At 71.2% G+C, this 41,786-nt stretch carries 33 protein-coding genes (1 of these 33 running past the window's edge); 17 read left to right on the forward strand and 16 right to left on the reverse strand.

The annotated features are described in order from the left end of the window. Nucleotides 1-1,064, forward strand: partial view of an ArnT family glycosyltransferase gene (locus G6O68_RS20345; RefSeq protein ID WP_165250478.1) — the 3' portion only. Its footprint begins 676 nt before the window's first position; 1,064 of the gene's 1,740 nt are visible here — the last part of the coding sequence; the start codon falls outside the window, past its left edge; the stop codon is at nucleotides 1,062-1,064. A 201-nt stretch (nucleotides 1,065-1,265) separates the two neighbouring features. Here the strand turns inward: G6O68_RS20345 and G6O68_RS20350 are convergent, their stop codons facing one another. Further along, complete coding sequence (locus tag G6O68_RS20350; RefSeq protein WP_165250479.1) at nucleotides 1,266-1,505, reverse strand: hypothetical protein; 240 nt, start codon at nucleotides 1,503-1,505, stop codon at nucleotides 1,266-1,268. Nucleotides 1,506-1,923: 418 nt separating this feature from the next. Here G6O68_RS20350 and G6O68_RS20355 point away from each other — a divergent pair, with 418 nt between their 5' ends. Next, nucleotides 1,924-3,069, forward strand: coding sequence for a hypothetical protein (locus G6O68_RS20355; protein WP_165250480.1), 1,146 nt, complete (start codon nucleotides 1,924-1,926; stop codon nucleotides 3,067-3,069). 95 nt (nucleotides 3,070-3,164) lie between these two features. After that, entirely contained in the window at nucleotides 3,165-4,433 is a 1,269-nt protein-coding gene (locus tag G6O68_RS20360; protein ID WP_165250481.1) for a hypothetical protein, read from the forward strand. Between the two features lie 51 nt (nucleotides 4,434-4,484). On the opposite strand, the gene G6O68_RS20365 is transcribed toward G6O68_RS20360, so the two are convergent. Both G6O68_RS20365 and G6O68_RS20370 read right to left on the reverse strand, forming a co-directional pair. Beyond that, complete coding sequence (locus G6O68_RS20365; protein ID WP_165250482.1) at nucleotides 4,485-7,712, reverse strand: Ig-like domain-containing protein; 3,228 nt, start codon at nucleotides 7,710-7,712, stop codon at nucleotides 4,485-4,487. A gap of 144 nt (nucleotides 7,713-7,856) precedes the next feature. Continuing rightward, the gene (locus G6O68_RS20370; RefSeq protein WP_165250483.1) at nucleotides 7,857-8,828 is read right to left on the reverse strand and encodes an arabinan endo-1,5-alpha-L-arabinosidase; all 972 of its coding nucleotides are present in this window, start codon (nucleotides 8,826-8,828) and stop codon (nucleotides 7,857-7,859) included. A gap of 161 nt (nucleotides 8,829-8,989) precedes the next feature. Here G6O68_RS20370 and G6O68_RS20375 point away from each other — a divergent pair, with 161 nt between their 5' ends. Beyond that, on the forward strand, nucleotides 8,990-10,462 hold the full coding sequence (locus G6O68_RS20375; RefSeq protein ID WP_165250484.1) for an MFS transporter: 1,473 nt from the start codon (nucleotides 8,990-8,992) through the stop codon (nucleotides 10,460-10,462). A 138-nt stretch (nucleotides 10,463-10,600) separates the two neighbouring features. After that, on the forward strand, nucleotides 10,601-11,731 hold the full coding sequence (locus tag G6O68_RS20380) for an EAL domain-containing protein (RefSeq protein WP_165250485.1): 1,131 nt from the start codon (nucleotides 10,601-10,603) through the stop codon (nucleotides 11,729-11,731). 31 nt (nucleotides 11,732-11,762) lie between these two features. Here the strand turns inward: G6O68_RS20380 and G6O68_RS20385 are convergent, their stop codons facing one another. Continuing rightward, entirely contained in the window at nucleotides 11,763-13,466 is a 1,704-nt protein-coding gene (locus G6O68_RS20385) for an ABC-F family ATP-binding cassette domain-containing protein (protein ID WP_165250486.1), read from the reverse strand. Between the two features lie 437 nt (nucleotides 13,467-13,903). On the opposite strand from G6O68_RS20385, the gene G6O68_RS20390 reads away from it, so the two are divergent. The 5 genes from G6O68_RS20390 (at nucleotide 13,904) to G6O68_RS20410 (ending at nucleotide 20,827) form a co-directional block, all read left to right on the forward strand. After that, on the forward strand, nucleotides 13,904-14,917 hold the full coding sequence (locus G6O68_RS20390) for a DUF1559 domain-containing protein (protein WP_165250487.1): 1,014 nt from the start codon (nucleotides 13,904-13,906) through the stop codon (nucleotides 14,915-14,917). 23 nt (nucleotides 14,918-14,940) lie between these two features. Next, complete coding sequence (locus tag G6O68_RS20395; RefSeq protein ID WP_165250488.1) at nucleotides 14,941-15,660, forward strand: ABC transporter ATP-binding protein; 720 nt, start codon at nucleotides 14,941-14,943, stop codon at nucleotides 15,658-15,660. After that, complete coding sequence (locus G6O68_RS20400; protein WP_165250489.1) at nucleotides 15,657-17,126, forward strand: ABC transporter permease; 1,470 nt, start codon at nucleotides 15,657-15,659, stop codon at nucleotides 17,124-17,126. Before G6O68_RS20395 ends, G6O68_RS20400 begins: the two co-directional genes overlap by 4 nt. Nucleotides 17,127-17,141: 15 nt before the next feature. Then, a complete protein-coding gene (locus G6O68_RS20405) occupies nucleotides 17,142-18,638 on the forward strand; it encodes a DUF3526 domain-containing protein (RefSeq protein ID WP_165250490.1) in 1,497 nt (498 codons plus the stop codon). Nucleotides 18,639-18,784: 146 nt separating this feature from the next. Then, entirely contained in the window at nucleotides 18,785-20,827 is a 2,043-nt protein-coding gene (locus G6O68_RS20410; protein WP_165250491.1) for a hypothetical protein, read from the forward strand. Here G6O68_RS20410 and G6O68_RS20415 read toward each other — a convergent pair. The 5 genes from G6O68_RS20415 to G6O68_RS20435 all read right to left on the reverse strand — a co-directional run bounded on the left by G6O68_RS20415 (nucleotide 20,776) and on the right by G6O68_RS20435 (nucleotide 25,827). Beyond that, the gene (locus G6O68_RS20415) at nucleotides 20,776-22,347 is read right to left on the reverse strand and encodes a phytoene desaturase family protein (protein WP_165250492.1); all 1,572 of its coding nucleotides are present in this window, start codon (nucleotides 22,345-22,347) and stop codon (nucleotides 20,776-20,778) included. The two genes, G6O68_RS20410 and G6O68_RS20415, sit on opposite strands and share 52 nt — an antisense overlap. A 197-nt stretch (nucleotides 22,348-22,544) precedes the next feature. Further along, nucleotides 22,545-23,213, reverse strand: a complete 669-nt coding sequence (locus G6O68_RS20420; RefSeq protein ID WP_165250493.1) for a Uma2 family endonuclease — start codon at nucleotides 23,211-23,213, stop codon at nucleotides 22,545-22,547. Between the two features lie 412 nt (nucleotides 23,214-23,625). After that, on the reverse strand, nucleotides 23,626-24,105 hold the full coding sequence (locus G6O68_RS20425; protein ID WP_165250494.1) for a ferritin: 480 nt from the start codon (nucleotides 24,103-24,105) through the stop codon (nucleotides 23,626-23,628). A gap of 168 nt (nucleotides 24,106-24,273) precedes the next feature. Further along, nucleotides 24,274-25,206: a hypothetical protein gene (locus G6O68_RS20430; protein ID WP_165250495.1), complete on the reverse strand. Its 933-nt coding sequence runs from the start codon at nucleotides 25,204-25,206 to the stop codon at nucleotides 24,274-24,276. Between the two features lie 219 nt (nucleotides 25,207-25,425). Beyond that, a complete protein-coding gene (locus G6O68_RS20435; protein ID WP_165250496.1) occupies nucleotides 25,426-25,827 on the reverse strand; it encodes a BlaI/MecI/CopY family transcriptional regulator in 402 nt (133 codons plus the stop codon). 363 nt (nucleotides 25,828-26,190) lie between these two features. Between G6O68_RS20435 and G6O68_RS20440 the strand changes: the two genes are divergently transcribed. Together G6O68_RS20440 and G6O68_RS20445 are read left to right on the forward strand one after the other, a co-directional pair. After that, nucleotides 26,191-26,766, forward strand: a complete 576-nt coding sequence (locus tag G6O68_RS20440) for a hypothetical protein (RefSeq protein WP_165250497.1) — start codon at nucleotides 26,191-26,193, stop codon at nucleotides 26,764-26,766. Between the two features lie 219 nt (nucleotides 26,767-26,985). Then, complete coding sequence (locus G6O68_RS20445; RefSeq protein WP_165250498.1) at nucleotides 26,986-28,248, forward strand: M48 family metallopeptidase; 1,263 nt, start codon at nucleotides 26,986-26,988, stop codon at nucleotides 28,246-28,248. 9 nt (nucleotides 28,249-28,257) lie between these two features. Here the strand turns inward: G6O68_RS20445 and G6O68_RS20450 are convergent, their stop codons facing one another. From G6O68_RS20450 to G6O68_RS20480, 7 genes are all read right to left on the reverse strand, one after another. Continuing rightward, nucleotides 28,258-28,683: a hypothetical protein gene (locus G6O68_RS20450; protein ID WP_165250499.1), complete on the reverse strand. Its 426-nt coding sequence runs from the start codon at nucleotides 28,681-28,683 to the stop codon at nucleotides 28,258-28,260. Between the two features lie 81 nt (nucleotides 28,684-28,764). Then, complete coding sequence (locus tag G6O68_RS20455) at nucleotides 28,765-29,655, reverse strand: DUF1559 family PulG-like putative transporter (RefSeq protein ID WP_165250500.1); 891 nt, start codon at nucleotides 29,653-29,655, stop codon at nucleotides 28,765-28,767. A gap of 33 nt (nucleotides 29,656-29,688) precedes the next feature. Beyond that, nucleotides 29,689-30,582 carry a DUF1559 domain-containing protein gene (locus G6O68_RS20460; protein ID WP_165250516.1) on the reverse strand — a complete coding sequence of 298 codons (894 nt, stop codon included), beginning with the start codon at nucleotides 30,580-30,582 and terminating at the stop codon, nucleotides 29,689-29,691. Nucleotides 30,583-30,710: 128 nt separating this feature from the next. Beyond that, a complete protein-coding gene (locus G6O68_RS20465) occupies nucleotides 30,711-31,595 on the reverse strand; it encodes a DUF1559 family PulG-like putative transporter (RefSeq protein ID WP_165250501.1) in 885 nt (294 codons plus the stop codon). 77 nt (nucleotides 31,596-31,672) lie between these two features. Beyond that, nucleotides 31,673-32,680 (reverse strand): D-2-hydroxyacid dehydrogenase, encoded by a 1,008-nt coding sequence (locus G6O68_RS20470; RefSeq protein ID WP_165250502.1) that lies wholly within the window; start codon nucleotides 32,678-32,680, stop codon nucleotides 31,673-31,675. A 559-nt stretch (nucleotides 32,681-33,239) separates the two neighbouring features. Continuing rightward, nucleotides 33,240-33,926: a hypothetical protein gene (locus G6O68_RS20475; RefSeq protein ID WP_165250503.1), complete on the reverse strand. Its 687-nt coding sequence runs from the start codon at nucleotides 33,924-33,926 to the stop codon at nucleotides 33,240-33,242. Between the two features lie 599 nt (nucleotides 33,927-34,525). Beyond that, nucleotides 34,526-35,209: a hypothetical protein gene (locus G6O68_RS20480; protein WP_165250504.1), complete on the reverse strand. Its 684-nt coding sequence runs from the start codon at nucleotides 35,207-35,209 to the stop codon at nucleotides 34,526-34,528. A gap of 748 nt (nucleotides 35,210-35,957) precedes the next feature. Here G6O68_RS20480 and G6O68_RS20485 point away from each other — a divergent pair. The 5 genes from G6O68_RS20485 (at nucleotide 35,958) to mgtE (ending at nucleotide 41,689) form a co-directional block, all read left to right on the forward strand. After that, on the forward strand, nucleotides 35,958-37,331 hold the full coding sequence (locus tag G6O68_RS20485; RefSeq protein WP_165250505.1) for a dipeptidase: 1,374 nt from the start codon (nucleotides 35,958-35,960) through the stop codon (nucleotides 37,329-37,331). 143 nt (nucleotides 37,332-37,474) lie between these two features. Next, nucleotides 37,475-38,761 carry a serine--tRNA ligase gene (serS, locus tag G6O68_RS20490; RefSeq protein ID WP_165250506.1) on the forward strand — a complete coding sequence of 429 codons (1,287 nt, stop codon included), beginning with the start codon at nucleotides 37,475-37,477 and terminating at the stop codon, nucleotides 38,759-38,761. A 243-nt stretch (nucleotides 38,762-39,004) separates the two neighbouring features. Then, entirely contained in the window at nucleotides 39,005-39,481 is a 477-nt protein-coding gene (locus G6O68_RS20495; protein ID WP_165250507.1) for a hypothetical protein, read from the forward strand. A gap of 188 nt (nucleotides 39,482-39,669) precedes the next feature. Continuing rightward, nucleotides 39,670-40,227, forward strand: a complete 558-nt coding sequence (locus tag G6O68_RS20500) for a hypothetical protein (RefSeq protein WP_165250508.1) — start codon at nucleotides 39,670-39,672, stop codon at nucleotides 40,225-40,227. 85 nt (nucleotides 40,228-40,312) lie between these two features. Next, a complete protein-coding gene (mgtE, locus tag G6O68_RS20505; RefSeq protein WP_165250509.1) occupies nucleotides 40,313-41,689 on the forward strand; it encodes a magnesium transporter in 1,377 nt (458 codons plus the stop codon). The last annotated feature ends 97 nt before the right edge of the window (nucleotides 41,690-41,786 follow it).

Below are 41,786 nucleotides of genomic sequence, written 5' to 3' on the forward strand. Positions count from 1 at the left end.
GCCGGCTGCAATGGCGCTGGGGGCTGCCGCTGTTCCTGGCGATCGTCGTCCCCTGGAACGTCGCCATCCTGCTGCGGTCGCACGGCGAATACTTCAACGTGGCCGTGGGCTATCACATCGTCCAGCGCGCCACGCAGGGGCTGGAGGAGCACGGCGGGTTTCCCGGCTATTACGTCGCGCTGGGGATGGCGACCCTGCTGCCGTGGTCGGCCCTGATCCCGGCGGCCCTGGCGTCGGCCTGGGCGCGTCGCCGCGAGACTGCGACGGCCGGCTTCCTGATCGGCTGGGCGATCGGCCCGTTGATCCTGCTGGAATGCGTCCGGACGAAGCTGATCCACTACTACCTGCCGGCCGTCCCCGCGCTGGCGGTTTTGATCGCCTGGATGCTCGTGCGGGTCGGCGAGGGTTCGTTCGCCCTGGGCGCTCCCCGGCTCCTGCGGTTCGCCGGGCGGATGATCGCCGTCGTGGCCGCCGTCGCGACGGTCGGCCTGGCGACGGCCGCCGTGGCGATCCTCCCCGGCCCGATGAAGGCCCCGGCCGGGACGATGGCGGCGATCATCGCCGCGGGCGCGATCTACGGCTTGCGCGAGGCCGCTGCCGGCCGGCTCCGCAACGCGACGCGAGCCGCGATCGTGAGCACGGCCGCGATGGAGCTGGTCCTCGCCGGCTGGTGCCTGCCGGCCGCCGAGCCCTACCGCTCGTCGACCGTCGTCGGCCGCCGCCTGGCCGCCCTCGAAGCCGCGACTGGCGTCCCCCCCGCGCTCTGCACCTTCCGCCCGCCGAACGCGGTCTACTCCCTGGGCCACCCCGCCCCCCTGCTGCGGAGCCGCAAGGAGATCCTCGACCTCGCCGACCGCTCCGGCTCCATCCTGATGCCGCTGACCCCCCTGGAACTGAAGATGCTCCGCGACGACCCCGCGTTCCAGGTCGACATCCAGGAGACCGTCGAGGGCCTCAGCATCGAGAAGGCCCGCAACGAGACGCTCCACCTCTCGGTCGTCCGCCCCGCCGCCGGGACCGGCCCCACGATCGCCGCGCCGGCCTCCGAAGCTGTGGTGCGGTGAGGTTTCGTAGCCGTCGAGGGGTGGGTTCCCATGTTGCGGGACCTTTGCGTGCGGACTGATGAGGCGTGAGCCGGTGCCCGGCGAAGGGAGTCGTGCGACATTCGATCCGAATCGGGCCTTGGGGCCTCGTCTCCCGGACGAAAGCTCCAACCTCGGCCGGGAAGGCGTCCCGGACGGTGGAGGCGGGGGCATCGCAAGGCCTTACCAGTCCGCCGTCCAGACCCCGCGCTCGATATACGTCGACCACCAGTCGGGCGGCGAGGGATTCGTGTCGGACAGATGCATGTGGGTCGTATCCGAGTCGCATCGGATCACGAACGACTTGCCCCTCGGATGGACGTGGAAGCTGGAACCTCCCCCGCAGACGGGGCAGTGGATCGCTTTGAGCAACTCTTCCGAGCAGCCCTCCATCAGCACCCGCCGGATCTCCTCGTGAGTCACGCCCTGGTCTCCTCGCGAAGTTGGGGAGCCGTACCGCCGCGGCCTTCGAGTCGCGCCGGGCACGCGTCCTGGGCCTGGTTGGTCCCAGTCTACGGGATATCGCCCCCGGGCTGACAGCGTGAGCCTCAATTCCCGAGGGCCGATGCGACCTCTCGTCCTCCTTTCCGGGCAAGTGGCCCGATGTGCCGGATGAGGAAGAAGACGAGCCAGGAAGCCGTCCGGAGAGATGGCCGGCCGTCGCGTAAGCCGAGCGAGGCCGTTGCTCCCCACAAGACGGGCGTGCGGGCCTGCGACGGAGAGGAGGAGGCGTCTTCCGTCAACCCTCCCCAGCCAGGTGTCCAGGCTGGTCCCTCGCTTGCCCCCCGGACGCGCCGTGGGTTAACGTGGTCGGCTCGATCAACAAACGGGGGGGCGGGCGATGGCGAAGGGCGGGCGCGGGGTGCTGGTCGTGCACGTGACAAGCCACGGCTACGGGCACATGAACCGGACGGTGGCGGTGCTCAACCAGGTGCCGGAGGCGGTGCCGGTGACGATCCGCTGTCACCCCGAACTGTTCCCGAACTGGCGCGAGCGGCTCACGCGGCCGGCGGAGCTGGACGCGCACGTCTCCGACTCGGGCGCCGTGAACCCGATCGGCGGCAGCGGCGAGACCGACGCCCCGGCGACCCTCGCGCGGGCGCTGGAGGTCTATCGCGAGGCCGTCGCCCGCGTCGACGACGACGCGGCCTTCCTGCGGAACGTCGGCGCCGCCGCGCTCCTGAGCGACGCCCCGCCGCTCCCCCTGGTCGCCGCCGACCGCGCCGGGGTGCCGGGTTGGCTCCTCGCCAACTTCACCTGGGCCGACATTTACGAGCCTTACGCGCGCGCCGCCGGCCCCGAGATGCGGGAGCTGGTCGCCGAGCTGAAGCGGGCGTACGGCCGCGCCTCGGGCGTCTTCCGCGCCGAGCCGGCGCTCAAGATGGGCTGGCTGCCGAACCAGCTCGACGTCGGCCTGGTCGCCAACCCGGGCCGCGACCGCGGCAAGGAGCTGCGGGCGAAGCTGGGGCTGGGGAAGGCGGAAAAGCTCGTTTATTTCTACGTGGGTCGATACGGCCAGGACGACCTGGACTGGGGCCGGCTGGCCTCGTTCGCCGCGCGAGGCGTCCACTTCGTCGGCTACCACGCCGCGCCGGTGGGCGCGCTGCCGAACCTCCACCTGGTCCCGGCGTCGGAGTGGTCCGGGGGCGACCTGATCGCCTCGACCGACGCGGTGGTCGCCAAGGCGGGCTACGGCACGATGAGCGAGGCGATGGCCCACGGCCGGCCGATCCTCTACCCCCCGCGCCGGGGCTTCGCCGAGTACCGCGCCCTCGACCGCAACGCCCGCGCCTGGGGCGGCGGCGTCCCCGTCTCCTCGCGCGACTTCGCCGCCATGCGGATCGGCCCCGCCCTCGACCGCGCCTTCGCCCTCGGCCGCCTCAGGCCGCCGTTCCACCCCGACGGCGCCGCGAGGGTGGCGAAGGTCCTGACCAGCCTCTGCCTTCCGAGGCGCCGGTTCCTTGTCGACCGCGCCGGGGGCCATTAGACTGCCGGGCTGGAGATCCCCCGGGAGCGGCCCCGCCGCCCCGCGCGAGGATCCAGGCGCCCGGACCCCCAGGCGGGAGAAGTCCCATCGAACCTATGAACACGCGGTCGCATCTTGATAGGCGAGGGTTCCTCGGGATCGTCGCGGCGGCCTCGGCCGGCGGATTGCTGGGTGGCGTCGCCCGGCTGCGGGCCGCGCCCGCGGGGACGGTCGGCGAGACGGACCATTTCTGGTATCGCCTGGCGCCGGAGGGGCCGTACATCGACTCCCAGCGCGGCGATCGGGCGTTCGGGTTCGGCGGCGGCAAGATCTTCCTGTCGGAGGACGTCGGCCGGACCTGGGCCCATCAGGCGGCGTTCCCCGAGGCCGAGAACATCACGTTCAGCTGCTTCCTGAAGAACGGCAACGTCCTGTTCGCCACCCGCGAGAAGCTGTTCCTCAGCACCGACGACCTGGCGACGCACCGCGAGATCATCGTCAAGGACCGCGAGGGGAAGGACTACCTGCCGCACACGCCGAAGGACCCGGAGCAGCCCGGCTGGTACTTCCACTCGCTCGACGGGATCCACACCTGGGACGTCGACGGCGTCGAGATGCTCGTCTGGGGCAACTACTGCAACGTGCTCGGCGGCGCGGTGCCGGTGAACATCTTCTACTCGACCGACGGCGGCGAGACCGTCAAGATCGCCTACTCCTTCGGCCGGAACCCGGAGTTCCAGGAGCCGGGCGCGAAGCCCGAGTCGTTCCTCGGCGATCCGACGAACCCGGTCGTCTGCCGCCATGTTCACGCGGTGATGTACCATCCCGCCGAGCGCGCGTTCTACGCCTGCACGGGCGACATCGACAGCGGCCACGGCCACGAGTGCCACTGGCTGCGCGGGACGTACGACGCGAAGGCCGACGCCTGGGACTGGAAGATCCTGGTGTCGGTGAATTCGAACTCGCGCTACAAGTCGGGCGGGATCAACTTCGTCGACGGCCTGCTCTACTGGGCCGCCGACGCGAACGGCCCCAAGCCTGAGGGCGAGAAGCACGACCGGGGCATCTTCCGGTGCGCCCCGGGGGACCTCGCGGACCCGTCGAAGCACACCCGCCTGTTCGACGCCGAGTTCGAGATGGCCAACATGATCATCGAGGACGGCGTGATGGTGGCGGGCCACTGCGCCCCGGCTTCCACGTTCGCCACGGGCCTCGCCTATTCGCCCGACCTGGGGAAGACCTGGAAGGAATACGACCTGGCCGAGTTCGGCCCGCGCTCGCCGCTCCGCTTCCAGCCCAAGAACAGCGACGGCTGGTTCCGGATCGACCTCCGCAAGGGTTGGATCGAGCGCGCCGAGGTCCTGTTCCTCAAGCCGAAGCCGTGAGGGGACGCCGAGGGGGGCCGGCTCGGGTAGACCCCCCTTTCGCCCGCGTCGTCAGCCCACCGGCCGGATGGACCGGAGACGGTTGTTGAACAGGTCGAGCCGGGCGCGGAAGTCGCGGCCGGTGTTGGCTCCGCCGGAGGGGAAGGTCCCGGCGAACGCGCCGTCGAGCGGGTTGCCGGCGAGGTCGCGGACGCCGGCGGTCGGGCTGCCGGCCGACGATCGGACCGTCAGCACGTAGGCGCCGTTGCGGAGCCGCGCCGAGGCCGGCCGCAGGGTGACGGTCTGGGATCGGTTGGTCGAGCCGGGGGCGACCAGCACCGACGTCAGCGGGATCGTCGCGCCGCGGTCGGCGGCGAAGCCGTAGGAGGCCAGGTCGCGGAGGCGGTTCAGGTCCAGCCCCACGCCCGAGTCCGCCTGGCCGCCGAAGTCGCGGAGCTCGGCGATCACCTCGCCCCGGAGCGCGGCGAGGGAGACGCCCCAGACCCGGGGGCCGATCGTGTCGATCACCAGCGGGTCGGCCAGGTTCGCCAGGCCGTTGGCCCAGGTGGACGTGCTGGCCGAGGTCGCCTGGACGGTGTAGGCCCCGTCGGGCAGGGTCGCGATCGAGGCCACGGACCACGATCCGGCGGCGTCGGCCACCGTGGCGCCCAGGTAGATCTGCGGCGCGGTGCCGCCGGCCGGCGTGGCGTACACGGCGATCCACGCGCCCGGCGTGGCGCTCGTCCCCTGGAAGGTCGGCCGGACGACGTTGGTGAGGCGGTCGGAGTCCGACACGCCCGAGTCGCTCGCCGCCGCCAGCCGGCCCGCCAGCGCCGGCGCGGGGGCCGCCGTCCCCGAGGTCCCGGTGACCTGGAAGACGACCTCCACGCCCGAGACGGTCGACGTCGCGGTCCCCGCACCGGACAGGATGATCCGCGGCGAGAAGACGCCCGAGACGGTGTAGGCGTGCGTCCCCACCACGCGGTAGGTGCCCGGCGCGCCCGGCACGGCCTCGATCCGCCCGGACGAGCCGGTCCCGTCGCCCCAGGCGATCACCGCCGACAGGCCCCCGGGCGAGAAGCCCGCGATCGAGGCGGTCAGCACCCCGGCCGTCACGTCCACGAGCGGCACCCGGGCCGTCGCCGGGATCGAGACCGGCTGGATCGTGAACGTCGGCGCCGACGAGTTGAAGACCTGCACCTCCTCATATCCGCCCAGGGTCAGCGGCGCGTCGTCGGGCGAGAGGGCGGGGATCCGCAGCACGCCGGGGGCCACGACCTGGAAGGTCGACGACTCGATCCGCCGGCGGCCGGCGTCGATGTAGAGCACGTCCCCCCCGACGGTCGGCGTCGGCGGCGTGTTGCTCGCGCCCGCGAACGAGACGAGCGTCGCGCCCACCGCCCCGCTCAGCGAGACGATCCCCGCGTCGTCGCCGTACCCCTGGTCGACGTAGGCCGCCGCGGCCGGCGGCAGGTTCTGGAGCCGCACCACGTCGTTCGTCGGCTGGCTCGCCGGCGACTCGTCCGTGACGTACAGGCTGGCCAGGCCGGCGACGGGGGGGATGACCGGCAGTCCGTCGGCGTCGACCTCGGGCGTCGGCTGGTAGTCCACGGTCGTCGTCACGCCCCCCAGCGACCAGCCGCGCTGGATCCGCAGGGCGTTCTTGCCGGAGAACAGGTAGCGGGCCAGGGGGACGTTCGCGTTCCGCTCGCGCACCGAGAGGGACTGGCCGCCGCCGATCGCGATCCCGCCGGCCGTGACCCCCAGGTCGGACTCCACGATCGCGGATTCCGTCGTGCCGTCGGGCCGGGTGCGGACGCCGTCGACCGCGCCGTGCATGATGTCGTAGAACCAGCGGTAGTCGGCCACGTTCGACGAGTCGTCGAGCACCGGCGCGCCGGCCGAGAGCTGGTAGGCGATGTTCCGGGTCGAGCCGCCGTCGGCCAGCTCGATCTGGCCGCGATAGTACGGGAAGGCCCGGTGGACGGCCGACGCGAACGGGCCCGAGGTCGGCGAGCCGACGAGGCTCAACGCGTAGGGCGAGCCGGGGTGGTTGGCCGCCGCGCCGACGTAGGTGAACCCGCCGGTCGGCTCGCCGGGGCGTCCGTTCGGCGGGGCGAACGGCAAGGGGTCGCCGTTGCGGAGGTCCACCATCAACGACGCGCCGCGGTTGCCCCGGGCGTCCACGCCCAGCGAGTGCGCCTCGCCGGGCCGGAAGAAGAGGCCGCCGACGGCCGGATTGTCCGCGTCTCGGAGCGCGACGTACTCGGTGGAGCCGGGGGCGAAGCCGAGGAACCAGTTGGTCGTCCCGCGCGGGGCGCCGAGGTTGAAGAAGTTGCCGACCGCCAGGTCGACGCCGCCGCCGCTGCCGTTGATGACGACGAAGTCGGAGTCGATCCCGTAGTTCCCGCCCCGGACGCTCTCCAGCCTGATCGAGGCCCGCCCGCCGTTGCCGATGAAGGTCACCGGGGCGTCGATCGACGCCACCCCGACGTTCGAGGTCCCCGACGAGATCAGCGTGAGCCGGCTCGTCGCGACGGAAGAGGTCCCCAGGACCGAGATGTCGCGGGTCGCGGGCCCCGCGGACGCGTCGATCGTCGTGGCGACGCCGTCGGCCGTGTCCTGGACCACGTAGAGCGGCGTCCCGACCGTCGTCACGGTCGTCCCCCGGAGGGTCAGCGTCGAGACGCCCGCATAGGTGATCCCGGCGAATCGCGACTGCACCGTCGGGTCGTTCGAGGTGATCGTGCCGGCCGAGACGACGTACGAGGGCCGGCTGCCGGCGTCGTAGGCGGCCGGGCCGTCGGCCACGAGCAGGCTGTTCATCTCGGACCCGACCGCGGCCGAGACGGTGATCGGCCCGGCGAGGGCCTGGATCCCCCCCGAGCCGGCCGCCTGGTCGTCGCCCAGGATCACCCGCTCGGAATCGGCCTGGAGGACCACCTGGGTGGCGACGCCGGTGCTCCGCACCCGGATCGTCTGGCCGTCGGCCCTCGCCTCGATCCGCAAGGTCGACGGCCCCGTCACGGTCACCGTCCGGCCGCCGGAGCCGGTCACCGCCAGCCCCGCCGCGTTGCTCGTCACGTCGATCGGGTTGTTGGCCGGGTCGACCGCAAAGGTGTAGACGCCCCCCGCCCGCGAGACCAGGAGCGACTCCACCGCGCCGGGGTCGGTCCGATAGATCAGCGAGCCGTCCGCCGCGATGTCGATCGAGGCGTTCAGGAGCGCCCGGCCCTCCAGCCGCTCCAGCCCCGGCCGCCGCCCCTCGCGCCGCATCCCCCGCCCCCGAGTCGTCGCCATCGCTCCGCCCCCTCGCCCTGGCCGCGAGCGGCCGTCCTCGCACGACGGCCCCCGCGACGGTCCCTGTCCTGCCACGAGATCCTTGGGAGACCATCCTAGCAAACCGGACGGCCGTGCATCTCCCCCAGCCTTCCTGTTTTGAAATCAGGGTGTGGGGGCGAGGCGGGGCCAGCCGTCGGCGTCCCATTCCAGGGGGAGGATCCCCAGCTTCGCCCGGCCCTGGTCGTCGCCGTCGTAGTAGTGGTGGCCGAGGTAGGTCCGGCCGGCCTCCTCGAAGACGCCGGCGTGGCCGGGGCCGATGAACGGGCCGTCGGTCGCGAGCAGGTGGGAGCCGCCGCCGGCCGCGAGATCGACTCCCTCACGGTCGAGGTACGGGCCGGCGGGGTCGCGGCTCCGGCCGTGGCGGATCTCGTACGTGCTGCGCACGCCGCGGCAGCAGAACCCCCAGTTGAGGAACAGGTGATACCACCCGTCGTGCTTCACGACGGCCGGGGCCTCGATCTGCTCCTTCCGCGCCAGGGCGTGGATCGGCGAATCGGCCATCCGCAGGCCGGTCGCGGGGTCGAGGCGGATCAGCTTGATGCCGTCCCAGAACGACCCGAACGCCAGCCAGGCCGAGCCGTCGTCGCCGCCGAACGCGGACGGGTCGATGGCGTTGAAAGGGTCCTCGGCGCGGCTCTGGATCACGATCCCCCGGTCCTCCCAGCGGAAGGCCGGGTCGTCGGGGTCGAGCGTGGCGTTGGTCGCCAGGCCGATCGCCGACGTGTTCTTGCCGAACGTCGAGGCCGAGTAGTAGAGGAGATACCGGCCGTCGCGGAAGGTCACGTCGGGCGCCCAGAGCTGGCGATCGGGGGCGGGGGTCACGTCGGCGATCCACGCCGGCGGCTCCTCGAAGACGCGCGGCCCGCGCGTCCAGGTCTTCAGGTCGTCCGAGTGGAACGAGGCCACCCCCGGGGCGGTCGCGAAGATCCAGTACCGACCCTTGCAGCGGATGATCGTCGACGGGTCGTGCACGCGCGGCGAGTCGATCACGCCCCGGCGCGGCTCACCGCCCCGGCCCGATGCGCCGAGCGCGACCCCGATCGAGAGGGCGAAGAGAAAGGCGACGGTTCGCATGGCGTTCGGGCCTCGCGGATCGGGAGTGGGGGGGGGCGACGTCCATGATAGCCGTCGTCGGGGCGTGGTGCCCGTTTGGCACGTCGGATGCGACGGAAAGCCGGGCCGTGCGACCCGATACGGCGACGACCTCTCCCCCTGTCCACGAAAGGGTCGGCCTCATGGCGAACGTCGATCAAGCCAAGGCCCAATCGTTCAGATCCAATGTGCCGGCGCGGATGGACCGGCTGCCGTGGAGCCGGTGGCACTGGCTGGTGATCGCGGCGCTGGGGATCACCTGGATCATCGACGGCCTGGAGGTCACGCTGTACGGGGCCGTCAGCGCCGTGCTCCAGGACCCGGAGACGCTGGGGCTGACCCCCTCGCAGATCGGCCTTCTGCACTCGTCCTACCTGGCGGGGGCGGTGATCGGGGCCTTGTTCTTCGGCTACCTGACCGATCGCCTGGGGCGGAAGAAGCTGTTCACGGTGACGCTGGGGCTGTACCTGGTCGCGGCGTTCGCCACGGCCTTCTCGTGGGACTTCTGGAGCTTCGCGTTCTTCCGATTCTTGACCGGCGCGGCGATCGGCGGCGAGTACTCGGCGATCAACTCGGCCATCGACGAACTGATCCCGGCGCGGGTGCGGGGCTGGACCGACCTGGCGGTGAACGGCACGTTCTGGCTGGGGGCGGCGGGCGGCTCGCTGGCGAGCGTCTTCCTGCTCCAGCGCGGGGTCTTCGCGATCGACCTGGGGTGGCGGCTGGCCTTCGGCGTGGGGGCGGCGCTGGGGCTGATCATCATCTTCCTGCGGCGGTACGTCCCCGAGAGCCCGCGATGGCTCCTGACGCACGGCGACCCGGAGGAGGCCGACCGCATCGTCGCCGAGCTGGAGCGGCAGATCGAGGCCGACCCGGCCGTCGGCGAGCTGCCGGAAGTCCATGAGACGATCACGATCCGCCCGCGCGGCCCGATCCGCTTCGGCGAGCTGGCGAGCGTGATGTTGCAGCAGTACCCCGGCCGCACGACGCTGGGGCTGTCGCTGGTCGTGTCGCAGGCGTTCCTGTACAACGGCGTCTTCGCGACGTTCGCGCTGGTGCTGGCGAACTTCTACGGCGTCGAGCCCGGCCGCGTCGGCCTGTACCTCGCCCCGTTCGCGCTCAGCAACTTCCTCGGCCCGCTCACGCTCGGGCGGTTCTTCGACACCGTGGGCCGCAAGCCGATGATCGCCGGGACGTACACGATCTCGGCCCTGCTGCTGGCGCTGACCGGCTGGCTGTTCGACGCCGGCGTGCTGACCGCCGTGACCCAGACGGCGCTCTGGGCGCTCATCTTCTTCTTCGCGTCGTCGGCCGCCAGCTCGGCGTACCTGACCGTGAGCGAGATCTTCCCGGTGGAGCTGCGGGGCATGGTGATCGCCCTGTTCTTCGCCTCGGGGACGCTGATCGGCGGGACGACGGCCCCCTGGCTGTTCGGCTCGCTGATCGAGACCGGGTCGCGCCGGTACCTGTTCTACGGCGACCTCTTCGCCGCCGCGCTGCTGCTGGCGACCGTCGGCGTGGTCCTCGTCTTCGGCGTCAAGGCCGAGGGCGCGTCGCTCGAATCGGTCGCCCGGCCCCTCTCGGCCGAGGACGATCCCGAGCCCCGGCCCGCCTGACCCCGATCGGCGAATCCCGGAGGGACGGAGTGGGCCTCCCGGCCGCCCGTGGCCTAGGTTGTCTAGGAGGGCGACCGGCGATCCGCACGGGCGGGGCGGTCGAGCCTCGCGCGGATCGCCGAGGACGAGGACGACAGGATGAAGCCGACGAACACCGATGTGACCCCCTCGCCCACGGCGGACGCGGCCCTGGCGCACCCCCGCGAGGCCCGTTGCCAGTGCCGCTCGGACCATCGCAGCCTGGTGCTGCTGGCCGCCGACCTGGCCGACGCCTACCCCGAACTGACGGCGTTCGGCGTCGAGGACGGCTGGCGGGTGTATCCCCGGCTGGGGGCCCTGCGCGTCGAGCTGGGCTCGGGGCGTCGGTTCTCCGGCGCGTCCGACCTCGTGGGCTACCTGCGGGGCGTGCTCGACGAGCACCGGCTGGAAGGCCTGCGGGCCGCCTGGATCGCCCGCAACCTGGGGGTCGAGGACCAGCTCGACCGCCTGCTCCACGCCGGGCCGCTGCTGGCGATGGCCCCCGCCGACAGCTCGCCCCTCCTGGGGATCCTCCGCGAACGCCGGCTGGAGACGTGGTACCAGCCGATCGTCTCGGCCGTCGACGGGTCCCTCTGGGGCTATGAATGCCTGATGCGCGGGCGCGACGCCGACGGCGCCCTGGTCTTCCCCGACAAGCTGATCGCCTGGAGCCGCCAGGAGGACCTGACGTTCCTGCTGGATCGCGTCTGCCGCGAGACCCACCTGCGCAACGCGGCGGCGCACCTCGCCGCGGGCGACGCGCAGATCCTGATCAACTTCATGCCCACCGCGATCTACGACCCCCAGTTCTGCCTGGCGACCACGGTGGCCGCCGCCAGGGCCGGCGGGCTCGACCCCGGGCGGATCGTCTTCGAGGTCGTGGAGACCGAGCACGTCGCGGACCTCGGCCACCTCAAGAGGATCCTGGACTACTACCGGCGCTCGGGCTTCCGCGCGGCGCTCGACGACCTGGGGAGCGGCTATTCCGGCCTGGCGATGCTCGGCGACCTGGACCCGGACCTCATCAAGATCGACCGCCACCTGATCGCGCGCGCCGTCGGGTCGCCCATCTACCGGAGCATCTGCGCCTCGCTCGCCCAACTCGGCCGCGACCACGGCAAGCTCGTCCTGGCCGAGGGGATCGAGACCATCGAGGAGCGCGACATCCTCGGCGGCATGGGGGTCGACCTCTTCCAGGGCTACCTCTTCGGCCGCCCCGCCCCCGCCCCCGCCGCGCCGCTGCGGCCCTGACGACGGCCGGGGCGCCGCGGCCCCTCGCGCCTTAGGCGACCGAGGGCGAGCGGCGGCCGGCGTCGGGCCTGGCGTCGTCGGCGGAGCCGTCGGCCTTGGGCTTGATCCGCCGCGTGAGGACGGCGAAGGGGCTGTCGGCCTCCTGCTTCTTGAGCTTGGCGTAGAGGTAGTCGTCGTAGCTGCAGGGGTAGACCGTCAGCTTGCCCGACTCGACCTCGATCACCTTGTTCGCCACGGCCCGGATGAAGTGCTCGTCGTGCGAGATGAAGCAGAGCGAGCCCGTGTACTCGTTCAGGGCCTCCTCGAGCACGTCGCGGCTGGCGATGTCGAGGTGGTTGGTCGGCTCGTCCATCATGATGAAGTTGTGGGGGACGCTGAGGATCCGCGCCAGGCAGAGGCGGGTCTTCTCGCCGCCGGAGAGCGCGCCGACGGGCTTGTCGACGGAGTCGCCCGAGAACAGGAAGGCGCCGAGCATGTTCCGCAACGCGCCCTCGCTGGCGCCGGGGTGGACGTCCCGCATGTTGGCGACGACGCTCGACTTCATGTTCAGGCCCTCCACCCGGTGCTGGGCGAAGTAGGTGGCCAGGACGTTGCTGCCGAACGCCACCTCGCCGCGAGCGGCCGTGTGGACCCCCGCCAGCAGCTTCATGAGCGTGGTCTTGCCGGCGCCGTTGGGCCCGACCAGCACCACCTTGTCGCCCCGCTCGATCTCCAGGTCGAGGCCGCTGTAGACCACCTTGGTCCCGTAGGCGAAGGCGACGTCGGCGAACTTGGCCACGACCTGGCCGCTCCGGGGCGCCTCGGGCAGGCGGAACCGGGCGGTGGCGTTGTCGCTCCGGGGCGCGTCGATCCGCTCCACCTTGTCCATCGCCTTGAGCCGGCTCTGGGCCCGCGAGGCGGTCGCCGCGTTGGCCCGGTTGCGGTCGACGAAGTCCTGCATCTGCTTGAGCTTCTTCTGCTGCGTGTCAAACGACGCCTGGTGGACCGCCAGCCGGTGCTCCTTCTGGGGGATGTGGGCCGAGTAGTTGCCCGGGTACGAGTAGAGCTTGCCCAGCTCCAGCTCGAACGTCTTGGTGATGACCCGGTCGAGGAAGTCGCGGTCGTGGCAGGTGATCAGGATCGCCCCGGGGTAGGAGCGGAGGAAGTCCTCGAACCACTTGACGCTGAGGAGGTCCAGGTGGTTCGTGGGCTCGTCGAGCAGCAACAGGTCGTGCTCGAAGGCGAGCAGGCCGCCGAGCGCCAGCCGCATCGCCCAGCCCCCCGAGAGGGTGGCGACCGGCGCGTCGAGCTGGGCGACCGAGAACCCCAGGCCCAGCAGGATCGCCTTGGCGCGGGCCTCCATCTCGTAGCCGCCGGCGGCGACGAACGCCTCCATCGCGTCGTCGTAGTCGTCCAGGGCCTGCGGGTCGCCGTCCTCCAGCCCCTGCATGACCGCCTTGAGCCGCAGGTCGGCCTCGGTCCAGGGGCCGAGGTGCTTCAGCATGTTCTCGAAGACCGTCCCCTCGCGCAGCGGGTGGATCTCCTGCGAGAGGTAGCCGATCGAGCACTTGCGGTCGCGGATCAGCTCGCCGGAATCCAGCGACTCCTCGCGCATCAGGACCCGGAACAGGGTCGACTTGCCGGCCCCGTTCTTCCCGAGCAGGCCGATCCGCTCCCCTCGGACGATGGAGGCGTCGATCCCGTCGTAGATCGTCTGATGGCCGAAATTCTTGCGGGCGTTGACCAGGCGGATCATCGGGGGGTTCGTCTCGCGGTTCGGGCGGGTAGGGTGAGCCCGAACGCCGGATCGAAGTCCGGCGAGGCCCGTCATCGGGATCCAGGCGGAGAGAGTCGGAAGAAAGCTGAATAGAGTAACCTTCTCAAGAGCCTTCGGCAAGGGGTGTTCGCGGGGGCGGCTAGCTCTCGATGATCCCGGAGCTTCGGCCGGAGGGCGGTCGGGGAGCCGCCTACCGGCCGAAGCTCCGGGATCGGGTCGAGGCGGATTCGCGGGAGCTTCGCCTTGGGGCGGCCGGCCCGGCGGGTCCGGTCGGGCGGGCCGCCCCACGGGGTCCTCGGGCCTGACGGGCGTCCGACCCTTCGTGGTCCGGGCGTCCGCTTGATCCGCCCCCGGCGGCCTGGTATTACGAATAGCGTGTAGGTAATACCGCGCCGGGGGACGGGGGAGGGCGGGGCATGTCGCGAAGACGCGGGTTCACGCTGATCGAGCTTCTGGTGGTGATCGCGATCATCGCGGTCCTCATCGCCCTGCTCTTGCCGGCCGTGCAGGCGGCGCGGGAGGCGGCGCGGCGGATGCAGTGCACGAACAACCTGAAGCAGCTCGGCCTGGCGATGCACAACTATCACGACAGCCTGGGGCGGTTCCCGTTCGGCGCGATCGTGCTGCCCGCGAACCACCCGCTGGTCGTCGCCAACATCACGAGGCAGGGGCACTACCGCTATTCGGCCCTCTCGCAGCTGACGCCGTTCCTGGAGCAGTCGAGCGTCCACAACGCCCTGAACTTCCAGGTGGCGATCCAGGACGCGACCTCGGTGCTGGCGCCGCAGAACACGTCGATCTACACGACGGCCGTCGCCATCTTCGTCTGCCCGAGCGACGCCGGCCGCGAGCGCGTGCTGCCGACCTTCGCCTCGTCGAGCTACATGGCCTGCTCCGGGACCGGCGTCGCGACCGGCGGGTTCGGGCTGAGATCGGCGGGGGGGACGCCCGATGGTGCGATCTACTTCAACTCGACGACCACCCTGGCCGACGTCGTCGACGGTTCCAGCAACACGGTGCTGATGAGCGAGACGATCATCGGCGACGGCGCGGCGTCGTCGGCCGTCCCCGGCGACCCCTCGACCGTGGCGAAGCTGGTCTCGGGCGGCAGCCCGGTCTACACCCCGCTCTCCGAGGCCGAGTGCGCCGCCGCGACCTCGTACTACCGCCAGCGGAACACGGCCTGGATCCACGGCGACTACCAGCGCGGGCTCTACACCCACTACATGACGCCCAACAGCAAGGTCCACGACTGCCTCCGCCAGCAGTACCACGGCTGGAAGGCCGCCCGCAGCCGGCACCCCGGCGGCGCCAACGCCCTCATCGCCGACGGCTCGGTCCGATTCTTCAAGGACTCGATCGACCTCGCGACCTGGCGCGGCCTGGCCACGATCGCCGGCGGCGAGGTCCTGAGCGCCGACTCCTACTGACCACCGACCCCGATGGAGGCCCGATGCTGGAAGCCGACTCGCTCACCAAGGACTACCCCGGGGGCGTCCGGGCGCTCGACTCCCTCGACCTGAAGGTCCCGCCGGGCGAGGTCTTCTGCCTGCTGGGCCCGAACGGCGCGGGGAAGACCACCACGGTCAACCTGTTCCTCGGCTTCGTCGAGCCCACGGCGGGCCGGGCTCTCGTCTGCGGGGTCGACAGTCGGCTCGACCCGCTCGCCGCGCGTCGGAAGCTCGCCTACATCCCCGAGAACGTGATGCTCTACGGCAAGCTCACGGGGCTGGAGAACCTCCGCTACTTCAGCGACCTGGCCACCGGATACCGCCTGGACCGCGGCGAACTCCTGGTCCTGCTGGATCGCGCCGGGTTCCCCGTCGAGGAGGCCGACCGGCCCGTCTCGGGCTACTCGAAGGGGATGCGGCAGAAGGTGGGGATCGCCGTGGCCCTGGCCAAGCGGGCCGAGGCGCTGTTGCTCGACGAGCCGACCTCGGGCCTGGACCCCCTGGCCGCCAACGAGTTCGCCCGCCTGATCGAGACGCTCCGGGGCGAGGGGATGGCGATCCTGATGGTCACGCACGACCTGTTCCTGGCCCAGCAGTGCGGCGTCCGCGTCGGCATCATGCGGAGCGGCCGGCTGGTCCGCACCCTGGAGACCGTCGCCACCGACCACCTGGGGCTGGAGCGGGCCTACCTCGAAGCCTCGCGCGTCGCGGAGGCGTCATGACCAGGCCCGCCGGCTCGACGGCCGAACTCGGCGTCCCCGTGAACCCGATCGCGACCGTCGCCCGCAAGGAGTGGCTGGACGTCCGCCGCGACTCGCGCTGGCGGGCCCTGGTCGTCGTCACGTTGCTCTTGATGCTGGCGTCGCTGGCGACGGGCCTGGCGCAGATCCGCCGCCTGGAGGCCGAGCACCGCGCGGCGGAGCAGGGGGACCGCCGCGCCTGGACGGCCCAGGGGGCGAAGAACCCGCACTCGGCGGCGCACTTCGGCCAGTACGCCTTCAAGCCCGCCGGCCCCCTGGCCCTGGCCGACCCCGGGGTCGACGCCTACGCCGGCAACGCGGCCTACCTGGAGGCGCACAAGCAGAACGAGGTGCAGTTCCGGGCCGCGCGCGACGCCACCCTCGCGGCGCGGATGGGCCGGCTCACCCCGGCGTTCGTGCTCCAGACGGTCATGCCGCTGATGGCGCTCCTGCTGGGGTTCTCGGCGTTCTCGGGCGAGCGCGAGAAGGGGACGCTCCCCCAGCTTCTGAGCCTGGGCGTGCGGCCGACCCACCTTTTGCTGGGGAAGGGGCTGGCGGGCGCGGGCGTGCTCCTGGGGCTGCTGGCCCTGGCCTGCGTCGGCCTGGCGGCCGGGCTTCGGGCCATCCCCTCGGGGCACGAGGCCCAGGCGGGCGACGGGCTGCGGACGGCCGGCCTGTTCCTGGCCTACGCGCTCTACCTCGTCGGCTTCCTCGCGCTGGCGTTGGCCGTCTCGGCGCGGGCGCCCAGCTCGCGGTCGGCCCTGGTGGGGCTGCTGGGCTTCTGGCTGGTCAACACGTTCGTCGCGCCGAGGCTGGCGACCGACGTGGTCGACGAGGCGCTCCCGCTCCCGACCGCCCAGGCCTTCCGCGACGCCGTGGCGGCCGACAAGCGGGCGCTCTTCGGCCACGACGAGACCCACCCCGGCTTCGTCGCCTTCCGCGACCGGGTGCTCGCGCGGTACGGCGTGAAGCGGGTCGAGGACCTGCCGGTGAGCTTCCGGGGGCTCTCGCTCCGCGAGGACGACGAGGCCGGCTACCGGATCTTCGACCGCCATTTCGGCCGGCTGGAGGCGGAGATCGAGCGCCAGGACGCCCTGCGGAGCCTCCCCGGCTTCCTGTTCCCGATGCTCGCGCTGCAGCCGGTCTCGATGGCGATGGCGGGGACCGACAACCGCCACCACCACCACTTCGTCCGGGCCGCCGAGGCCCATCGCCGCGCGATCCAGACGGCCGCCAGCCAGGACCTGATCGACCACGCGCGGAACGGCGACGAGTCGTACGTCGCCCCCGCCTCGCTCTGGGACGCCATCCCGGCCTTCCATTACGAACGCCCCGGCGCGGCCTGGGCCTGGCGCGGCCAGGCCGCCAACCTGGCGAGCCTCGCCGCCTGGTCCTCGGCCTGCTGCCTGCTGGCCTGGGCCGCCGCCCGACGCCCCCGACTCTCCTGAGGTGAGCCCCTTCGCATGAAGACCACGCCCGCGACCACTCTCGAACGGGCCGAGCCCAGGATCGACCGGCCCCGCACGTCCCCCTTCCGGGCCGCGATGGGCTGCGAATGGCGGCTGGCGCGCGACGATTTCGCCTGGTGGGCCGCCGTCGCCTTGCTCGTCGGCTGCGTCGCCTACGCGATCCAAGAGGGCCGCGCCCGGATCGACGCCCGCGCCCGCGCGCTGGCCGAGGCCGCGCTCGACGAGGAGCGCCGGCTGGGCGCGCTGACGGTCCTACTCGGCCGGATCGACCGGGGCGAGGAGAAGGCCCCGGCGGCCCCCTACCGCGACCCCCGCAACGCGATCTACGTCGGCCGCGGCCAGGGCGCGGCGCTCGCCCACCTGCCGGACGCCCCGCTGGCGATCGCGGCGGTCGGCCTGTCGGACCTGTACCCCCAGGTGCTGAAGGTCTCGGCCGGCATCCGCGACGGCTTCCTGTTCGCCGACGAGATCGCCAACCCCGCCGGGCTGCTCCACGGCGGGTTCGACCTGGCGTTCGTCCTGGTCTCGCTCTATCCCATGCTGCTCCTGGCGGTCTGCTACAACGTCCTCTCGGGCGAGCGCGAGCAGGGGACGCTGGCGCTCCTGGCCGCGTCGTCGGCCCCGCTGGCGAGGGTGCTGCTGGGCAAGCTCGCCGTCCGCGCGGGGGGGCTGACGGCGGCGGCGATCGTCGCCGCCTGGGTCGGCCTGGCCCTGGCCCATCCGTCGAGCTTCCGGGGCGGCGGCCTGATGAGGCTCACCGCGTTCACGGGGGCCGTGGCCCTCTACGGCGCCTTCTGGACGGCCCTGGCCCTGTTCGTGAACAGCTTCCGGCGCGACTCGGCGTTCAACGCCGTGGCCCTGGTCATGGCCTGGGTCGTCCTGCTGCTGGTCGCCCCCGCGACGATCAACGCGGCCGCGCAGGTCCTCTACCCGGCACCCGCCCGCTCCGAGATGATCGAGGAGGTCCGCGCCGCGTCGGTCGACGCCGAGCGCGACCTCGACGCCGCCGAGGCCCGCTACCGCGAGGAGCACGCCGAGGCGAAGCCTGCCGGCGACGGCCGCAGCCGACGCACGCTGGAGGTCACCATCGCCGCCGACGCTCGCGCCGACGAGGTCCTCGCGCGGCAGGAGGCCCGGATCCGGGAGCAGCGCGCGCTCTGCGACCGCCTGGCCTTCCTCGCGCCGCCGATAATGTTCCACGACGCCCTCGCCGAGCTGGCCGGCAACGGCCACACCCGATGGGACGACTACCTCGCCCGCGTCGCCGACTTCCACGAGACCTGGAAGTCCTTCTTCGTCGACCGCGCCGGCCGCGACGCGAGGCTCACCGCCGACGACTACGCCCACTTCCCCCGCTTCGACCCCGACGCCTCCGGCCCCGCCTCGGCCGACGCGAGCGCCCGCCGCGTGGCCGCCTCCCTCGCCTCGATCGCCCTGGCCGCCGTCGTCCTCTTCGCCTGGTCCACCCGCCGCCTCGCCCGCGCGGGGTGAGCCTGGGGGGCGGTCCTGCCCGTCGCACCGGCTTGCTCGGCCTTGCCGGACCGTCGACAATGTCGCGAGCCGCGGGGTGTCGGCCCGCGCCGGGGCGTGGCTCGCCGTCGAGTACGCGGGACTCACAGCAGGTCGAGGACGCGATCATGGGCGGGTTCTACGGATCGATCCACGTCAGGACCGGGGACCGGCGACGGGTCCTCGACGCCCTCGCCGCGATCGCGAAGGGCTCGGAGCACCGCTTCCTGGCCTCGCCGCCGATCGACGGCTGGGTTGCGATCTATCCGAAGGGGAGCGGCCAGGACGAGGGGTTGTCGCGACGGCTCGCCCGGCGTCTCGGCGGCGACGTGGTCCACCTCATCTCCCACGACGACGACGTCTTCCTCTACTCCGTCCACCGCGACGGCAAGCTCGTCGACCGCTACAGCTCCCGCCCCGAGGTCTTCGGCGCCGTCTCGGCCGCGACCCGCCGCAAGCTCCGGGGCCGCCCGGATTCGTTCGCGGGCCTGTTCGGCGGGCCGGACGACCTCGACGCGGCCCGGGCGATGCTCGCCGATCCCGGCCGGTTCGTCCTCTCGTCCGAGTTGATGGTCGAGTTCGGCCGGCGGCTCGGGCTCCCCGGCGAGGTCATGACCAGCTACGAATACCTCCGCGAAGAGGACGCCGAGGAAGTGCCCGGCTGGGACGAGTTCGTCCACATCCCCGACCGGAGCCGCGAGGAGGCCCGGAGGCACCGGGCGGCGGCCGAGGTCGAGGAGCGCAAGCGTCGGCTGGCGCGGGACGGCGTGCTGCTCGCCGAGCGGATCAACCGACGCCCGGGCTCGGCGGGCGGATCCCCGCTCGCGTGCCCCGACCGGGACGGCGGATTCTGGGCCTGCGCCGACGCCGGGTACGGCGGGGGGCGGGCGGCCGTCGAGCGTTACGGCACGCCGTGGTCGGCCGGGCCGGTCGACGCGGGGCTCACGCTGGATGCCGCGGCGTGGGCGCTGGCGTCCAGCCCCTCGGGCCGCTACCTGCTCGCCTCGCACGGCGCGGGCGACGACGCGAGGATCGACCTGTGGGACATGGAAGAGGGCCGCCTCGTCGAAGCGCCCCAGCCTCCCTCGCTCCCCCAGAAGTATGGCTTCCTGCCCGACGAGTCGGGCTGGTTCGGCGTCTCCGGGCGTCTGGTCCTGGTCACGCCCATCACGGGCGGACGCGAGCCGACCGCCTTGGCCCTCGACCGCGGAGCCTGCGCCGCCGTCCACCCCTCCGGCGCGACGCTGGTCGTCGCCGATCGGCGGGACCGCCTCCAGTTCTTCGACCTGGCGACGGGCGACTTGGTCAAGACGCTGCTCGTGGGCGGGCCCTCTCGCCGCACGGGCCTGATGTTGCTGGTGGAACTCGTCCCCGCCCTCGCCGAGGCCCTCGCGCGGATCGCGGAGGAGCTGGACTTGCCGGCCGTCGAGGCCGGGGCGAGGGAGCGACGGGCCGAGGCCGCGCGACGGATCCCGGACCACCTGGTGCTCTCGGGGCGGATCCCGGACGAGCCGCGCGACGACGAACTGCGACGCGTGCGCGAGCTGAGCCGGGCGAGCCTCCTGGCCGCCCTCCAGGGCGAACACGAGAGGATGCTGGCCGCTGGCCCGACGAGCCTCCTGGGCTACATCCCCGCCGCGGCCGAGGCCGATCAGCTCGAAGCCCTGGCCGTCGGGTCCGTCGCCCCCCTGTGCCTGACGTTCGACGCCGAGGGCCGTTGGCTCTGCTGCGGGACCGATTCCGGCGTGCTGGCCTTCGCCTGGCGCGACCTCCTGACGGCGGTCGGCGAGACGCCGCCCCCGCGGTTCTCGGCCGAGGGCCGTCCGTTCGTGGACCCCGACGACGAGGACGAAGACGCGGTCGGGCCCCCGTTCCGGCACGTCCGAGACCTCGCGTACGACGCCCACGCCCGCCGCCTGCTGTTCGCGACGGCGGGCGGCGAGGTCGGCTTCCTGGAGCTTCCGGACGGGCGATCCGGGGTCCTCCTCGAGGTGCCGGGCCGGCCGCCGATCGCGAACCTGCACCTCTCCCGGGACCGCTCGGCGCTCGGCCTCATCGCCCGGCCGGACCTGTACGGGAGGCGGCGCTTCCGGCACCGGCCGTCCGTGCAGTTCTGGAATTACCCGGCGCTGGAAGAGGGGATCCGCCGATCCGAGGTCTCGGGAGCCTGAGCGAGACGGCAGCGATCGGGGCGCCGGCGGCGCCGGGCCGGGTCCCAATCGGCCCGGCGGAGGATCGCCTCGGCGACGATCCGGCTCCCCAGGCAGCAGGCGACGGTGCCGAGGCCGGGCCAGGTGCCGTCGCCGACGAGCCAGAGGCCGGGGATCCCCAGGTCGTGCGGGACGGCCTCCTGGTTCGCGTTCGCCCGCGAGAGCCGGACGCCGCCGACGGCCCCGCGCGGGCGCCGGGTGAACCGCTCGTACGTCCGGGGGGTCGCCACCTCGCAGACCAGGGCCTCGCGGCCGAGGTCCGGGTAGACGCGGCGGGCCAGCGCCACGAGGTTCTCCCCCGCCTCGCGCCGGCGCCCGGCGTAGGCCTCGGGCGACAGGCCCTCCCACGCGGCCAGCTCGCAGTGGGTGGAGATCATCACGGCCCGATGCCCGGCCGGCGCGCTCTCGGTATCGACGTGGGCGGAGACCGAGACGAACATGTTGTTGCCGTTTCCGAGCGGCCGGTCGTAGCTCTGCAAAAGCTGGTGGTGGGTGAAGTCCTGGCCGGCGACCTCACGCTCCGGCACCCCCAGGAACACCGCGATCGCCCCGCCCATCGCCGAGGCGTCGCGGCGAATGTACGGCGCGAGCGCCTCGGCCAGCTCGGGCGGGCCGATCGCCGACGCCAGGGCGGGGGGGACGGCCAGCACCACCCGCGCCGCCTCCAGGCGGTCGCGCCGCGTCGTCACCCGAAAGGCCCCCTCACGCCCTTCGACCCGCTCGACCGCCCGGCCCACCCGCAGCTCGCCCCCCAGCTCCCGATAGCGGCCGACGAGCCCGGCCCAGAACCCGCGCATCCCGCCCCGGGCGCGGCTCAGGCCGGCCCCCCGGATCGTGATCCCGAGCGCCGCGTTGATGCGGGGCGCGTCGGCCAGCGTGCTGTGCACCGTGTCCTCGACGAGCATCGCCAGCAGCCCGCAGAGCGGCCGGTCGTCCGTCAGCCTCGCGGACTTCAAGGCGTCGGCCATCGTCCGGCCCATGTGGCGGGCTAGGCCCAGGTCGCGCAGGCCGACCGAGCGCGCGGCCCGGACGACGTCGGCCGGCGACCGCAAGGGGAGCGCCGCCCCACGCCGGCTCGCCCGCCAGAAGACCGAGGCCAGGCGATCCAGGAGCCCCCAGAACGACCGGTGCGCCGGCGTGTCGCCGAACGCCCGCGCCCGCTCGACGGCCCAGGCCGACGGATCCCGGTGCAAGGTCACCCGCCGGTCCGGCAGCCACGCCCGATACCCCGGCAGATGCTCCCCCTCCAGCTCCGCCGCCCCGATCTCCCGCAGCAGCTCGCCGCCGACCCCGCCGGGACCGAAGTCCACCAGCGTCGTCGCCCCCACGTCGAACGCGAACCCCCGCCGCCGGAAGGACCCCGCACACCCCCCCGGCTGCCCGTGCGCCTCCAGAACCACCGTCGAAAGCCCCCGAGCCTGGAGCCTCGCCGCCGTCGCCACCCCCGCCAGCCCGCCCCCCACGATCGCCACGTCGTACATCAGTCCTCTCCTCGATCGGATCCAATTTGATCGACGGAGTGTATCGTAATGTCAGTATTTTCAGAAACAATGAAAATATCGGAAATCTCGGTGTGCGTGGAAGCGGCATAGGGTGGGGTCCGTCCACCTCCTCGATCCAGCGTGATGGGCAATGCCCACTCTACCCAGATTGCGCCATCTCCAGATATCGTGGCGTTTTACAGAGCCTCTCCGCCGGCCCAGGTGCGGAGGCAACGGGCCCAGGCACCCCGGTCCGGGGCGTCGTCAGCGGTGATCCAGGCGAGGACGTCCTCGGCGGAGACGGGGAGCCAGCGGCTGCGGGGGGCCGCTTCGTAGTGGGCGTCGGTCAGGCGTTCGATGCGGACGACCGCGCCGTCGAACCGCCAGACTTCCGGGACTCGCAAGGCGGCGTAGATGGCGGGGCGGTCGATGAGCGAGGGGGAGATGTCGATCTCGATCGCGAGGTCCGGGTTCGGATGGGCGGCGACGTCGTTCTCCCGACGCTTCAGGGCCGCCCGGGCGGTCGCGACCTTCTCCGCGTCGAAGAAGTAGCATTGGTCCGATTCGAGGCCGCGGCCGACGTCGGGTCGTTTCCAGGTGGTCTCGCCGAGGCCCAGGAATCCCGCCCCCGTCTCGGTCGCGACCTCCTCGACGAATCGCCCGAGGAGCGCCCGGAAGTCCTCGTGGAGCGGGCCCTTGACCAGGATCTCCATGTCCTCGCCGTCGTAGGCCGCGCGGACGCCGGAGCGTGCCGACAGGCCGTCGACGAACCGCGCGTAGAAGTCCCACGAGACGCCCGCCGCGCGGATGCGCGTCTCGCCTTCCGCTCGGACTTCGGATGCGTCCGGTCGGGTCGCCGTGGCCATCGCATCGCCCTCCGAGATGTTCGACGCTCTTCGCTCGACATCACCGGCCCGACAAGCCGTCGCCCGGATCCCGGCCGGTCCACGGGTTCTCCGAACCCGTGACACCCGAAAGGCTCCCCGCCCATCCCGGTGGTCTGGCCTGTCTGAGGAGTTCCGGGATTCCGATCGGCCACCTTGATTCCCGCTCCCCAGGCCGCGAACCGGGACCATGATGAGGGTGGGAGATCGCGTCGATCGCCCGGGCGAGGATCGGAGAGGGGGCCGCCGGGGGCGAAGAAAAATGGGTCGATTCGCGCCGAACGAAGCCAATTTTCGAGGCCTCGTTCTGAGGGTAATTCGTTTTCGCCGGGGAGTTTGCGTCGACGGACCGCGATTGGCTTCGTTCGCGGACGAAGCCAATCGCGGCGGGGGGTCACTGGTGGGCGAGGTAGGCCTCGACCATGAGGACGCTGGGGCCGGCGCGGCGGATGACGTTGAGGCGGGTGTCGGCGCTGGCGACCTCTTCGAGCTGCTCGGAGACGAACCACTGGAGGAAGTTGCTGGCGATGTGGTTCTTCTCGGCCAGGGCCAGGTCGACCAGGGCGTAGATCTGCTCGGTGGTCCTGACCTCGGAGTCGTAGGCGACCTGGGCGGCGTCGACGGCCGAGCTGAAGTCGTTGCGGGGCGCGGCGACGGCGGGGAACTTCGGGGTGGCCCCGGCGTCGAGGAGGAACTTCACGAACTTCATCGCGTGCTCGCGCTCCTCGTCGGCCTGCTTCGTGTAGATCTTGGCCAGGCCGAAGAGGGCCTCCTTCTCGAAGTAGGCGGCGATCGCGTAGTACTGGTGCGAATTGCCCAGCTCGTTCCCGATCTGGCGGTTGAACTCGGCTTCGATCTTGTCGCTGATGAGCATAAGGCCCCTCCCTCGGGCGTCAGGAATCGCGGGCGGGGCCGGGGCGCGCGGGGCGTCGGCTCGGCCGCCGGTGTTTCGCGTCGGTGTTCGTCCGACGAAGCGCCCAGTCTATCCGAACCGGCCGAAACCGGGGAGGCGAGTCGACGCGGCCCGGATGCGGGCGCGGGCTCACGAGTTGGCGTAGATCCGCCCGGCGCGGGTGCCGGTGGCCCACTTGGGGCGGCGGCGGAACCAGAACAGCTCCATCGCATGGGCGTGGTAGGTCAGGCCGACCATCCGCAGGGCGACCATCCCGCCGTAGAGCGTGAAGAACCAGAAGCTCCACAGGCCCACGGCCTCTTGCCACATCCGGGGGACCAGGAACAGGAGCGAGTACAGCCCCAGGCCCAGCCCCAGCAGGACCACGCTGGCGACGATCGTCGGCATCAGGTACGACCAGCCGATCCGGCGGATGGCCACCAGGACCGTCACCGGGTTGGCGGCGAGGATCGTGTCGTGCATGAGCGAGGCGGCCAGGGCCATCTGGGTGAAGCCCGTCCCCAGCACGATCAGGGCCCCCAGGACCAGGCCGGTGCGGGCGTCGACGCCGCCGTACCAGTTCCAGTAGGCGACGGCCGGCGGGCCGGCGACCGCCGCCCCCATGAGCAGCGCCCAGATCCAGCGGCCGATCCCCTCGGCCACGTCGTCGGGCGTCCACTCGGGCCATCGCGGGTGGTCGTTCTCCCCCATCGCGCTGGCGACCAGGACGTGGCCCAGGAACAGGAAGAGGTAGCCGACGACCATCGCGAAGCTGACGAGCATCGGGATGAAGACCGGCACCACCATCAGGCCGAGCGCCCAGTCGCTCTTGGTCAGCGGCTCCAGCACGGCGATGAAGTCGAAGACCGGCAGCGAGAGCACCCACAGTACGGGGGGGAAGAGCACGAGGAGCCCCAGGCCGGGGCCGTCGGTCAGGGGGTAGACCAGGCACTCGCCCAGGCCGGGGTTCGTGCGGGGGTGCCGCCAGCGTTCCAGCGAGTACGAGTCGTCCAGGCTGGAGCGCCTCACCACCCGGAGCGAGTCGGCCGCGTCGGCGTCATACCAGCGTTTGGCTCGCGACATGCCCGGTTCTGCTCCGCAAGAGGGCGCGAGGTGGAGGACGGCCGTCCTTGAGCATCCCAACGCAATTCCGGGGCCGGCGCAGGCCCGAACGGGCCGGACGCGCGAGGCCGAAAACGACCCCCAAATTATTCGGGATCGCGGCCCCGAAGGCCAGCGAAATCGCCCCGAGGCGCGCGGATCCGACGCGGGGCCGGCCGAAGCGCGACGCGGGGCGGGGCCTCAGCCCTTCTTCTTGGGCTTGGCGCCGGCCATCTGGTCGAGGATCTCGCGGACCTCCATCGCCTGCCCGGGGTCCAGCGGGTGCGACTTGAGGAGGTGCAGGACCAGGAGCCCGGGCTCGCCTTCGTAGAGCTTGTCGACCAGGCTGGTGACCCGGCGTCGGCGGACTTCCTGGGAGCTGATGGTGGGGCGGTAGACGAACGCCAGCTCCTTGCGGTCGCTCTCCACCAGGCCCTTGGTCTCGAGCCGGTCGAGGAGCGTGGCGACGGTGGCGTAGGACCACTCGCGACCGGCGGCCTTGAGGGTCTCCAGGGCTTCGCGGACGGTCGCCTGGCCGCGTTCCCAGAGCACTTTCAGGACGTCGAGTTCGGAGTCGGGGATCGTGGGGGGGCGTTTGGCCATCGCAGGTCGTCTCGGGGAAGGGGGGGGGTGGACGTCCTGCCCGGCCCGGCCGTGCGGGAGTGACGGCCCGACGGTCGAGACGTCGGGACCGGGCGGGTGTTCGGCCGCGGACGATCACCGTGGCCCATCCTAAGACAAGTGTCTCAGAACGTCAATCCCCCGCCGGGATTTCGCCCGCGGCGCGGCTTTCGCTTTCCGCGCCGATGTTTCCCACGGCGGGCTTGCATTCGGAGTATGATAATTCGGCAGCGGGGGACGAATCACCCCCAGACGCTCCGAATCCGAAGACGGAGCCGAGTCGCGACGCGGGGCGCGGGAGCCCGGCGGGGACGACGGATCAGGCAGCAGCAGGAGATGAGCAAGATGAAGAAGAATACGTGGTTGGCCTCCTCGGTCGCCCTCTCGGCGGCGGTCTTCGCCTGGGGATGCAGCGGCGAATCGGTCGAGTCCGGGATCGACAAGACCGGCCAGGGCATCCAGAAGGCCGGCGAGTCGGTCGAGAGCGGCGGCCACAAGCTCGGCGAGAAGATCGACGCCGCCGGCGAGGGGACCAAGCTGGAAGGCGCCGCCGACGCCGTCGGCCGCGCGGTCGACAAGACCGGCGAGGTCACCGGCAAGGGCCTGGAGAAGGTCGGCGAGAAGATCAGCGGCTCGGCCGAGAAGGTCGGCGACGCCGTCGATAAGGCCGGCGAGAAGATCAAGGACGCCAAGGACGCCACCGTCGAGAAGCTCAAGGACGCCAAGGAGGCCACCGTCGAGAAGCTCAACGAGCTGACCGGCAAGACCGAGGGCGCGGCCGAGAAGGCCGGGGCCAAGGTCGACGAGGCCGCCGACGCCGCCAAGGTCAAGGTCGACGAGGGCGTCAAGGACGGCGCCGCCAAGGTCGAGGAAGCCGCCGAGGCGGTCGACAAGAAGGCCGAGGAAGTCCAGAAGCCCTGACCGGGCGGCTTCCCCCTTCGCTCCATCCACGCCCCTCCCCGGCTGCGGGGAGGGGGCGATGGCCCTTCCCCCCCCGCCGCGAGCTCCCCGCGCGGCGCTTTTCGCTTGCACTCCGAAACCGCTCGGAGATACTGGATCCGAACGGCCCGTCCCCTTCCGCCCCGTCGCGGGCGGTCGGACGCCGAGGGCCGATGATTCGACTCGGGTCGGAGGGGACCGATGGGGCGCGTTCGATCGAGGGTCTCGCCGGCTCCGCGATGTCCCGACTGCGAGGCCGGGCTGGAGCCCGCCGGCGCCGGCCGGGGCGACCCCTCGCGATACGCCTGTCCCCTCTGCCGGGGCGTCTTCCGCGTCGAGCGGGTGGAACCGGCCCCGGCGACCGCCCCGGTCGAGCCCGCGCCGGTCCCCGCAACGCCCGGCTTCGTCCCCGCCGGGTCGATGAAGATGTGGTGGCGAGCCGTGGTGCTCTGGGTGCTGGAGAAGGTCTACTGGTCCGGGACCGTCGCCGCGGCCTGCGTCCTCCTGCTCCTGGGGGGCTCGTTCTGGGTGCTGGAGGGCTGGCTCCGCGGCGAGATCAACTCGTGGGGCGACGCCGTCGAGGCCCTCGGCGGGGCCTGGTTCCGGGTCGAGACCAACAACCCCGACGCCGACCTCGGCCCGGTCCTGGCGCGGGTCGACGCGCCCTTGCTGTTCGAGACGATCGACGTGGTCTCGCGACGCCTGGGCGTCCGGCCGCCGAGCCAGGTCCGGCTCTCGTATCTCCCCTGCTGCGGGGTGGTCGCCTGGGGACGCTCCCAAGCGCTCCTGGTCGGCCTGCCGCTGCTGCGGATCCTCAACCGGGCCGAGATGCGGGCGATCCTGGCGCACGAGCTGGCCCACCTGGCCCGGGGCGACGCCACCCGCGCGGCGCGTCGGGCGCGGTTCGTCGAGGGCCTGGAGCGCGCCGTCGAGCGTCGCGAGGCCGCCGGCCGGCTGCGAGGGCCCCTGGGGGCCTGGGCGCGGTACTGCCTCCGCGAGGCCTCCTGGCTGATCGAGCCGGTCGCCTGGGGGCAGGAGGCGCGGGCCGACCGGTTCGCGGCGCTGGTGGCCGGCGGCGGCGCGGCGGCCTCGGCCCTGGTCAAGACGGCGATGGTCCAGCCCCTCTTCCGCGAGGTCCTGGCCTACTACGACCCGGCCGACGCCGAAACCAACCTCTACGCCTTCTTCCGCGCCTTCTGGTTCCGCCTGCCCCCGGAGATCCACGCCGCGATGCGCGTCCGGATCCTCGCCGTCGACGGCCCCCACGACCCCGCGCACCCGCCTTTGGCCGACCGCCTGGCGCTCCTCCAGTCGTACCCCGACCACGTCCGCGGCCCCGGCGACTCGCAGGCGGCGAACACCTTCCTGGGCGACCTGGAGATCTTCGAGCAGATGCTCCACAACCGCCTGTTCGCCTCGACCGCGGCCGTCGAGCCTTCGGTCTACCACCGGGCGTACTCGTGACGGGCGAGCCTACGGGAACGTGAAGGAGAGCTTCAGCAGGACGCCGTTGAGCTTGGTCTTCCCCTCCGGGTCCTTGTCGTACCAGATCACGGCCGTGCCGGTGCCGGGCAGGCCGACGGCCCCCAGGGGGAACGTCGGCGATTCCAGGCGGGTGCCGGGGATCCGCAAAGACTTGTCCTGCTGCTCGCTGGCGACGCTCTCCATCCGGTCCATCAGGTAGGCCTGGGCGAACTTCGAGAGCTTGTCCAGGTCCAGGTTCAGGAGCGTGCCGGTGTCCGGCTTGCAGAGGGCCTTCACCTCCTGCTTCACGATGAAGCCGGGGCTCAGGTCGAAGGCCAGGCCCGCCCCGGCGGGCAGGGGCTTCAGGCCCCGGCTCGCGGCGAACTTGTTGAACCCCAGGCTCAGCAGGCCGCCGGTGATGTCGCACTTGCCCATCGTCGCGCCCTCCCCGCGGATACGAGTCCTCCTCCGATCAGAACGGTCGCCGGTCCGTCCGTGACGGCGAATCCCGCGCGCTTAGTACGAGTCGGCGCCCACCGTCTCGCCGCCGTCACGCGTGATCAGGGCGTACCAGACCTCGCGGTCGATCGTCCCGCTGATGTAGCGGGCGGAGCCGTCGGCGAAGGCGAAGTTCACGCCTCCGCCTCGGTGGTACGAGCCGCTGACGACCGTCCGGACGCCGGGCCGGTCGGGCGACTGCGGGGAGAGGCTGACGTCGAACTCACTGCCGGCGTAGCCCCCCACGGCCCATCCCTGGCTCGCGCGCTTCTCGCCCAGCAGGATTGTGGTCCCGAGGCCGTCGGCCACGTCGTCGGGTCCGATGGGCCTCGCGACCCCTCGCGGCGAGGGGAAGCCGATCGGCGTCATGACGCCTCGGTAGTTCCCCCGGGTCGCGGCGAAGTGGTCGCCGAAACCCGCCAGCCGCCCGCCGCCCCAGTTCGCCGCGTAGTCGCCGCGGGCGTACTCCACCCCCGCCGAGTAGGACGATCCGTCGGCCCTCCGCACCCGCTCCGAGGGGTTCCAGGTGAGGGGGGACTGCGGGTTGTCCGGGCAGACCTGCAGTCGCAGGAACGTCCCGACCACCTGTCGATTTGCCGGGGCGTAGCTCGCGACCTCGAAGTTGTAGGAGTGGGCGAGATCGAACTGGTCCAGGTCGTTCAGGATCAGGGCGGTCCACGCGTGCGCCAGGCCGCCGGCGGGGCCTCCCGTCGTGCTCGGGGGGAAGACGTGCTTTTGGATGGCGTAGTTGTTGATCGCCAGGGCGAGGTTTTGCAGGTTGCGTTGGCAGGTTGGACCATGACCTGATCGGGCCGATTGGATCATCGGAACGACGAAGAGGAGCAGGAAGCCGAGGACGGCGGTCAGCGTCAGCACTTCGACCAGGGTGAGGCCGGCTCGGCTTCGCATGGCGGTGCCCCTCAGGCTCGGCGATCGTCAGAGTCAGAGCGAGTCGGCGTTGACCGTCTCGCGGCCGTCGCGGGTGAGGACGGCGTACCAGGTCTTCTTGTCGATCGACTCGCGAATGGGGCGGACGGAGCCGTCGCCGAAGAGGAAGTTGACCTGGCCGGGGTGGAACGAGCCGCTGACGATGGTGCGGGTGTCGGGGGCGTCGCGGAGCAGGGGGGAGGGGCCCGCGTCGAACTCGCTGCCGGCGAAGCCGCCGACCGCCCAGCCCTGGCCGTCGCGCTTCTCGCCGACGAGCACCGTGTTCGAGAGCCCGTCGCGCACGTCCTGGGGCCGGATGCAGGAGGTCGGGCCGCGGACGGAGACGATGCGGACGGTCATCATCATGCCCCGGTAGTTGGTCTTCGTCCGGGTGAAGTCCTCGCCCAGGAACGTCTGGCTGCCGCCCCAGTTGGCCGCGTAGTGGTTGCGCGCGAAGGCTGAGCCGGCGGGATAGAACGAGCCGTCGATCCGACGCACGCGATCCGAGGGGATCGGGTCCGTCGCCAGCGGGCTCGCCGGGCAGAGGTACGCGGCGATCTTCGTCCCCACCGCCGTCCGGTTGGCCGGGGCGTGGTTCTCCCAGCGGAAGTTGTAGGCGCTGAACAACGCCCGCTGCTCCAGCTCCGGCAGGATCATCGCGAAGGCCGAATGCCCCACGCCCCGCCCCGCGCCCGCCGTGGCGCTCATCGGGAAGACGTTCTTCTCGACCTGGTAGGTGGTGATCGCCACCCCGATCTGCCGCAGGTTGTTCTGGCACTGCACCCGCGAGGCCGCCGACCGCGCCGACTGCACCGCCGGCATCAGGAGGGCGATCAGCACGCCGATGATCGAGATCACCACCAAGAGCTCGATCAGCGTGAACGCCCGTCGTCGTCGTGATCGTCGCATGGCGTCGCTCCCTCGTGCGGAGCCGTCGGGATCGGGGCGATCGAGAAATGCCGATCCGCCGATGCCTCGCCGGCCCCTCCATGATACGCCGACCCGCGCGGCGCGACCAGGGGGCCTCGTCGCGGTCGTCACCAGGCGTCGGCCTCGATCCCCTCGCCGCCGTCGCGGGTCGTCAGCGCGTACCAGACCTTGCGGTCGATCGCGTCGCGGATCGCCCGCACGGAGCCGTCGGCGAAGGCGAAGTTGACCACCCCCGGGTGATACGAGCCGCTGACGACCATGCGGACTCCGGGCCGGTCGGGCGACTGCGGGGAGAGGCCGACGTCGAACTCGCTGCCGGCGTAGCCCCCCACGGCCCAGCCCTGGCCGTCGCGCTTCTCGCCCAGCAGGATCGTGACGGCGAGGCCGTCGGTGACGTCGCCCGGCCGGACCGCACCCGAGGTGCCGGGCGAAGCGGCGGATGGCCCCGGCAGCATCAGGCCCCGGCGATTCCCGTTCACCCTCGCAAAATCGTCGCCGAAGCCCGGCAGTCGGCCGCCGCCCCAGTTGGCCCCGTAATGGCCTCTGCCGAAGACCGAGCCTGCGGGGTAGAAGGTGCCGTCGGCCCGCCGCACCTCCTCCGAGGGAAGATGGATTTGGGACGTCCAGTTCGCGGGGCAGGCGAAGATCCGGATGGTCAGGCCGACCACGTCGCGGTTCGCCGGGTCGTAATTCTCGACGTCGAAGTTGTAGGCGCTGCTATAAGGGTTGCAGTCGAGGTCCTGCATGATCTGCATCGCCCAGGAATGGTTCAGCGCCCGTCCCGGCCCGGTCGTCGTGCTGAACGGGAAAGCTCCCTTCCGGATGGTGAAATTCGCGACCGCCAGGGTTAGATTCCGCTGGTTGTCCCGGCACCCGACCCGATGCGACGTCGCCCGAGACGCCCGTATCGCCGGGATCAGAAGCGCCGCCAAGACGCCGACGATCGAAAGGACCACCAGCAGTTCGACCATCGTGAACCCGCGTCGTCGCATGGCGTCGCTCCCTCGTGCGGAGGCGTCGGGGAAGACCGGGACGCTCCGACGCCTTTCATCGTACGCCTGTCCGACGGTCAGAACCAGAGGGCCTTGTCGACGACGTTCCGCAGCGCCTCGCCGCGCGCGAAGCGGCCGACGTTGTCGACCAGGAGGGCCTTGTGGCGCTCGGCGACGACGGGGGAGTAGCCGGCGGTGTGGGGGGTGAGGATCACGTTCGGGAAGTCCCAGAGGGGATGCCCCGGCGGCAGCGGCTCCACCTCGTACACGTCGAGCGCCGCGCCGGCGAGCTTGCCGCCTCGCAGGGCCGTGACGAGGTCGTCCAGGACGACGATCGCGCCTCGGCCGATGTTGATGAGGTAGCTGTTCGGCCGCATCCTCGCGAGCCGGTCGGCGTCGAACAGGCGCTCGGTCTCGGGCGTGTGGGGGGCGGCGATCACGACGAAGTCCGCCCAGCCGAGCAGGTCGTCGAGGCGGTCGACCCCCTCGATCCGATCGACGTGGTCCGGCCTCTGGATGCGATCGGCGAAGGGGTCGACGCCCCGGATCGTCAGGCCGAAGGCCGAGGCCCGGCGGGCGACCTCCAGGCCGATGCCCCCCATGCCGACGATCCCCATGGTGGCGCGCGGCAGGTAGATCGTCGCCCGGTCCATCGCGTTGACCACGCCGGGGCCCGAGGCGAAGTCGACCCGCGCCGCCGAGCCCCCCTCGGGCTCGTACCGGCGTTCGAGCTGCCGCCGGGCGTAGACGTGCAGGTTGCGGGCGAAGCTCAGGACGTAGCCCATCACCTGGTCCGCGATCACGTCGCCGAACAGCCCCCGGGTGTTGGTGAGGGTGCAGGGGTGGTCGACGAGCGCGGGGAAGACGTAGTGCTCCAGGCTCGCCGTGAACGACTGGACCCATCGCAGCCGGTCGGCCTTCGCCAGCATGACCGGCGTGATCTTGCCGAGAAACCCGTCCGCCCCCGGCATCGCGGCCTCGGCCGATGCGGCGTCGGCCGCGTTCACGAACTCGACCTCCGGCGCGGCCGCGCGGAAGGCGTCCAGGCGATCGGCCTCGACGGCGGGATGGATGACGATCTTCATGGGTCGTGCTTCCGTCCAATTCCCTTCCCCCTCGGTGGGGGAAGGTGCCCCGAAGGGGCGGATGAGGGGGACCATCAAGGCGGACGTATCAACAAGCGACGGCTTTTCGAAAGGCCCCCCTCATCCGACCTGCGGCCACCTTCTCTCAGGGGAGAAGGACGATTCGCGACGGCCTGCCCGCCTTTTTCTCCGGGCGGTCTCCCGACTTGCCCCATCCGGCCGTTCGAAACGCGAACGGGGCGGCCGCATTCCTCGGGCGCCCCGTCGGGGTGGGACCTTCGTTCGTCGCTCGTTCGACGGGGGGGGCAGTCGTCGATGCCGAGGCGGTCGAGGAGCTCTTCGAACTGGACCTCCACCGGCCCGCCGGGGTTCAGCGCGGCGAGGCCGGTGCAGCCGTCGTTCACCAGGAGCGACTGTCTCCTGGCACGCGAGGCCGTCCACCGCCACGACGACGCCCGGCCGGGCTGGCCGCGGCACCGGGGCGGGCGGGGTGGGTTGCCGGCTTGCGAGGACCGAGGTCCGCTGACACTCCGTCCCGCTCACCCGGCCGGGAGCTCGCTCAACGCGGCGTGACGGTGACGATATACGTCGTGTCGATTGTGAAGTCGAACGGCGCGTAGGTGGCCTCGAAGTGGATCGTGTGCGTGCCCACGCTCAGCGGCGCGAGGAGCAGGAAGTATCCCTCGCTCACGGATGTGCCGGTCGCGGGGCCCGGCACCCCGATCATGTTGCTGGCCGGCACGCTGAATTCGTACTGCGGCGATTGCGTCCGATAGAGCTGTGGATCCCGGACGGGCTTGCCGTCGATCTCGGCGCTCACGTCCGTCACGTCGTCGATGAACATCCTGGCGCAGTCCGCCTGTTCGGCCGCATCGGCCCCGAAGAACGGGGGCGCTTCGAGGTTGGAGCATTCCACCACGATGAGTGGGAAGAAGAGCGCGGTGCCCGCGGGGATGGTCACGTCGATCGTCACGCCGCCGGGCAATCCCGGCAGGAACCGGATGCCTTTCTCGTCCCCGAAGAGTTCGCCGGAGAACACCGGATGGTCTCCGTCGACCACGGGGATCGCGAGGGCGGCCTGCTGCCACTTCGCCTGCCACTCCCCGTAGGTCAGGCCCTTGAACTTGGCGTGGGGCGGGATCACCCCGGGGTTCCGGCCGCCCCCCTGCCCGAACGAGGTCGTGGGGACGATCGCGACCAGCACGACGAGCGAGACCGATGCCAACCGCTTCGCGATGGGGCTCATCTGGTGTTTCTCCGGGGCCGATCGGCCCGCTTCCTGGAGAAGCGTCCCTGCTTCGAAGGCCCCCCGTCTCGACACCGAGGCGGGGACGGCCGCCGTCCGACGCCGAACGAAGCCCGGGGGAACCGCACGCCGAGAGCGACCGTCGCAGGACCCGCGTGCGCAGGGGCGAACCGGGCTAGGAAGGGTGCGAGGCGGCGCGCGGAAGAACGGACCGAGGCCACGGGACGGCGCGTCCGAGCGAAGTCCGACGGGAGGAGCGCGCCGTAGGAAGTTCGACCGGTGGATGTTGTCGGGCGGCCGGGCCGCATGCAAGGAAAATCGCTATTTTGATGTTAAAAAACAAAAACTGATCGATCGTCGCCGCGACGGCTGCCATCCGGCCCTCGGCCGGCCGACGCCGATTCCCGGACCGTGCGGCCCGCCGTGGACGGCCCGCGACCGACCGGCACGCTCTCGTGTCCGAGGCCGGCGGGACGCCCGTCCGCCCTCCCGGCCCGTCTTCAGCGGACCTCGCCGTTCGAAACGCGAACGGGGCGGCCGCATTCCTCGGGCGCCCCGTCGGGGTGGGACCTTCGTTCGTCGCTCGTTCGACGGGGGGGTCAGTCGTCGATGCCGAGGCGGTAGAGGAGCTCGTCGAACTGGTCGCGGTGCTCGTCGTCGGTCGAGTGGAGGTGCTCGGCCTCGGAGATGAACTTGAGGGTGTCGTCGCGGCGGAGGCCGTAGCCCTGGAGGATCTCCTCGAACGGGTCGAGGTCGTGGGCGTAGACGAAGAGGAGCTTGTGCTCGTCGAACTGGACTTCCATCGGCCCGCCGGGGTTGAGGGCGGCCAGGCCGGTGCAGCCGTCGTTCATCAGGAGCGACTCGTAGTCGTAGAGGGTGCTCTTGAGGATGACGGTGTCCATGTGCTCGCGGTAGAGGTCGGAGTGGGAGCCGGGCTCGGAGTCGTGGCTGGACTCCATCACCACGTCCACGACCTCGCCGAGCGGGTCGAGCAGGTCCATGAAGACGTCGAAGAGGCGGTCGGACGAGACCGAGGCGGCCAGCACGGGCATCTTGTTGCCGGACTCGGGGTCGCAATACACGTCGCGGCGGTAGCCTTCGCGGGGGACGACATCCAGGCCGATCGAGGGCCGGACGGCGTCGGTCAGCGAGAAGCTGCCGTAGCGTCCGACGCGGAGGTGGGCGTCGAGCTGCTCCTGGCTCAGGTCGTCGAAGCTGGTGCGGGGCATGCGGTCGGGATTGTTGCGCAGCACGCGCTCCAGGAAGCGTTGAATGAAGCTCATTGGAAAGGCCCCCCTCCTAAACTGCGTCGAACTAAGGGAATGTTTCGCTGAAAGTCCTCGGCTGCCGCGCCAAGCGGTCTCGGGACGACCCCGAGCCAAACCATCCCAGGAATCCGCTTGACACCGCGCCCAAGGGAGTCGAAACCCACCCCGGGGACGGTCGCCTTTCCATTGGCAACGCTTCATTCGCCGTACCGGCTTCAATATACCATGCGTGTCGCCCGCCCATCCCAGCTAACCGAGCCTGTTGATGCTTCCTCAAAGTCGCGATCGAATCAGGCGGTCGAGGCGTCGGATCCGCTTCGAGCCGACCTCGTTTCCGGGATCGTGCGGCGAAAAGCTCATACAGCACATCGGGCGCCAGAGTTTCGGCCGCATCCCCGGAAACCCTTGCCCCGGCAGCTCCTCGCGAAAACTTGAGCGGAGTTCTGGGAAAATATGGCCCCTGCCGCGAGCAAGTCAACCGTACAAGAAACCGGGGTTCATTTTGTAATCCTTTCCAGGGGGGCGGCAAGGCCGCGGCCGAGAAAGCGACGCCCCGGGGGTTTGGCGAAACGCCCCGCACGCCCCTCGGCGGAGTGCCGGATTAACGAGCCGGCCCCCGGCGCGTGACGCCGCCGGCGGGGCCTCGGGGACCGGGCGCGTCATGGCGTGCGGCCGACGCAACGTGGTATACTGCCGGCCGGTTTGCGGGGCGAGGCTCGCCCCGGGGGTCGTCGCGGAGCGGGAAGCGGAAAAGGGGCCGTCCATGAGCCTGGATCGTATCGACGCCTATCTCGAATCGCACGCGAGGGACTTCGAGGAGCAGCTCAAGGACCTGATCCGCATCCCCAGCGTCAGCGCCCAGCCCGACCACGACCCCGACACCCGCCGCGCCGCCGAGTTCCTCCGCGACGACCTCGCCGCCATGGGCCTGGACGTCGAGATCGTCGAGACCAAGCGGCACCCGATCGTCTACGCCGAGCGGCTGGCCGCCCCCGGCAAGCCGACGGTCCTCATCTACGGCCACTACGACGTCCAGCCGCCCGAGCCCCTGGAGCCCTGGACCTCGCCGCCGTTCGAGCCCACCGTCCGCGACGGCAACCTCTACGCCCGCGGCGCGACCGACGACAAGGGGCAGATGTTCACCCACCTCAAGGCCGTCGAGGCCTGGCTCAAGACGGCCGGCGACCTGCCGGTGAACGTCAAGATCCTGATCGAGGGGGAGGAGGAGATCGGCGGGGCCAACCTCGAGGAGTTCGTCGCGAACAACCCCGAGAAGCTCGCCTGCGACTACGCCGTGATCTCGGACACCAGCCAGTTCGCCCCCGGCAAGCCGGCCATCACCTACGGCCTCAAGGGCCTGGCCTACTTCGAGGTCCACGTCCAGGGGGCGAACCGCGACCTCCACTCCGGCACCTACGGCGGCGCGGTGGCCAACCCGCTCAACGCCCTGGCGACGATCCTCGACGGCCTCAAAGGCCCCGACGGCCGCATCCGGGTCGAAGGCTTCTACGACGCCGTCCGCCCTCTGGAAGACTGGGAGCGCGAGGCCTTCCGCAAGCTTCCGTTCTCCGAGGACGAGTTCCGCGACGAGTTGGGCGTGCGCGAGGTCTTCGGCGAGGAAGGCTACTCCACCCTCGAACGCAAGGGGGCCCGGCCGACCTGCGACGTCCACGGCCTCTGGGGGGGCTATTCCGGCCCCGGCCCCAAGACGGTGCTCCCCTGCAAGGCGGGCGCGAAGTTCAGCTTCCGGCTCGTCCCCGACCAGGAGCCGGCCGAGGTCGAGGCCCTGGTCCGCAGGCATCTGGAGAAGCACACGCCGCCGGGGGTGACGGTCGAGCTGATCAGCCACCAGGGGTCGCCGGCCGTGCTGGTGGACGTCGACAGCCCCGGCTTCCGCGCGGCCGTGAAGGCGATCGAGGCCAGCTTCGGCGTCGCCCCCCTCTTCATCCGCGAAGGGGGCTCCATCCCGGTCGTCGGCCTCTTGAAGAAGCACCTGAAGGTGGACACCCTGCTTTTGGGCTGGGGCCAGAACGACGACAACCTGCACGGCCCCAACGAGAAGTTCTCGCTGGCCGACTTCCACCGGGGGATCAAGGCGAGCGCCCACCTGCTCGACGAGCTTTCGCGGGCCACCTGACCGATCGGCCGGACCGGACCAGACCAGATCGAGAGACGAAGCGTCAGACCCGAAGACGACGCCGGCCCCGCGAGAGACCTCGCGCCGGGCGGGTCGTCCCCCGGCCGGGCTCGGGCCCGCGGGGCGCGTTCAAGGAAACTCCCATGCTCGACCTGAAATACGTCATCGCCAACCTCGACGCCGTCCGGCTCAACTGCCGGAACCGCAACGTCCCCGCCGACGTGCTGGAGGACCTGGAGCGGATCGCCGACCTGGAGGGGGACCGCAAGGTCGTCCTCTCGACCGTCGAGGACGTCCGCCGCCGCCAGAACGAGGTCGCCCAGTCGACCGGCAAGGAGAAGGACCCGGCGCGTCGGGCCGAGCTGATCGAGGCCGGCAAGCGCCTCAAGTCCGACGTGGCCGAGCACGAGGAGCAGCTCCGCAGCCTCGACGACGAGATCAAGCAGCGCCTCCGCCGGATCCCCAACCTCACGCATCCCGACGCGCCCGTCGGCAAGACCGAGGGGGACAGCAAGGAGCTGCGGAAGGTCGGCACGCCCCGCGCGTTCGACTTCCCGGTCAAGGATCATGTGGCGCTCGGCAAGGACCTGGACCTGATCGACTTCGAGACCGGCGGCAAGGTCGCCGGCTCGGGCTTCTACTTCCTCAAGAACGACGCCGTGCTGCTGGACCTGGCGCTCCAGCAGTTCACGCTCCGGAAGCTCATCGGCCGGGGGTTCATCCCCATCACCACCCCCGACCTGGCCCGCAACAGCATCCTCGAAGGGATCGGCTTCACCCCCCGCGGCGAGGAGACGCAGGTCTACTCGATCGAGGACACCGACCTGAGCCTCGTCGGCACGGCCGAGATCACCCTGGGGGGGATGCTCGCCGACGAGCTGCTCGACGAGGCGGCGCTGCCGATCAAGTACGTTGGCCTCTCGCACTGCTTCCGGACCGAGGCGGGCGCCGCCGGCCGGGCCAGCCGGGGGCTGTACCGCGTCCACCAGTTCACGAAGGTCGAGATGTTCGCCTTCTCCACCCCCGAGCAGTCGGGCGCGATCCACGCCGAGATGCTGGCGATCGAGGAGGAGATCTTCGGCGACCTGGGCATCCCGTACCTGGTCCTCGACATCGCCACCGGCGACCTCGGCGGCCCCGCCTACCGCAAGTTCGACCTGGAAGCCTGGATGCCCGGCCGCGGCGAGGCCGGCGAGTACGGCGAGGTCACCAGCACGTCCGACTGCACCGACTACCAGGCCCGCCGGCTCAACATCCGCTACCGCCCCGCCGGCCAGAAGGGGACGCGGTTCGTCCACACCCTCAACGGCACCGCCGTCGCCGTCAGCCGGGCGATCATCGCGGTGATGGAGAACTACCAGCGCGCCGACGGCCGCATCGACGTTCCCGAGGTCTTGAAGCCGTACATCGGCAAGGACGTGATCGGGTAAAATTCCAGAGGCTAAAGCAAGCACGCGAAACGTCGGCGTCATGCCTTCTCCCCTCGTGGGAGAAGGTGCCCCGCAGGGGCGGATGAGGGGGGCGAGGCGGTGAGCCGTCGCATCTTCGCCTCGTCCGCCTTGATGTCCCCCTCATCCGGCCTTCGGCCACCTTCTCCCACGAGGGGAGAAGGATGATCGACGACGGCGCTTGATTTGGAAGCCGGCCTGGAACGAACCCCAGAAAGGCCGCCGATGCCCCCTTCCCGCCGCCGAGTCTGGATCGCCGCGACGTTCGCCCTGGCGGCCGTCCTGGGCCTCAGGGGCTATCTGGTGTGGCGGCTGGGCATGACCATGGACGAGATGTACGGCACCGACGGCGTGCTGGAACGAGGGAGCCGATACGGGGCGATGCTGAAGGACGGCGTGGAAGCCATGGGAGAAGGGCGATACGAGGACGCCGAGCGGAGCTACCGACAGGCCCTCAAGGACGCCTATCGCGAGAACCGATCCGTGGAACCTCGACGGGTGGGGAGCGACGTGCCGCCGCTCGAAGGCCTCGGCGACGCGCTCGCCGCGCAGGGGAAGCTCGCCGAGGCTCGACTTGCGTTCGACCGGGCGCTCGCGGCGGGCGTAGAAGAGTGGGGGCGGGATGACGCCCGCCTTCAGGAGATCGCGAGGCGTCGCGACGCCGCGTCGAAGGACCCCGGGGCGCCCGGCCCCACCCCCTGAAACCAGACCGATGCTATCAGCAGGTCGATCCGACCGTCCGCGTCCGGAGGAGGGCGATAAATGCGAAACCCGCTGCTTGTGCCCGACCTCCGCGTGTTCCCGAGGGACCAGCACCCCGGGACGGGCGGAACCGACGATGCCGCCCCGCGGCGAGTCCAGCGGCAGGCCGCCTGCCGGGAGGTGGTGAGATGACGATCGCATCAGCCCTCGCGCGCGAACCGGCCTGGTATGTTAAAATCCCCTTCCTCGTCGGCTGCGCCCTGCTGGTGCTGTCCTCCCCGATCTGGCTGCCCTTCGCCTTCCTGGCCGCCTGGCTGGTCGCGCGGCTGCAGGACATCCAAGAAAGACGGTTCGTCCGACGGATGAGGAAGTGCGGCCGCTACATCGAGTGGGCCGACCTGGAGCCCGCGCTGGAGGCGGGCGACGGGACCCTTGTCTTCGAGCAGGGCTACAAGCTACCGGTCCGCGTCTGGTGGACGCCGGACGACCTGCTCGTTTCCGCCCCCTGTCCGCCCCTGACCGACGAGGAATTCCAGAGGCTCGCCATGAAGTCTCGGCCCCACGCGTTCGTCGCCTGGTGCCACCGGCGGTACACCGACGAGGAAAGGGGGGCGGCCCTGCTGACGTCCCCCGCTGACTTGCCCGACGGATATTACCTCGCGCCGGCCTTTCGAGAGCGATGCCCGAGAATCCGGGCGATCGACACCGTGTATTGTTATTTGGGCGATCGAAACTACGCCGCCTGAACGCGACTCAGCCCCCGGCCTGCCTCGGACCTCGGTCTCGTGGGCCGAAAGCCACACAAGAGACCCAGCCCGGAGGAGGGCGAAAATGCGAAACCCGCTGCTTGTGCCCGACCTCCGCATGATGCTCCAGGCGGGGGAGCAGGACGTGCTCCGCGAGTTCCTGGGGGACCAGCACCCCGGGCGCGTGGCCGAGTTCATCGAGGACCTGCCCGACGGCGACGGCGACTCCGTGTTCCGCATCCTGGAGCCCCGCGAGCGAGCCGAGGTCCTCAGCTACTTCGAGAACGACGAGCAGAACCGGCTGGTCGAGTCGATGCCCCCCAAGGAGGCCGCCGAGCTGCTCCGGGTGATGTCGCACGACGAGCGCGCGGCGTTGGTGAACCGGCTCGACGAGGACTTCGTCGACGAGGTCCTCCCCAACCTCGCCCAGGCCGAGCGCGAGGACATCCGCCGCCTGGCCGGCTACGAGCCCGGCACCGCCGGCGCGGTGATGACCACCGACTACGTCATCCTGCCGGCCCACATCACCGTCCGCGAGGCGCTGGAGCGGCTCCGCCACGAGGCCCCCGACCGCGAGACGATCTACTACTGCTACGTCGTCGACCACAACCGCCGGCTCATCGGCTTCGTCACCCTCAAGCGCCTGATCCTCGCCCGCCGCTCGGCCGTGATCGAGGAGATCATGCAGCGCGACGTGATCCACGCCAAGGTCGACGACGACCAGGAGCCCGTCGCCCAGACGATCGACAAGTACGACTTGCTCGCCCTCCCCATCGTCGACGGCGAGGACCGGCTGGTCGGCATCGTCACCCACGACGACGCGATGGACATCCTCCGCCGCGAGCAGACCGAGGACATCCTGAAGTTCGGCGGCGTCGCCCCCGACCCCGAGGCCGACACCGTCCCCTACTGGCAGAGCAGCGTCCTGACGACCGTCCGCCGCCGCATCAAGTGGCTGATGCTGTTGTTCCTGGCCGAGAACCTCACGACGCCGGTGAACGAGCACTTCCAGTGGACGATGGACTCCGGCCAGGCCCCGGCGCTCTTCTTCTTCATGGCGCTTTTGACCGGCACCGGCGGCAACGCCGGCAGCCAGACGGTCGGCACGGTGATCCGGGGGATGGCGCTGGGCGAGATCAAGCTCTCGCAGACCCTGGCCGTCGTCGCCCGCGAGTGGCTCAACGGCCTCTGCCTGGGCTTGATGCTGGGGACGGCGGGCTTCTTCTACATCCACTTCTGGCGCCATCAGCCGTGGGACGTGTCGGGGGTGGTCGGCCTCTCGCTGTTCGGCGTCTGCATGTGGTCGAACGTCATCGGCTCGCTCGTCCCCCTGGCCGCCCGCCGCGTGGGGATCGACCCGGCCGTCGTCTCCGCGCCGTTCATCAGCACCCTCGTGGATGCCACGGGGCTGGTGATCTACTTCACCATCGCCATCTTCCTGCTGGGGCTGGTCAAGCACTGACGAGGGGCTCAACGGCCTCCGACGCTGCTCACGCGTCTTCCCTTCACCCTCGGTGGGCATCCCTGTCTACACAAGTCTGCGCTACGAGGAGTTGAAG

The sequence above is a fragment of the Paludisphaera soli genome, from assembly GCF_011064595.1.
GTDB lineage: Bacteria > Planctomycetota > Planctomycetia > Isosphaerales > Isosphaeraceae > Paludisphaera > Paludisphaera soli.

What these genes read in the sequence shown, in the direction of transcription:
- G6O68_RS20430 (WP_165250495.1), bottom strand. Translation starts at nt 25,206, where the DNA reads ATGTCGCGAGCCAAACGCTGGTATGACGCCGACGCGGCCGACTCGCTC.
- G6O68_RS20385 (WP_165250486.1), bottom strand. Translation starts at nt 13,466, where the DNA reads ATGATCCGCCTGGTCAACGCCCGCAAGAATTTCGGCCATCAGACGATC.
- G6O68_RS20455 (WP_165250500.1), bottom strand. Translation starts at nt 29,655, where the DNA reads ATGCGAAGCCGAGCCGGCCTCACCCTGGTCGAAGTGCTGACGCTGACC.
- G6O68_RS20475 (WP_165250503.1), bottom strand. Translation starts at nt 33,926, where the DNA reads ATGAGCCCCATCGCGAAGCGGTTGGCATCGGTCTCGCTCGTCGTGCTG.
- G6O68_RS20365 (WP_165250482.1), bottom strand. Translation starts at nt 7,712, where the DNA reads ATGGCGACGACTCGGGGGCGGGGGATGCGGCGCGAGGGGCGGCGGCCG.
- G6O68_RS20395 (WP_165250488.1), top strand. Translation starts at nt 14,941, where the DNA reads ATGCTGGAAGCCGACTCGCTCACCAAGGACTACCCCGGGGGCGTCCGG.
- G6O68_RS20400 (WP_165250489.1), top strand. Translation starts at nt 15,657, where the DNA reads ATGACCAGGCCCGCCGGCTCGACGGCCGAACTCGGCGTCCCCGTGAAC.
- G6O68_RS20420 (WP_165250493.1), bottom strand. Translation starts at nt 23,213, where the DNA reads ATGGCCACGGCGACCCGACCGGACGCATCCGAAGTCCGAGCGGAAGGC.
- G6O68_RS20435 (WP_165250496.1), bottom strand. Translation starts at nt 25,827, where the DNA reads ATGGCCAAACGCCCCCCCACGATCCCCGACTCCGAACTCGACGTCCTG.
- G6O68_RS20495 (WP_165250507.1), top strand. Translation starts at nt 39,005, where the DNA reads ATGCCCCCTTCCCGCCGCCGAGTCTGGATCGCCGCGACGTTCGCCCTG.
- G6O68_RS20500 (WP_165250508.1), top strand. Translation starts at nt 39,670, where the DNA reads ATGACGATCGCATCAGCCCTCGCGCGCGAACCGGCCTGGTATGTTAAA.
- G6O68_RS20410 (WP_165250491.1), top strand. Translation starts at nt 18,785, where the DNA reads ATGGGCGGGTTCTACGGATCGATCCACGTCAGGACCGGGGACCGGCGA.
- G6O68_RS20355 (WP_165250480.1), top strand. Translation starts at nt 1,924, where the DNA reads ATGGCGAAGGGCGGGCGCGGGGTGCTGGTCGTGCACGTGACAAGCCAC.
- G6O68_RS20460 (WP_165250516.1), bottom strand. Translation starts at nt 30,582, where the DNA reads ATGCGACGATCACGACGACGACGGGCGTTCACGCTGATCGAGCTCTTG.
- G6O68_RS20425 (WP_165250494.1), bottom strand. Translation starts at nt 24,105, where the DNA reads ATGCTCATCAGCGACAAGATCGAAGCCGAGTTCAACCGCCAGATCGGG.
- G6O68_RS20450 (WP_165250499.1), bottom strand. Translation starts at nt 28,683, where the DNA reads ATGGGCAAGTGCGACATCACCGGCGGCCTGCTGAGCCTGGGGTTCAAC.
- G6O68_RS20465 (WP_165250501.1), bottom strand. Translation starts at nt 31,595, where the DNA reads ATGCGACGACGCGGGTTCACGATGGTCGAACTGCTGGTGGTCCTTTCG.
- G6O68_RS20370 (WP_165250483.1), bottom strand. Translation starts at nt 8,828, where the DNA reads ATGCGAACCGTCGCCTTTCTCTTCGCCCTCTCGATCGGGGTCGCGCTC.
- G6O68_RS20375 (WP_165250484.1), top strand. Translation starts at nt 8,990, where the DNA reads ATGGCGAACGTCGATCAAGCCAAGGCCCAATCGTTCAGATCCAATGTG.
- G6O68_RS20485 (WP_165250505.1), top strand. Translation starts at nt 35,958, where the DNA reads ATGAGCCTGGATCGTATCGACGCCTATCTCGAATCGCACGCGAGGGAC.
- G6O68_RS20470 (WP_165250502.1), bottom strand. Translation starts at nt 32,680, where the DNA reads ATGAAGATCGTCATCCATCCCGCCGTCGAGGCCGATCGCCTGGACGCC.
- G6O68_RS20415 (WP_165250492.1), bottom strand. Translation starts at nt 22,347, where the DNA reads ATGTACGACGTGGCGATCGTGGGGGGCGGGCTGGCGGGGGTGGCGACG.
- G6O68_RS20390 (WP_165250487.1), top strand. Translation starts at nt 13,904, where the DNA reads ATGTCGCGAAGACGCGGGTTCACGCTGATCGAGCTTCTGGTGGTGATC.
- G6O68_RS20445 (WP_165250498.1), top strand. Translation starts at nt 26,986, where the DNA reads ATGGGGCGCGTTCGATCGAGGGTCTCGCCGGCTCCGCGATGTCCCGAC.
- G6O68_RS20440 (WP_165250497.1), top strand. Translation starts at nt 26,191, where the DNA reads ATGAAGAAGAATACGTGGTTGGCCTCCTCGGTCGCCCTCTCGGCGGCG.
- G6O68_RS20480 (WP_165250504.1), bottom strand. Translation starts at nt 35,209, where the DNA reads ATGAGCTTCATTCAACGCTTCCTGGAGCGCGTGCTGCGCAACAATCCC.
- serS (WP_165250506.1), top strand. Translation starts at nt 37,475, where the DNA reads ATGCTCGACCTGAAATACGTCATCGCCAACCTCGACGCCGTCCGGCTC.
- G6O68_RS20360 (WP_165250481.1), top strand. Translation starts at nt 3,165, where the DNA reads ATGAACACGCGGTCGCATCTTGATAGGCGAGGGTTCCTCGGGATCGTC.
- G6O68_RS20405 (WP_165250490.1), top strand. Translation starts at nt 17,142, where the DNA reads ATGAAGACCACGCCCGCGACCACTCTCGAACGGGCCGAGCCCAGGATC.
- mgtE (WP_165250509.1), top strand. Translation starts at nt 40,313, where the DNA reads ATGCGAAACCCGCTGCTTGTGCCCGACCTCCGCATGATGCTCCAGGCG.
- G6O68_RS20380 (WP_165250485.1), top strand. Translation starts at nt 10,601, where the DNA reads ATGAAGCCGACGAACACCGATGTGACCCCCTCGCCCACGGCGGACGCG.